Raw genomic sequence first — 57,671 nt, 5'->3', positions numbered from 1 at the left:
GTCAACCGCGAACTGCGCTTTGACCAGTTCCACCACCAGCCCGAGCAAGTGTATCGGGTTGTGAAAGATTTTGTCAATGATGACGGAACCAGAGTTCCCGACGCGACAACGCCACCGCCCTTAGCGCCCGCCTTGCAGAAAGACTTACCCGAGGTAGCCAATGCGACCCGATTGTTTCCTTCCTGGGGCAACAAAGTCCTGGTTGAGTATGGCGACAAGCGATACTATGAACCCGACGGAATGGCGGTAGATAGCAGCTTCTTTGATGTGTTCGACTTTGCGTTCCGTTCAGGAACCAAACAAGCGGCTTTCAAGAACCCAAATTCCATCCTATTAACAGAAACATTCGCCCGCAAGTATTTCGGCGACACTAATCCGATCGGTAAAACGCTGAAGGTCAACATTAATGACGGCACACTGTTCACCGTGACGGGAGTTTTAAAAGACGTGCCTGCCAACTCCCATTTTACGTTTAGCTTTCTTATGCCCCTAACGTTTGACGGAGATGTTAGTACTCAGTGGGGGCAATACAATTTTTACACATACGTTCGATTGCGACCAACGGCTGACCCAACCGCATTTGCCAGTAAGTTACAGCCGCTGGTCAACAAGTACGTACCGGACAATACAAATCAGTTCTATACGCAGGCCCTTACGGACATTCATTTAACCTCGGCTCTGCGTTGGGAATTGGGTACAAATGGTGATCGATCGTATGTGCGTATTCTGATACTAATTGCGGTATTCATCATCATTTTAGCCGGTGTCAACTACGTCAATCTGGTCACGGCCCAATCATCGAAACGGGCTAAAGAGATCGGGGTTCGCAAGGCATCCGGCGCTCCCCGAAGTTCGGTGATCCGTCAGTTTTTGGTCGAATCGGTAGTAACAGCGATGCTGGCGTTTGTGCTGGCTATTGCGGTCGTGGCCGTTCTGCTCCCTTTCACCAACAACCTGCTTGGCAGCGGCCTTTCGCTATTTTCTGCCGAGAGCCGTCCGGTGTGGCTGATTCTGGTTGGTGTAGTGCTTCTGGTAGGCTTGCTGGCAGGTCTGTATCCGGCGTTGTATCTGTCGTCGTTTGAGCCGGTCAAGGTGTTGAAAGGCAACTTCGTCACCTCGCGCAAAGGTGTTGTGCTGCGCCAGGGGTTGGTCGTTTTCCAGTTTGTTATCTCGATCACGTTGTTGGCCGGTGCGCTGGTGGTTTCGCGTCAACTAACCTTCATGCAGGAGAAGAAAGTTGGATTTGATCAGGAAAACATCGTCGTCGTGTCAAACGCCGGAGGACTAACCAACCGCGATGCCCTGGTCGATGAATGGAAGAAAGACCCGGCTGTTGTCAATGTAGGTGAGGCTACGGGCGTATTTGGCAAATCAAACTGGACGATCGGTGTGCGAGCGAAAGGGAAACGGGAAAACCTGTTGCTCAATTTTCTGGTGGTCGACTACGACTTTTTACCAACAATGGACGTCGCGCTGAAAGAAGGCCGGACGTTCTCCCGCCAGTTTGGTACGGATTCAACAGCTATTGTGTTGAACGAAGCCGCAGTTAAACAACTGGGTTTGACCGAACCGGTCGTGGGCCGGAAAATCGCGTGGAATTCGGGGGACGGCCCAGAAGCCGACTCCAACTACTATCACGTCATTGGGGTAGTTAAAGATTTCCATTTCTCCTCCTTCCGCGAAACGATCAAGCCGTTCGGCTTTGTGGCTAACTTCAAGAACCCCGGGACGCTGTTTGTAAAAGTACGATCGGCGGATATGGCACAAACGGTGGCTGCGTTGCAGCGCATCTGGACCAAGTTTGTTCCTGAAAAACCGTTTGAATACAGTTTCCAGGATGAGCAGATGGCCAAGCTTCACGAGTCGGAAGCCCGGTTCCAGCACCTGTTCTCTTCGCTGACCACCCTGGCGATGATCATTGCCTGCTTAGGGCTGTTTGGACTCGCCATCTACACCGCCGAGCAGCGCACGAAAGAGATTGGCGTTCGCAAAGTCCTTGGCGCATCGGTTCCCAGCGTGGTGGCGCTATTGTCCAAAGATTTTCTGAAACTGGTGCTCATCGCTATTATCATCGCCATCCCAATTGCCTGGTACACCATGCACCAGTGGTTGCAAGGCTTTGCGTACAAGATTGACCTGTCGTGGTGGATGTTTGCCTTAGCGGGTGTCCTGGCGGCTTTAGTAGCCTTGCTGACTGTCAGCTACCAAAGCATTAAGGCTGCCCTGATGAACCCGGTGAAATGTCTGCGTTCTGAGTAGTTATGAAGCCCACTACTCCATACCCACCCTGCTTAGCCACCCGCCTACTACGCTGGTTCTGCGCTCCGCATCTGTTGGATGAGTTGGAGGGCGATCTGGACGAGCTGTTTCAGGAGCGGGTCGAGACCGTGGGGCTGCGTCGGGCGCGGTGGCGCTACTGGCGGGATGTGCTGAGCCTGATGCGGCCTTTTATTATTAAACGACAAGCTTCTAAGTGCCCTAACCCAAGTAACATGGACATGATTAGCAACTATTTTAAGATCGCCTGGCGCAACCTGATTAAGCAGCAAGCGTATTCGCTCATCAATATTGGCGGGTTGGCTGTCGGGATGACCGTAGCGATGCTTATCGGCCTTTGGCTGTACGATGAGCTGTCAGTCAACAAATCATTTCAGCACTACGACCGAATTGCCCAAGTCATGCGAAACCGAATGATTAACGGCCATACGGATACTCGAGCAGGCTTACCAATTCCGTTGGCTCAAAGCTTGAAAAATGCTTACGGCAGCAACTTCAAGCACGTTGAGTTAGCCTGGTGGACCAGCTGGCATACTATCACCTTAACCGATCAGGTCTTTTCAAAAAGCGGTAAGTTCATGACGCCAGGAGCGCCGGAGATGCTATCGTTAACGATGGTAAAAGGCAGTCGGGATGGGTTAAAAGAGCCAGCTTCGATATTACTGTCGGCATCGCTCGCTAAAGCGTTATTCGGTAACACGAATCCCCTTCACAAGACACTGGTCCTCGACAATACGATGACGGTCAACGTTACGGGGGTCTACGAAGATATTCCAGCCGGAAACAGTTTTGACGATGTTCAGTTTATTACCCCCTGGGACCTGTACGCTGCTTCGACACCCTGGGTAAACGAAGCGAAAGACGACTGGACCAACACATCGTTTGAGATTTTCGTTGAACTCAGTCCGCAAGCCACAATGGCGGATGTGTCGACAAAAATCAGGAATCTTTTAGCCGATAATGCACGGACAGTGGCTACGCAGAAACCTGAAGTTGTGCTTTATCCTATGTCCCGCTGGCATCTGTATTCCGACTGGAAAAACGGAGTAAACGAGGGCGGTCGCATTCAGTTTGTCTGGCTGTTTAGTATCATCGGGGTCTTTGTGCTCTTGCTGGCCTGTATCAACTTCATGAATTTGTCGACAGCCCGTTCTATCAACCGGGCGAAAGAGGTGGGGGTTCGAAAAGCAATCGGTTCGCGACGTAAGGAACTGATCGTTCAGTTTTTCAGCGAATCGCTGCTAGTCGTCACGATTGCCTATGGCGTAGCTATTGGGCTGGCTTATTTAGCGATCTCCTTCTTCAACCAGATAGCTGACAAACACATAACGATTCCGATCAATACTCCGCTTTTCTGGCTGTTTGGACTGGGATTCACCCTACTAACGGGCTTGATTGCGGGAAGTTACCCGGCGCTTTACCTGTCGTCGTTCCGGCCTGTTTCGGTGTTAAAAGGCACGTTTCAGGCGAACCGGGGCGTTGCGGTTTCTCGTCGGGCGTTGGTCGTTATGCAATTCACGGTTTCGATCACGCTCATCATCGGTACCCTTGTGGTTTATCAGCAGATTCAGTACGCTAAGAACCGGCCAATCGGTTACAGCCGGAACGGCTTAATTTCCTTACTCCTGAACGTGCCGGACTATAAACAACATCGAGAAACCGTTCGTAACGAGCTGATTAAATCAGGAGCGGTACTTGAAGTAGGCGAATCGGCTAGTCCGCTGACCGAAGTGCGCTCGACCAACGGCGGTTTTGACTGGGCCGGCAAAGACCCAACCCTACAGGTCAATTTTGGCACAATCAGCATATCGCATGAATTCGGCAAAACGGTGGGGTGGCAGTTTAAACAAGGCCGTGACTTCTCCCGGCAACTGGCTTCCGACTCGCTGGGTATCGTACTGAACGAGTCAGCCGTGGCGTTTATGGGAATGCAGAATGTCGTTGGAAAAACCATCACCTGGAGTGGCAATAACTTCAACGTTCGTTTCCACGTCATTGGCGTGATTAAGGATATGGTCATGGATTCTCCTTATGAACCGGCTAGACCGACAGTCTTTTTTATCAATGACCAACCTGGCAAATTCCTGACCATGCGGCTCAATCCCGAGCGCAGCCCGCAAGCAGCCCTGGCTACCATTGGCGAGGTGCTGAAGGAACACCTGCCCGAGGCTCCCTTCAACTATACGTTTGTCGATCAGGAATACGATCAGAAGTTCCGTAGCGAAGAACGCATCGGTCAGTTGGCAACCCTGTTTTCGGGCCTGGCTATTTTTATCTCCTGCCTGGGTCTGTTTGGTCTAGCCTCGTTTACCGCTGAGCAACGTACCAAAGAGATTGGCGTTCGCAAGGTGTTGGGCGCGTCGGTTTTCAATGTCTGGCGGCTGTTATCCAAAGATTTTGTCGGTCTGGTGCTGATTGCTTTGGTCATCGCTACTCCGCTTGCTTACTATTTGCTCAACAACTGGCTGCAGAATTACACCTACCGCACCGAGCTATCGTGGTGGGTGTTTGCCCTTACGGGGGGCGGTGCTTTGCTCCTTACGTTACTGACCGTCAGCTTTCAGGCCGTCAAAGTTGCTCTGATGAATCCGGTTAAAAGTTTGCGAACCGAATAGCGTGGGGCATGGGGCTGGAGGCCTGGAGTATTCCATACGCCAGGCTCTTTGCTCTATAGCCTTAGCCCACGTTAGGTTAAGGTCCGATACTCCACGGGTGTCATACCGGTTTTGGCTTTGAAGAGTCGGTTAAAGTATTGCGGATAGTCAAACCCCAGTCCATAGGCAATCTCGTTGACGGTTTCGCTGGTGCTTAACAGTCGCTGATTAGCCAGTTCAATGACGTAGTGTTGTACGTACTCCTTAGTCGTTTTGCCCGTCTCCCGCTTTAGTAAATCGGTTAGATAACTGGACGAAAGGCCTAGTTGACCGGCTAAGTACTCTACGCCCGGCTGGCCGTTTTCAAACTGCTGGTTCGTTTGGAAATACGTAATCAAAAGCTCCTCGAACCGGGAAATTAAGTCTGTATTGAGCTTTTGCCGGGTCAGGAACTGCCGTCCGTAAAAGCGCTGGGCATAGTTGAGCAGTTGTTCAATAGCCGTGACAATGACCCGCTGGCTGTAGAGGTCCAGATTACCGCTATACTCTTTACGAATGGTATCGACCAGCACCGAAAGGGTTTGCCGCTCATCGTCCGACACGTGCAGGGCTTCGCTAACGGCGTAGGAAAAGAACGTGTAGTCTTTCATTTTCCGACCCAGATCGGAATGGACGAGCAGATCGGGGTGGAAATACAGTCCCCAGCCCTCGTACTGCGTCTCTTCGTTAAACGCCTGTACCGAGAAAACCTGACCCGGTGCCATAAACATCATCGTTCCTTCGTCGAAGTCGTAGTACTGCCGACCGTACTGCACGGACCTGGGAGCGGGACTCTTGAGACTGATGACGTAAAATTCGACCACAATCCTGACGTTGTAATGCTCAGGGTGGGTAGTAATCTGATCGTAGTTAATCACAGTAATCAACGGGTGCCGGGGCTTTTCGTACCCCAGCATCCGATGCAATTGACTGATGGATTCTATCTTCAGGAAGTCGATCATTTGTTTAATCCAAGCTGGCCCATAATCATATTATCGAAGGCACGGTCGCTCAGCACGCCCTTCATAATCGGCATCATTCTCGCCGTTCGCCCCACCCGCACCCGGGTACGTGGTCGGCTGGCCGTCGTGCTGTCAAATATGGCTTTAGCTACCTCCGTAGCCTTCAGGATAGGGAACGAACTGTTGGCCGAATCCAAAATGGTTTCGGTCATCTTCTGAAACTTCTCGCGCATCTCCCCGTACGGATTACCAGCAATCGGTTTAGGGTAGAACGAGGCCGCGTTGTTGATAAACTCTGTTTCGACCCCACCGGGTTTGACCAGGACCACGTCGATGCCAAAATTTTTTACCTCTTGTCGCAAACCATCCGTTAAGCTTTCCAGCGCGTACTTCGACGCGTGGTAGGCGCTGGCCCCGGCCGTCGTAAAATCACCGCCAACCGAACCGACGTTAATAATGCGTCCCTGCCGGGCCTCGCGCATTTTTGGCAGTACCATCTGCGTCACCCGAACCAGCCCAAAGACGTTCACCTCAAACTGATAGCGAAGGTGTTGCGGAGTTAGTTCTTCAAAGAAGCCGTTCTGGGAGAAACCGGCGTTGTTCACCAGCACGTCTACCCGACTGGTCTGGGCGTAGATTTGCTTAAACGCCTGCTGAATGCTCTCTTCATCCGTCACGTCCAGCCGAATCGTGACGCAGCCAAGTGCGGCAAGGTCTTTCATGCGTTCTACGTTACGAGCCGTGGCAAACACCCGATACCCATGCCGGGCAAATAACGTAGCACTTTCTTTACCAATACCGGACGAAGCACCTGTGATAATCACTACGTTGTTCATGGTTGCATTGATTTAGTTATTGAACCATGCAAAGTTCGCCCCGTAGGCTGGCGGGCGGATTATACGAATCCCGGATCGTTGTATGCTTTTCGCGGCTGATTGTATTTACCCTAACAGCGCTGACTTTTTGCCAAGTTTGATCCATTCTTGTTTTCTGCTCAAATTGCTGCTTCATTGGTGAAAATTTGTATGAAATCGTTTTCCTTTATTTGGCTCCCGCTCGTACTGGGGGCACTGTGCACGATACCTGGTGTCGGTCCTACCAATCCACTACCGATAACAAACCAGGCCGCCATTTATGCCGGCACCAGCCAGTCAAAGCCGCGCCTGATAACGGGGGCCGACCGCATTGCGACGTACCTTCCTTACCTCAAAGGTAAACGCGTTGGCATGGTCGTTAATCCAACATCCCTTATTGGCAATAAACCCAGTGTGGATAGTTTACAAAGCCTGGGCGTAAACATTGTGATGGTGTTCGGACCAGAACACGGCTTTCGCGGTAACGCCAGCAATGGCGCCAAGGTTGCCGATGAAGTAGACGCTAAAACAGGCATTCCGATCATTTCGCTTTACGGTAAAAACAAAAAGCCAACCAAAGAGCAACTCGAAAAAATCGACCTGCTCATCTTCGACATTCAGGATGTAGGAGCCCGCTTCTACACGTATATCAATACGTTGAACTACATCATGGAAGCCTGCGCCGAGAACAAGAAAGAGCTGATGATTTTAGACCGGCCCAATCCAAATGGCTTCGTTGTGGATGGCCCTATTCTGGAAGATCATCTTCATTCGGGAATTGGCATGCATAAGATTCCCATTACGCATGGTATGACCATCGGCGAGTTTGCTCAGATGATCAATGGCGAGGGCTGGGGCGTAGCCAAAAATTCGTGTAAACTGAAGATCATTAAGGTCGCTAACTACACACACGATACGCCCTATGTGTTGCCGGTGGCCCCTTCGCCAAATCTCAACACGCAGCAATCCATTCTGCTTTATCCAAGTGTCTGCCTGTTCGAAGGAACGATTATCAGCCAGGGCCGGGGCACGTATATGCCCTTCACGGTTTTGGGAGCTCCGGCTCTGAAAGGAATCTACTCGTTCTCGTTCCGTCCGATCAGTATAAAAGGCATGAAAGAAGCGCCCCTGCACCAGGATACCGACTGCTATGGCCTCGATTTAAGGAAGTACGATGTCAATAAACTTCGCAAAACCAAGCAATTAAACCTCCAATGGCTTATGGAGTTGTACAAAGCCTACCCCGACAAAGCCCGTTTCTTCGACATGAGTCAGAGTAATGAAATCGGCAATTTTGACAAACTGGCGGGCACCGAAAACCTAAAAAAGCAGATCATCGCCGGAACATCGGAGAAGGAGATTCGGCAAAGCTGGGAGCCAGGCTTGGCGAATTACAAGCAAATGCGCAAGAAGTATCTGCTCTATCCGTAGCCAAAAACAAGGCTTAACGTTTTTTAACAACCTGTCTACCAGCAATGTCCGTACCTTGGTTTCACAATCAGGTACGGACATTTTATGTTTCAGAACTACCTCAAAATCAGCCTTCGGCATCTACGTCTGCAACGCAGTTACGCACTGCTGAACACCATTGGCTTATCTGTAGGCATAGCGGGTGGCCTGCTCATTTTCCTGTTTTTGCGGCATCATCTCAGCACCGACCGTCACCACGCCAAGTTCGACCGTATCTTTCGGATTGATACGGATCTCTACCTGGCTGATGGTTCCATTGAGTACAACGCCGAAGCGCCCCTGCCCATGGCGCAAACCCTACGCACAGCCTATCCGCAGGTAGAGCAGGCCGCTTTTCTGATGATGAATCGGGAGTTAACCGTTGGCGTTAAGCATGCTGGCAGAGCAGAACCTATACGCTTTCAGGAACATAAAGGCACAGGGTTAGTCGAACCGGAGTGGTTTGACATACTGACTTATACCTGGTTGCAGGGAAACCCTAAAACGGCCCTGGGTGAACCTAATACCGTTGTACTAACTGAGTCGTGGGCCAAGAAATATTTCGGCGATGTTAATCCCATGGGGCAAATTTTGAGGCTCAATAACGCGGTAGAGGCAACAGTCACCGGTGTACTGGCGGCCCCTCCGAGCACAACCGACACAGATTTGGGACTGTTCATTTCGATGGCGACGATCAGCAACTTAGATCCAAAATTCAATAAAGCCGACTGGTATTTTCTCAACAGCACCAATCGACTATACGTTACGCTCAAAGATCCTGCTGCAGCCACCAGCCTTGAGCAACAGTTACCTGCTTTGGGCAAAAAACAGTATGGGGTAGATGCCAAAATCTTTCATTTCGTTGTCCAGCCCCTACGTGAACTCCATTTCGACGTAGCGCGGGGCGGTGGGTCCATTCGCCCGTCACTGCTATGGTCATTGGGCGTTGTTGGTCTGCTGCTGGTTGTAGCCGCTTGTATCAACTTCGTCAACCTCGCTACCGCCCAGGCACTCCGGCGCAGCAAAGAGGTCGGCGTTCGGAAAACGCTGGGCAGTTCGCGGGGGCAACTGATCCGGCAGTTTTTACTGGAAACAACACTCATCATTCTGACAGCTACTACCTTATCGTTGGTGATGGTCAGACTCTTTCTGCCTTTGTTCAACGATTGGGTGCAACTTCCGTTGTCGCTACAGCTCGACTGGCTGACAGTAAGCGTCGTTACATCGTTACTTCTGGGAGTAATCCTGCTAGCCGGTGGCTATCCGGCTGCGGTTTTGTCGGGTGTCTCGCCCTGGGAAGCATTACGGGGTAAGCTAACGACTAAAACAGGCCGAGGCATTACGGTACGTCAGATACTCGTTGTGACTCAGTTCGCCGTTTGTCAGGCGCTCATTCTGGGCTCGTTGGTGGTGGCCAATCAGGTACGTTATATGCAACAGGCTGATTTGGGCTATCGGAAAGATGATGTCGTGGTTGTTCCATTGCCTTATAACACAAAAGTCAAACAGGAGGCTTTCAAACAAACACTTAACCAATACACTGACATTCAAACTATAACACTGAGTCACCGCCCACCTTCCAGCGCCCAGAACTTTGGCGGTTCGTTCAAATTCAACGGCAAAACTGATTGGGAGCCCTATCCGATTAATGAGCGGCTGGCCGACGCTGAGTACGTAAATACGTACGGCTTGCGGATCATTGCGGGTCGTAACATTATGCCGAGCGACACGATTCGTGAGTACCTGATTAACGAAACGCTACTTCATAAACTCGGCTTTCAGCATCCTGAGCAGGTGCTGGGTAAACGATTGCAACATTGGCTTTCGCCGGTCCATCTGCCCATCGTTGGTGTTGTCAAAGACTTTCACCAGAAATCGTTACGGGACGAAATTGCCCCCTGCATCATTGCCAGCCGAGCTGATTGGTACCGGCAGGCGGGTATCCGCATCTCGGGAAACAACCTGGCCCGATCACTCGAACGCATCCGGCAAGCGTGGCAACAGCTTTACCCCGATGAAGTGTTTGAATACGAGTTTATGGATGAGCAGGTCGCCCAGTTTTATCAAACTGAAAACCTGATTGCGCGGCTGATCAATGCTTTTACCAGCATCGCCATTCTGATCTGCTGTCTGGGTTTGTACGGTCTGGTTTCGCACGTAGTTGTTCAGCGAACCAAGGAGATTGGCATTCGGAAAGTCCTTGGGGCCAGTGTTACCAGCATCGTCGCGCTATTATCCAAAGATTTCCTGAAGCTCGTGCTGATTGCCGTCGTCATAGCCTCGCCCATTGCCTGGTACGTCATGAACGGCTGGCTGCAGGACTTCGCTTATAAAATTAACATTGCGTGGTGGGTGTTTGCGCTGGCGGGATTAGTAGCCGTAAGCATTGCCTTGGTAACTGTGAGCTTTCAGAGTATTAAAGCTGCCCTGATGAATCCGGTAAAGACATTGCGCAGTGAGTAAATAAGAAATGGCATCTTACCAGGTAAACACGTCTGCAACGTCTATGTCAAGGCCACTCGCTGAATCATGAATCAAACCATTGGTAAAAACGTGAATAGGCTGGTCGGGGTGAAGTAATGAAATTGATTTTTGATCGGGTGTAATGACCCAGGCCGATTTAACGCCATTGACAAAGTAGTGCCTTCGGATAGCGTTTATCAAGGTTTCGGGGGGTTCAGTAGGCATAACGATTTCAAAAGCTGAGATCGGTGGCTCAACCCGGATTAAATCATTCAGCCAGTCAACCCTACGTGGTGGAAAAATACCTAAGTCGCAGGCAAAGTCCTGCTCCGGCAAAGACACATCAATGCCTGGCAGGATATCATATTGTTCATCGTAACGCTCGGCGAGATAAGTAATCCGATTGACAAGGATGGTTCCACCAGTAGGCACGTCTTTAGCAATGGGCCTCATAACGTAACGATTTTTTTCGAATGAAACTAACATACTAAAAAGGGATAACATGCTTCGCTCATACCTCAAAATCGCCTGGCGAAACCTACTCCGGCGTAAGTTTTATTCAATCCTTAACATCACCGGTTTAGCCGTCGGTATCACGTTCACACTGTTGATCGGCAGCTATGTCTGGAGCGAATTTCAGGTCAATCGGCAACTGCGAAATGCCGATCGGCAATGCATTGTGCAAAGTCGGTGGAAACAGGAAAATATGGGCATGGACATTACCAGCCTAGCTCCTATTGGGCCAGCCCTGAAAGCGCAGTACCCGACACTAGTGGCTAATTATTACCGGTTTCACGGCGTAGGGGCCACCGTTTCAAAGGGCGATAAGCATTTTCGCGAATCTATTCAGATTGGCGATTCCACCCTGCTTACGATGTACGGCTTCGACTTATTGCAGGGAAATCCTAAAACAGCACTCACCAGCCCTAATTCCATCGTTATCTCAGCAGAAAAAGCCAGTAAGCTATTCGGCAGCACCGACGTTCTGAACCAATCGCTGACGATCGAAACACCCCAGTCAGGCAAGCAGGAGTATCTGGTCACCGGCGTCCTGAAGGAGTTGCCTCCCAGTTCGGTATCTCAACTGCTGCCGGAGAGCAATGAGATCTTTATGTCATTGGGCAGCCTGCCCTATTTTGGGGCCGATATGAACTCGTGGCAAAACCCGTATATCGTCACCTATGTCGAACTCCAGCCAGGTGTTACGCCCCAGGATTTAGACAAGCCGCTTGCCCAGTTAATCTCGACAAACGCACCCAACGAAATACAAAAGAACCTGACGGCATACGTCACTCCACTGACGGATTACTACCTGCACAGCAACAACGGACTGGTCCGAAAGATGATCATTACGCTATCGGTAGTGGCGCTGTTCATCCTGCTGATGGCAGTCGTTAACTTCGTCAATATGTCAATGGGCAGTTCATCGTCGCGGCTGCGCGAAATTGGCGTCCGGAAGGCACTAGGTGGCCTTCGCCAACAATTGACCGCCCAATTTTTGATCGAAGCGCTGGCTTTAACAACAGTTGCTACGGTCTTGTCGATAGGGTTATACGTTCTGTTCCGGCCGTTGTTCAATGACCTTGTTGGCAAAACGATTTTGTCCTTTACCGCCTTACCCTGGAGTTACGGCTGGCTACTAAGTGGTGTGGTCCTGCTTATTGGCGGACTGGCAGGCGGTTACCCAGCCCTTCATTTGTCAGCTTATTCCTCGGTTGACTCGTTGAAGGGCAAAGGGAAATCAGTAAAAGAGGGCATCTTGTTTCGGCGTGGGTTGGTTACGGTTCAGTTTACCATTGCCATTTTTGTATTTGTTGGCGCTATCATCGTCTCGAAACAAATTGCTTACTTTTTTGATACGGACCTCGGATTTAAGAAAGAGGCCGTGGTAACGGTATCGTCACTGCCCCGTAACTGGTCGAAGGAAGGAGTCGCCCGGATGGAAACCGCCCGTGATCAGTTTGCTCGTCTGCCGGGTGTCAGTTCAGCCAGTCTGTCCTTCGAGATTCCCAACGGAAACGTTGGTAACAGCGGTAACCTCTATCCCGAAGGTAAAGATTCGACGCAGGCGGTAAGTGTAAAGACCATGACAACCGATCAGTATTACGCCCAAACGTACCAGATTGGTTTACGGGCTGGTCAGTATTTTCACTACGGTCGGGGTGGCTACGACTCAACCAGTATTGTCGTTAACGAAGCGGCTACCAAGGCATTAGGCTATAAAACACCCGATGCTGCGGTTGGGCAGGCCGTTCGGTTTCAAGGCTTTCCGCGCACATTACGGATTCGGGGTGTCGTGCAGGATTTCCACGTTGGTACAATGCACCAAGCCATTGCTCCCTTAGCCATTGGTCAGGTTCAGGTCTTACCGCTTTACCGATTCTTCTCATTCCGGTTAGCATCAGGCACTACCCGTCAGACCATGGCTGGTATAGAACAGAAATGGCGCGAACTCTTCCCCGACTCACCATTCGATTACGCCTTCATGGACCAAACGCTCCAGAAGCTTTATCAGACCGAATTGCAATTGGAGAAAGCGGCTTACGTAGCCACCGGCCTGGCTCTACTAATCGTGTTGCTTGGCGTAATAGGCCTGGTGTCGTTAAGCGTGGCCCGCCGGACTAAAGAGGTTGGCATTCGTAAAGTCCTGGGTGCTTCGGTGCCCAACATCGTTGTCTTGTTTCTGAAAGAATATGTCTGGGTGATGCTCATTGCCAATTTATTGGCCTGGCCTTTTGCCTACTGGATTCTATCCGACTGGCTGGCCGACTATGCGTATCACACCCAAATTAACTGGCAACCGTTCGTGCAGGTTGGTGTAGTGCTGGCCGGGCTGACGAGTGCAGTAGTGAGTGTTCAGGTCATTAAAGCCGCGTTGGTGAATCCGGTGAAATCAATTCGTAGTGAGTAAGCCAGACCTACAAGCCGGTGCGGTTTCAAAAACCATATAGGTCTCCCTCCACATCTTGTCCGTTTGGGTACGCTATATGTCCGCTTTTGGACAATTTCATCGTTATCAATTTTTCCAAATCAGCGCCTACAGTGCTGATTTGGCATTTTTACTTATTGGCATCGCATTTGATCGGCATTATCGTATAAAATACCAATACCATGAAACGAGCCTTTCTGGGAGAGTTTGAAGAAGTCGTCATGTTAACCGTAGCCATTCTGGACGAAGAAGCGTATGGCGTAACCGTGACGCAAGAAATCGAGCAAAAAACCGGGCGCTCCGTCGGTTTCAGTACGGTTCACACGACTCTACAACGCCTGGAAGAGAAAGGATTCCTGGTCTCCCGGATGGGCGGGGCAACCGCTGAACGGGGTGGTCGGCGAAAACGCTTTTTTACCGTCACGGCCGCCGGCCGAAAGGCACTGCGCGACGTGAAACAGGTCCGCGAAGAATTGTGGAGTTCTCTACCACCACAGACGTTGCAGCTGATCACTGGATAAATGACAGGGGGCTTGGGGCCGAGGGCGTAGCACAGGTCTACCCCAAGTCCTTAGCCCCACGCCCTTAACCCTATGCCAAACGCCAAAACTCAACCGCCCCGCTGGGCCACCTGGCTCCTTAACGCCTTGGGCCATCCCGACACGCGCGAAGAAGTGCAGGGCGACCTGCTGGAGCTGTACGACTACTGGCTCAGCACTGTTGGCAAACGGCGGGCTGACTGGAGTTATTGCCTGAGTGCATTGAAGCTGCTGCGGCCGCTGGCCCAATCAAAACGACCACCCCGATACCCCCAACCACTCTCATTAAGTCCCGATATGATACGGAATTATGTCAAAATCGCCCTGCGCAACCTGACCCACGCCAAAACTTTTTCGCTTATCAACGGCTTTGGCCTGACCCTCGGCATGGCCTGCGCCCTTCTGATCTTTGTGGTGGTCAACCACGAAACCAGCTACGACAAGCACCACAAAAACGGCGACCGGGTGTATCGGGTCGAAACCACTAATGTGCAGAACAGCGAATCGCACGCCGGTACGTACACAGAGATGACGGCCGTCTTACGAAATGAAGTACCCGAAATTGAACGAGTCGCTCCCGTGTACCGGGCATCTGGACAATCTGTTGCCATTCCGCAGGAGGGTAAACTCTTTAAAGAACAAATCGCCTTTACCGACAACGAATTATTTTATTTAATTGACTATCAATGGATTGCCGGTAGCGCTCAAACGGCACTATCTCGACCCAACCAAGTGGTGCTTACGGAATCTTATGCTCAGAAATTTTTCGGCACCACTGATGCCATAGGCAAAACCCTTTTGCTTGGCGATGATAACAGTTTATTAGTGGCGGGCGTACTCAAAGACTATCCAGCCAACACCAATTTCCCCTTCAATGTACTAGTTTCCATACCGACTCTTAAGCGGGTTAGTCCGGATTACGACACCCACGGCTGGGGTGGCTTCGGCGACAACTACCAGGTGTACACTTTGTTAAAGAGAGGAATCCAACCCGAACAGTTAAACAAACGGTTCCACGCCATTCAGGTGAAATACCAGAAAGACCCTGAAACAATTAAGAATCAACACTTTACCCTGAACTCCCTGTCGAAGCTTCATTATGGTTTTAACTTCAGCGGTCGGCAAGCTAATCTCAAGCTACTGAACATTTTGTCGTTGATTGGCGCATTTGTATTGCTGATTGCCTGCATCAATTTCATTAACCTGACAACGGCCAAAGCGCTTAAACGGGCTAAGGAGATTGGCGTTCGCAAAGCCGTTGGCAGCAACCAGCTGGCGCTGATCTACCAGTTCATGACCGAGGCCGGGTTACTCACCTTCCTGTCGGGCATACTGGCGCTCGCGTTAGCCTGGGTAGCGCTCTCGGCAACCGCTAACTTGATGGGCCTTCCCTTGTCGACACCCGACTTATTCTCCTGGCAAGTTGGCGCTTTTATGACCGCATTATTAATCCTGACTACGCTACTGGCCGGCACGTATCCCGCTTTCCGCCTATCAGGTATGCCGCCCATCTGGGCACTGAAGAATAACAAATTGCCACGTGCTGCTGGTGGTATTACGTTCCGTCAGGGTTTAGTGATAGTACAGTTTACGGTGTCGATGATCCTGATTAGTAGTACGTTGTTTATCAACCGGCAATTGTCATTATTCAAAAACGCGGATCTTGGTTTTAACAAAAACGCCATCATCACTGTCGGGCTACCTAACAACCAGCCTGAGAAACTGCAAACATTTCGTAATCAACTGGTAGCCTCCCCGCAGATCAAAGATGTCAGTTTCTCGCTTAACAGCCCATCGGCAGAGAGTAACTGGATGAGCGCTATGCAATACAGAAAGGGCGCAGAACCCATTGAAATTCGGACACAAATGAAACTGGTTGATGCTCATTTTTTGAACACCTATGGCATTCAACTCATTGCCGGTGAAGCCTTTCGAGAGGGTGACACATTGCCTAAGTTTATTGCTAACGAGGTGTTCCTGAAGCGAATAGGTATTGATAAACCTGAAAAGGCTATTGGGCAGTTGGTGCATTTCGGTGATGGTCAGGAGTCGGCCCCCATCATTGGTGTGGTCAAAACCTTCCATGTCAACTCGCTGCATCAGGGCATCGATCCTACTTTATTACAAGTGGTTCCTAAGCACTTTTATCAGGCAGGCATTAAGCTGGCAGCAGAAAATGTGTCAGCAGCATCACTCAGATCAAGTTTGGCAACCATTGAAACCATATGGAAAAGCATTTTCCCAAATCAGGTTTTCAGTTATGAATTCTTAGATGAGGCCCTGGCGCAAGCCTACCAAAACGAAATCCGGACGGCGCGACTCATCGAAACTGCTACGTTAGTTGCTATCCTGATCGCCTGTTTGGGTCTATTTGGCTTAGCTACCTTCGCAGCTGAGTCACGAACCAAGGAGATTGGCGTTCGGAAAGTGTTAGGCGCGTCAATTCCAAGTATTGTCGCTTTATTATCAAAAGATTTTCTGAAACCGGTTCTGACCGCCATTCTTATTGCTTCACCCATTGCCTGGTACGGCATTAACGAGTGGCTCAAGAACTTCGAGTACAAGATCGATATTGACTGGTGGGTATTTGCTCTGGCCGGTGTACTGGCTACGTTAGTGGCCCTGCTGACGGTCAGCTTCCAAAGCATCAAAGCCGCGCTGATGAACCCGACAAAGAGTTTGCGGACGGAGTAAAATAACAGTGGTGGCATGAGTTGAACCCATGCCACCACTGTTTTACACACAGTTTCGCGGTGGTTTGTTAAAGACAACCAACTAATGGTTCACCAGCTTCATCGCCCCTTCGCTGTAACGCTCGCCGGTGTTGGGATAGCGAGCAACCAGTTCATCAATAGCGCTAAGATCAGCATCGGATAACGATACGTCAACCGCCCCCGCATTTTCTTCCAGATACTTCCGCTTCTTGGTGCCCGGAATCGGGATGATGTCATCGCCCTGCGCTAGTACCCAGGCCAACGCTAGTTGTGCGGGTGTTACGCCCTTATCAGCCGCCAAGTCAGCAAAAGCAGAAGCCAGCGATTGATTGTTCTCCCAATTTTCACTACTGTATCGAGGCAAGGTTCTCCGGAAATCGTCGTCTGCCAATTGATTCACATCGAGCGTGTTCGTCACCAGCCCTCTGGCGAGAGGTGAGTACGGCACCAACGTAATGCCCAGTTCACGAACGGTATCCAGAATGTCCCCTTCGATGTTTCGGGTCATCAACGAATACTCGCTTTGCAGAGCCGCGATGGGGTGAACCGCGTGCGCCTTACGGATGGAAGCAGCCGAAGCCTCGCTCAGGCCGAGATAACGCACTTTCCCTTCTTTCACCAGATCGGCCATCGCGCCAACCATTTCCTCAACCGGTACGTTTGGGTCAATGCGGTGCGCATAGTACAGGTCAATGGTGTCAATTTTCAGGCGTTGCAGACTCTTCTCGACCGCCGTTTTCATCCACTCAGGCGACCCATCGAAATAGGTACCGGAGGCTGCGCTTGGTCCAGCAATTCCATTTTTGAATCGGAAACCAAACTTAGTAGCAATAAATACCTTGTCGCGATTGGGGACCAGAACTTTAGAAATGAGTTCTTCATTCTGGCCGTTGGCATACATATCGGCCGTATCCCAGAAGTTGATGCCCAGGTCCAGCGCTTTGTGTAAGGTAGCGATGCTTTCCGTTTCGTCGGTTGGTCCATAGGCGAAGCTCATGCCCATGCATCCCAGCCCAATGGCTGATAGGTTTTCTCCCGTGTTACTCAGATTTCTGTATTTCATAACCTTTGTGTTGTATGCAACAAAGATAGAGTGCGCCAGCTAGGAGAAGCTTATAGCATTCACACAGATGATTATAAAATTCAAACAGTCAGTCGGTGACTTTCCTTACTTTTCATGAACGCAGATGAACTCCCGGCTCCTTCCGTAGTTAGGTAATTGCTTCCCGGCTTAGCGGGGTCTTCAGTAAACGCATGAACCTAACTATCACCGGCTATTCAACGGCCTTGTTCTCAACCTGGTACTTCATTGAAGAATTAAGGCTGCTCTTCGATGCCGGCGACGGAGTGGCGGCTAATCTGCTCCAAAAGTCCCGCAAGATTGAGCACATCTTTCTCTCGCACGCTGACCGGGACCACATCACGGGATTGTTACGCTTCAACGAGCTAAATGCACGGGAGGGCTTTCCCAAACTATACTTTCCAGGCGATACCCGTTCGATTGGTGCCCTGGAAACCTTTTCTAAACAGTTTGATAACCGCGTCAACCAGACCATCTGGCAGGGGCTGACTAACCATGAACATGTTACCATTCAGAAAGACCTGTATGTAGAGGCCATACGCAACAATCACGTAGTCAATGCTCAACCGCACGAGGTTAAGAGTCTGAGCTATCAGGTTTATCAAATAAAGCACAAGCTGAAAGCCGACTTATTAGGCCTTTCCCAAGACCAGATTATCCAGTTGGCGCACGACGTTGGCCGGGAAACGATAACCGAAGAAATACGAACGAATCTGTTGGTTTATTCCGGCGATACGCCCACCGATCAGCTTGAGCGCTGGGACCACACCCAGATTCTCATTCACGAGGCCACGTTCTTAACCGACGACGAATTTCACACCTTAGATACCAATCGGAACCGACATAGCACGCTGGAATCGGTCTTACGAGCCGTGGCGGATCTAGATATCGAAACGCTGATCCTAGGTCATTTTTCCTCGCGCTATTCACCGGAAGAAATCGACACGGCCATCAAGCGGTTTTGTCAGCAATTCCAGATCAAAATTCCGGTCTACCGTCTACTATCCGGTCAAACCCAGTGGGGCATTTTGCGGAGTGATCCCATTAATTAACGTGAATGAAGAGCACTCTTCTGACTAAATACCTATCATTCAAAGGCTATATTGGTTAAACTTTGTCATCCCGACGAAAGGAGGGATCTTCGGGTGAGGCTAACAATCCTCCGGCTATAGAAGATCCCTCCTTTCGTCGGGATGACAAAACTCAGTTCATTTAGGCTTATATGGTTACTTATTAATCGCAATTAATGAAAGCACCCTTTAAACAGCTACTTTGCGGACTTCATTTGGTGTAAGTTGGGTGTGTTTTTTGAAGAAAATATTAAAGTAGGTTGGGTACTCGAACCCCAGGCTGTAGGCGATTTCGGCGATGTTCCAATCGGTATGTTTCAACAGTGCCTGAGCCTCTTTAATGATGCGGGCTGAGATATGTTCCGTGGTGGTTTTGCCAGTTATTTCTTTGACCGATCGATTCAGGTGGTTGACATGCACCGACAAACTGTTCGCATAGTCGTTGGCTGTTTTCAGGTGGAGGGCATCCTCGGGCGTATCAATCGGAAACTGCCGTTCGAGTAATTCAATGAACAGCGACGTAATCCGGGCCGATGCGTTGGTATGTTTTTCAAACCGCTCCGCAGGCTGCATCTTCATGGCCTCGTGGATAATCAGGTGCAGATACGTTCGCAGCAGATCGTACTTGTGCGTATAATCCGACGCGATTTCATCCATCATCCGCTGAAAAATCCCCGATACCTCTGTCAGTTGACGTTCGTTCAGGAAGTAAATAGGATTGCCACCAATTTTGAACAAGGGCGACTCGGCCAGTGTCTCTTTTTGCTCGTAGCGGTGCAAAAATGACTCCGTAAACAGACAGAACCAGCCTTCCTGCTGCTCCGACGTAGCTTCCCATGAATAGGGAATCATGGGGTTGGAGAATAGCAGCGCCGGCTGGTCGATGTCAATCCATTTATCAGCGTAGTCCAGCTTTCCGGCGCCTATAATTAAGGAAACCTTGTAAAAATCCCGGCGTATGTAAGGCGTTTTTCTGAAACATGAACTACGCGTGAATACGTTAAAATGACCAGCCCCGGCATTGGTAAAGGATAGATTTGTAGGATTGGCCTGCGGAACGCGTTGATAAAACTCCTGAATGGTTTCGGAATGACTCATACCGCTAAAAGTTATACAATTCAAACTTTTAGGCGCTAAGGTAAGGTTACAGCGTGGCAAATTCAAAGGAATGGATCATGTCGTGAGCTAAGGCTGATAATTACAGCAAGAACTGACTCAGACCCAACTGGAGTAATTCCGAAAAGACGATTCGACGGCAATCCCATCATCACCTTTTCGATAGCGAAGCCACTGGCCTGTCCGGTAATTGTAAACGAATCCTTCTACAATATCGTAGGGATAATCCTCAATCAAGCTTACTACTTTTTGCAAATCACCTTTCAGACCGCGGGTATGGCAGACCTCAATAATGATGGGAATACGGTCAACTTCGTTGTCGTATAAAACTAAGTCGGGGGTGGGCGATCCGTCGTTACGGCTAGTCCGGCCTTCGTCAAGCATAGTTTCGGGCAGTGGCTCTAGTTGAATCGCCTTGTCGTAGTAATACAACTTTCCCAGCCCGACATTCAGCTTACTGACAGCGCGTTGATGATCCATTGGGGCATTCACGCCCATCTCATCTTCCTGAACCAGCGACGCACTATGTTTGACGGTATACATGACAATCTTTTTTTGAATAATTTAATAAACCTAACCGAATCAGCAATTGGAAACTAAACGCAACAATTCGGGTGTTGGCTCGATATCGGTTAATTTTACCGAAATTTTCAAATCGGAGGGCTTTGAACCCTCGCAGATCCCATGAGCAAACACGGACGAATTCTGGTCGCCATGAGTGGCGGCATTGATTCTTCGCTCGCGGCTGTTATGTTGCACGAAGAAGGGTATGAGGTCATCGGCATGACCATGAAAACCTGGGACTACGCTTCCTCTGGTGGTACCAAAAAAGAAACGGGCTGCTGCAGCCTCGACAGCATCAACGACGCGCGTAACATCGCCGTCAGCCTGGGTTTCCCTCATTACATCCTCGACATTCGCGAAGAGTTCGGCGACTCTGTGATTGACCATTTTACGGGCGAATACCTCGAAGGCCGCACGCCCAATCCGTGTGTCCTCTGCAACACCCATATTAAGTGGGATGCGTTGCTCCGCCGGGCCGACCGACTCGATTGTGAATCCATCGCCACGGGTCACTACGCTAACATTCGGAATGAAGCCGGTAGATATGTCATCTCGAAAGGCATTGATAACCTCAAAGATCAGTCGTATGTGCTTTGGGGCGTATCGCAGGAGAGCCTGAGCCGGACCAAACTACCGCTGGGCCATCTGCGCAAATCGGAAATTCGCGAAATGGCCAAAGAACGTGGATTTATGGAACTGGTGACCAAATCCGAATCGTACGAAATCTGCTTCGTGCCCGACAACGACTACCGGGGCTTCCTGAAACGTCGTGTGCCCGGCTTAGAAGAAGACGTGGCGGGTGGAAATTTTGTCATGGAAGGCACGGGTAAAATCCTGGGTAAACATCAGGGTTACCCATTCTATACCATTGGTCAACGAAAAGGACTGGGCATGGCGTTTGGCCAACCCATGTTTGTGACTGAAATCAGGAAAGAAACTAACGAAGTCATATTGGGCGTCGACAAAGACCTGTTCCGCGACGGGATGATTGTCAGCCGACTGAACCTACAGAAGTACGACCGCATCACCGGCCCGCTCGAAACCGTCACCAAAGTACGGTACAAAGACCCAGGCACACCGGCCACGATTTATCAGGCTGGCGATAAGATTGAGGTCTTGTTCGATGAGGGTGTATCGGCCATTGCACCGGGTCAGGCAGCCGTTTTCTACGAAGGTGATGACGTAGTGGGTGGCGGTTGGATCATGAAGAGCTTCCGCCGGAGCGATAATCAGGGTATTCGACAGCCAAACGCGGTAGCCGTCAATTAACAGAAATCAGCGGCATCAGGCGTACCAAGATTCAAATTTTCTTGATACGCCTGATGCCGCTGTGTTGAAAACCAGTTTCTTTGCAGGTATATCTGAAAACCTACATGAAAGCATTCCTGGTATTCATTAGTCTTATACTTCTCGTCACGAGTCGGCTGTTCGCCCAAACCCCACCCAAAGGCCACCCAAATCCCAGTGGTGCTGGCTGGCGGACTCTTTTTTCAAGTGACCTCTCCGACGCAAATTTCCCTAAAGGTGTTTGGAGTATCGAAGACGGCGTGTTGACGGCCACTGCCGATAAGGCGATCTGGACAACGCAGCCTTATGAGAACTTCATACTGGATCTATTCTTTAAAACGGCCGATGGCACCAATAGTGGCGTCGTTGTTCACGCCAGCGACACGACTAACTGGATTCCCAACTCGGTAGAGATACAGATTGCCGACGACTACGCAAAACAATGGGCCGAATCACCTGCCAACTGGCGGTGCGGTGCATTTTTTGGCCATCAGGCCGCCACGAAAAGTCTGGTTAAGAAACCCGGTGAATGGAACCGATACACCATCACGTGTCAGGACAAAATGATTTATGTTGTCCTGAACAACGAACTGGTTAATACAATTGACCTAACGAAATTCACTTCGGCTAAATCTAACCCCGATGGTTCAGAAGTACCAGCCTGGCTCAATAAACCGGCCGCTGAATTGCCGCTTCGTGGTTATATAGGTCTACAGGGCAAACACGCGGGTGCCCCAATCTATTTTAGGAACATTAAGATTAAAGAGTTATAACGTAGCCTGGACCGCACGGGCGAACCCAATGGGGCTCGGCTTTTGTTCTACTAATACCATGAATGCAGAACCCGTTACCCGTCATAGCCGCGCCCTACCCGAACTACGTTTTTCGCTTAATCTACTTTACGTCGGTCGTTTGTTGCTGGGCATGTCTACCCCTTCACCAACGCTTGAAGATGGGATCGACGCCTTCGATGAGCGTATCGAAGACGTGACCGACGAGTTAGTCGCCACAGAACTGCTGCACGAAGCGGCCGTATTGGCCGGCGATGTGTTGCCTACACCCGAGTTGCCGCCAGTGGCTTAGGCTGACTGTACAAAAGCGGCAACAACCGGTTGCAGCATAGGCAGAATTGCCTCAATCTGGGCTTTGTCTTCCGCAGTCCAATGGCGTGGCTGCCCGAATAAAGATGGCTGCAAAATTCCCCACAATTGCCCGTCCTGCTGAATGTGGGCATGAATCAGCGCCCGATGGCCGAACGTTTTGTGCTCATACTCCCGGTTTAATACGTCTGGTCCAGCCGTTTCGACATCATCGACATAGACCGACGGCTTCATGGATAAGCCAGCCCTGATTAGCGGATCTTCTTTTGGCAGATCGGTAGTGTCGGGTTGCCAATCCGGCTGAGTTACGTACGGAATGGTATCATCCTTACACCAGCAAAACGCAATGCGCCCCCGTTGGTGCTCCGGCTGACGGACGTACAGAAAGCATCGGTCCGCAGTCAATGCTTCGCCAATTTGTCGAACAAGTTGCTGTAGGGTCGCTTCGGGCGACTGGTTTTGTGCCAGCAGGTGCCGGGTCCGCTCAGGAATAGAATTGTTGGTAGTCATTCACGCTTAACTCAGATCGGCCCGTTCGGTTCTCTTAGCCGACGAATTAATTCGTCGGCTAAGAGAACCGAACGAGATACAATCCCTTTTCTTTGCGCTCAAAACCATTCGCTATATGCATAATGCTACGTTTGCCTGTCTTTTCGATATGGACGGGGTCTTAGTTGATAATATTGATTTTCACGTAAATGCTTGGTTGCAGTTTGCTCAGCACCACAACCGCCCGCTTACCAAAGCTCAATACCTCGAACACATCAACGGCCACGTTTCGGCCGATGCAATGGCCTATGTTTTCCAACGCGAGATTTCACCCGGAGAACTCATTGTCTTAACGGAGGAGAAGGAAGCGATCTACCGCGAGTTATACCGTCCGCACCTTCAACCAGCCCCCGGCTTGCTTACCTTTCTGAGTGATCTAAAAGCTGCTCATGTTCCGTTGGCGGTGGGCACCTCGGCGCCGATAAGCAACGTTTATTTCACCCTCGATGGCTTACCGTTACGCCCTTATTTCGATGCTGTGGTAGACGCCAGTATGGTTAAACACGGTAAGCCTGATCCCGAAATTTACCTCAGAGCAGCCGAACGCGTTGGCGTAGCACCCGCACTCTGCGTCGTGTTTGAAGATGCCTTCGCGGGCATTGAAGCCGGTTTGCGGGCGGGCATGAACGTGATTGCCGTGGCTACGACGCACACCCGCGAGGAGCTGAAAGATCAGGGGGCAGCGCTAATCATCGACGACTTTGTCGGGCTAACGGTAGCTAAGGTGGGGCAATTAGTAACACCGGTTTAACAGCCTGTTCTGCTCATCGACCGGTCCTATTTTCGTACCTTTGCGGACAGTTTATTTCAATACCGCATTATATCCTTGACTACATCATCCGAAATCAGGCTGATACCTGCCCGCGAAGGTTTCTTTTTTCCTGCCGAATGGCATCCGCACGTAGCTACCTGGCTTAGTTGGCCCCATACCGAAGCTTCGTGGACCAAAGAGCGGCAGGAGCTAATGTTCCCGGCGTATATCGACTTCATTAAGGCCATTGCCGAGAGTGAACAGGTGTGCATCAACGCCCATAACGAAACAGTGATCCAGGCGGCTAAATTGCGCTTGCTGGCCGCCGGAGCCGACATGAGCCGGATTACGCTTCTCCCCCACCCGACCAACGATTCGTGGTGCCGCGATCATGGTCCGGCGTTCCTGATCAACCCGGAGAAAAAGCAACGGATGATTGTAAATTGGGGGTATAATGCCTGGGGAAACAAATATCCTCCGTATGACCGCGATGACCTGATTCCGGCCGAGATTGCCCACTATCGGGGCTTAGAATACGTAACGCCTGGCATCATCATGGAAGGAGGTTCTGTCGAATTCAACGGAGTCGGAACGGTGCTAACCAGCCGTGCCTGCCTACTCAATCAGAATCGTAACAGTCACCTGACGCAGACCGATATTGAGCAGTATCTGTGTAACTATTACGGGGTTAAACAAGTACTGTGGGTGGAAGAAGGTATTGTCGGTGATGACACCGACGGCCACATTGACGACACGGTTCGGTTTGTAAACGAAGATACGGTCGTTGCCGCTTACGAAGCCAACCCCAACGATGACAATTACCCCTTCTTGCAGGAAATTCACCACGAGCTAAAAGAAATGCGGCTGTTGAATGGCAAGCAGCTCAACATCGTTGAGTTGCCCATGCCTGACCCGGTCGTGAGTGATGGGCTTCGTTTACCGGCCTCGTATGCCAACTTCCTGATCACGAACGGGGCCGTTATTGTACCCACGTTCCGCTGCGACAAAGACCAACCTGCCCTGGATATCATCGGCACATGCTTTCCTGATCGGAAGATCATCGGCATTGACTCGACGGATATTGTCTGGGGTTTAGGTAGCTTTCACTGCCTAAGCCAGCAGGAGCCATTGGTCTGAACACTGTCTGATCGGACCGCCGACGACGCGGCCTGGATTTTTAAGATTATTAGGATTAAAAGGATTTTGTTCCTACTGTCGGTAATCTTTTACAAAATCCTGTAAATCCTCTCAATCCTGTTCAGACATGATATACGATAACAAAATCTTTCGCTCTGTCACCAACACCGCCAATGGCGAAGTGAGTGGCGATACGCTGTTTCACTATCACCAAAAGGGCCAGATTGTCTGGGCTGAATACGGCGGGGGAGAGATTTCAAAAGGTTTTCTGATCGCAACGGTGCAGGCCGATGACAGCCTGGACGTGCGCTACCAACATGTAAACGCTGCTGGCGAATTGATGACGGGTCGTTGCCAATCGACTCCTGAACAACTGCCGGATGGGCGCATCCGATTGTACGAACGCTGGCAATGGACCAGTGGGGATGAATCGTCGGGCGAATCTATTGTAGAGGAAGTTATTACGTCAATTTAACCAGATGATGCGCGTTTGTTTATTCATTGTTGTCTCTGTGCTGGGATTTAGCTGTTCGCGGCAGACCACGCTTACCGCCGTGCTAACGCCCCGTACGTTAAAGGCAGTGAACCTGGAAGAAACGGTCAGCCGGCGCGACGAACTGATGATGGCCTATTCGCTCACCAGCTACGATGCTCAAAACAAGCCCGTTGGCGTAGTAAACGGAGGCTGGGGCGTTGAATCGGCGCAAAAAGGGCAACAAGTTGACCTCCGTGCGGCCCAACCCATTAGCCTGGCCTTACCCAAGAACGGTAAGATCGTGGCCTCGTTGGTCTTAATCGAAGTAGACGATTACAACCAGGCCAAGCAGATGCTGGATCAGATCCGGCAAGTACATAATGTAGTCAGCGGACCGGCGGCTTTTTTGGTGACCGCAACCGAGATTCTGACGCCCCTCAAATACGTTACGGCTGGCCTGGCCGCGTCGGGTATTGGTCTCAAACTAGCCGATCAATTCGACGACGATGATCTGTTAGGGCAGAGTAGTGTAGAACTCAATGAGGCCGAGATGAGACAGAAAAAACAGCGATTTGTGCGGGTACCCGCTGTCTTCACGGGGCAGAACCTGCGCGACGCATTTGAGTATCAGCTAGAATATGATGTCACATTAAACGTTATGAAAATACAACCAACTCGCCAATAAGGCGACTTCATGCTCGTTGGATAAGCGTAGTCCGGCCCGCTAAAACGCCCTCCCGAGCGAATGTTTTAACCACCGAATCTGTTTCACTCGGTAGACTGCTGATTCTTATGATAATTATGATTTACGATGACTGTTTATATGGTTTCAATAGCTAGTTTATATGATAATGGTATTTGATGATGACAAATCATTTGGATCATATAAATCAGCCGTCTATTGTTATTGATAATCTAAAATCTTTTTGATGCTATGCGCCACCTCACAGGCGGTCTTTTGTTAGCACTTCTTGTAACAGCTTGCAAAACAAACAAGCCGGTTGTTCAACAGACTCCCCCCCAACCCGTTATCCTGACGCTGGGCAACAAAGCCTTCACAACCGACGATTTTTTTCAGTCATTCACTAAAAATCAGCTCTCGTCTGATTCGGCTCAGCGGACCGACGTAAAAAACTACTTCGATCTATACACCAATTTAAAGCTGAAAGTGCTGGCGGCTGAGTCCGAAGGGCGCGACACAACCGAAGCGTTTCGGGAGGAGATGAACACCTACCGCAAGCAGCTGGCGCAATCGTACGTAACCGATAAAGTCCTGGTTGAGTCGCTGGCGGCTGAGGCTTACCAACGTTTGCAGGAAGAAGTCAATGTCTCGCATATTTTGGTGGCTGTACCCGAAGATGCCCTACCCGCCGATACACTAGCAGCCTATCAATCGGCGCAGTCGCTCCGTAAACAAGCGCAAGCTGGCGAGGACTTTGCGAAATTAGCCAATGAGCACTCTAAAGACGCTACGACCGCTCAAAACGGGGGAAACCTAGGCTATTTTACGGCCTTTTCGGTTGTATATCCGTTGGAGACTGCAGCTTATACAACACCCGTTGGCGGTATATCAGCCCCCGTTCGGACAAAGTTTGGGTATCATCTCGTTAAAGTGAACAGTCGTCGGCCAAGTCGCGGCCGGGTGCGGGTGGCTCATATTCTGGTGCGTTTGAGCCCGGCAGCAGACGAACCAGGCCAGAAGGCAGCGCTGGAGCGCATTAACTCTGCCTACGATCGTTTGCAGAAAGGCGAATCGTTCGAGACTGTTTGCCGGGAAGTATCTGATGATGCTACCTCGAAAGCAAACGGCGGTGTATTGCCCATGCTCGAAACAGGGCGATGGGTGCCCGCCTTTGAGGAGGCTGCGTTTTCTCTTACTAAGCCTAACGAGTACTCGAAACCCGTACGAACTAATTACGGCTGGCACATCATTAAGCTTATTGAGCGTAAAGGTCTGGAACCGTATACGGAATTAGCTCCTGCCCTACGCCAGCGCGTTACGACCGACACCCGTGCCGAAGTACTCCGCCAGGCCACCGTGCAACGACTGCGCAAAGACTACCCGGTGCAGGAAGACAAAGCAATTGTTGAGAGTGCATTGGCCAAAGCGGACAGCAACCTGTTGCGGGGACAATGGCGGTTTACCGAACCCCTCGACCCTGCCTTGCAAAACAAAGCCATCGTAACCATTGCGAATCAGCCTTACACGGTTAATCAGTTTTTTGCTTACGTACGTCAGCGCCAGCAGCCTCAGCGTAACCCGGCTTTATCAGTTACAGCCCCCACCCAGGCAGCTCCGGCTTTAGGGGCACCAAACGTGGCCATGCGTCGGTTATTCGATCGCTTCGTTGGTGACCAGTTGACCGCTACAGAAGAACAGAATTTAGACAAAAAATCGTCTGAGTTCCGGTCTCTATTGAGTGAAATTCGGGATGGCGTACTGCTCTCACAGGCCATGGAACGTAACGTCTGGGAGCGGTCGATGACTGATTCGACGGGCCAGCGTCAATATTTTGAGCAGAACAAAGATAAATATCGCTTCCCTGAGCGAGCCGTTGCTACGGTGATTGTGGCCCAGAATGACGATCTCCTCAAACAAGCTACTGACATGCTGAGCACTAAACCGCCCTACCAGCTTCGTCGGTCGGCGGGCGATCTGGTGTATGCCAAAAACCAAACTACGTTAAGTTCGGCCCTGCGCGAAAGCCTGTTCGATGTGTTGGTGGTTATGACCCGTAACCCAGATTATATCGTTGAAGTAACGGGCTCGCACGACCCATCGGAGCGAGATTCAGTGTCGGCGGGAAGAATCCGCAACGCCGTTAGTTACTTACAGCAGAACGGGATTCCGCTGGCTCGAATCATGGAAAAAGACTATCAGGGAGCACGGCCCGGCGCACCTGCCAACGCCGACCCTAAAACGCAGCGGAAAGTAACATTCCAGTATTTCTCCAACGCCAGAACCGACGTGGCCAAAGTACTGAGCAACAGCAAAACGCAGCAAGCCTCCGCATCGGACACACCAGCCGTAACCATTCTCGAAGGGGCTTTTGCTCAGGGTGCCAATCCGTATGTGGATAGCATTGACCAATGGAAGGTGGGAACGACTACCCTTCACAAAGACAACAAAGCTATCGCGGTTATGATTGACCGTATTGATCCGGCTCGTCCTAAAACGTTTGAGGAAGCCCGTGGCGCTGTTATTAATGACTATCAAATCACACTTGAGCGTAATTGGCTGGCCCAGCTTAAGCAACAGTATCCCGTTAAAGTGAACGAAGAAGAGATTCGGAAACTAGTAAAATGAGCTAAGTTGTTAGCAGATAGCGGGCCGACCAGCTTTAAAAAAACTTAAAAATCAGAGCGTTTGACGTTCTGTACGTATATTTAGAACATGAAAAAAGTAATCAGCAGTGCTATCCTTGTTCTGGTGGCTTACTTTTCGTCAGCCCCCGTTTTTGGGCAGGCGAAGGGCGTTAGTCTCAACAAGATTATTGCGAAAGTAGACAACTACTACGTTTTGCGGTCAGATCTGGAGGAAGCTTACCAATCATACGTTGGGCAAAACCAGACGCCCCCCCAGAAGTGCCAATTGCTGGAGAGCCTGGTCATTAATAAAATGATGCTGGCCAAAGCCGAGATTGACTCGGTAGTGGTGGAAGAGAAGTTAGTCGACAGCGAGCTCGATTCCCGGATGCAATATATGGTGCAGCAGTTTGGCTCTGAGAAAAACATCGTTGAGGCCTACGGCAAGAGCCTTGAGATGCTCAAAAGTGAGCTGCGCCAGCAAGTGAAAGACCAGAAGATTGTGCAGAAGATGCAGCAGAAAATTACGACTGATGTGAAGGTTACCCCTCGCGAAGTTCGTAAGTTTTTTGATGCCATTCCCAAAGACAGCCTTCCTTATATGCCTGCCGAAGTTGAAGTAGGGCAGATCGTACGCTTTGCGAAACCAACGAAAGAACAGAAAGAGGCTTTACGCCAGCGGCTTGTCGATATCAAGAAACGCGTTGAAGCAGGTGAAGACTTTGGCAAACTAGCCAAGGAGGTTTCTGAAGATGTGGGCTCCGCCCAAAACGGAGGAGACCTTGGCTTTGCGAAACGAGGGTCGATGGTATCACCCTTTGAGGGAGCAGCCCTGAAACTGAAGCCGAACGAGATGTCGGATATTGTGGAGACTGAATACGGTCTGCACCTTATTCAGCTGCTAGAAACCCGTGGCGCCGAGTATCATGCCCGGCACATCCTGCTGCGGCCAGATTACAATCGGCTGGATTTGACGGAGCCGACTCGTTACCTCGACAGCCTGCGCAATCTTATCGCAATTGATTCGCTGAAATTTGAAAAGGCAGCCCACGACTTCTCAGAAGATAAAAACTCAGCCGACGCGGGTGGACTCCTTCGCGATGCTCAGTCTGGTGGCAGTCGGTTGGCCATGGACGGCACAATGGAATACGCTATGTTCCAGATGCTGGACACGATGAAAGTAGGCAGTATTTCAGCACCACTACCTTATCGTTCTGAAGATGGTAAGAGCGCGGTACGATTGTTGTACTTTAAAAGCAAAGTACCCCCGCACACGGCCGACTATAGAGTTGACTTCGAGAAACTTCAGAACATTGTGCTGACTAACAAAAAGAATCAGGCCATTGACCAATGGTTCCGAAAATCGGTGGCCGATGTATACATCACTGTCGACCCTGAGTTTCAAGGTTGTCGCATATTCGGCACCACGCAAGGCAGTGCAGCCAGCCTCAGTGGTGGGGGCGGTAACTAAAATAAATGTTGAATTATGAATGGTGAATGATGATTTTTGATGGTTAGTCGTTTCTTTAACAGTCAACGTTCATCATTTATCATTCATCATTAATAAAAATCCTGTGCCTTACACATCAGATGTCGCGGCTGCCGAAGCCCTTACCAACTCGTATCAGAAACTAAAAAATGAAATCTCAAAAGTTGTCATTGGCCAGGATGAAACCGTCAGGCTTCTTTTGACAGCTATTTTCTGCCAGGGGCACTGCCTCTTAGTAGGGGTGCCAGGGCTCGCCAAAACCCTGCTCATTCAGACCATAGCTGGCGCTTTAGACCTCGATTTCAACCGAATCCAGTTTACGCCCGACCTGATGCCATCGGACATTCTGGGTTCCGAAACGCTTGATCAGGAACGTAATTTCAAATTCATCAAAGGGCCTGTTTTCGCAAACATCATCCTGGCCGACGAAATCAACCGGACTCCGCCTAAAACCCAGTCGGCATTGCTCGAAGCCATGCAGGAGTATGCAGTAACCATTGCCGGTCAGAAATACGGTTTAGGACGCCCTTTCTTTGTGCTGGCTACGCAGAACCCGATTGAACAGGAAGGTACGTATCCGCTACCCGAAGCGCAGCTGGACCGCTTTATGTTCAACATTTACCTCGATTACCCCTCTTACCAGTCTGAGTTAGATATTGTGAAGAGTACCACTTCCGACCAGCGGTATGAAGTGCAGCGGGTAATCACGGGCGAAGAGATTCGGGAGTTTCAACATCTCGTCCGTCGTGTTCCAGTAGTAGATAACGTGGTCGAGTATGCCGTCAAGCTTGTGCACAAAACGCGTCCTAACACCGAGATGGCGGCCAATGACGCTAATCAATATTTAGAGTGGGGAGCAGGGCCACGGGCCTCGCAGGCTTTGATTCTTGCCTCTAAGTGTAACGCTTTGTTAAATGGTAAGTACTCGCCCGATATTGAAGACGTACGAGCCGTCGCGCTGCCAATTCTTCGGCACCGGGTTGTGCGCAACTTCAAAGCAGAAGCAGAAGGCATCTCGGTCGAACAGCTCATCAAGCGAATGCTGTAGCTATTGGGATTAGACATAGAACCAAAAAGGCAGTTACTGTAAAGGTGACTGCCTTTTTGGTTCTATACAATGTAACATTAATCGTCGTCGCGGTTTTCCTTATTGGTTCTGCCCAGATAATCGTCGTTCGTCATACCGGTCGATTCATCGTCTACACCGGTAGGTTTGACGTTTTCGGTTTCTTCACTGACCAGGAAGCCGTTATTTCCCTGCGATTCTTCTTCACCGTGATATTGTTTACCGGCACTTTGGTTCGATTCCATAACGCGTTCTTAGATTGCTTCTGTTAATCAAACCGGGCACGATTCGAATAGTTATGGAAAATTAGCGTTGCAGCGTCCAAACGGTTGAGCTCACAAGGGATACGCCTACCGACTGCCCTAAGGTTAAATCGTTACGTGTAGACAGCAGATGTACGCACACATACCGCGACAACTCAACGTCAACTTCGTAGTGGCTGCCTTTGAAATAAACGGCTCGAACAATCCCCGGCGCTCCTGTATCATCCAACCGGAGTTGCTCGGGCCGGAAGCTAGTGAGTGCTTCTGAATTAGAAGCTTCGGGTAAGCCCAGCAGCGGTAAATATTTCGCTTTAAGTATGTTCGCCTGCCCCGTCATGCGGGCCGCATAGGCCGTAGCTGGGCGATGATATACTTCCTCGGGCGGGCCGAGCTGAATGAGTCGCCCATCACGCAGAATACCCAGGGTGTTTGCAATTGACAGCGCATCAGTTGCATCGTGGGTGACAAACAAGCAAGAGGTACTATCCTGACGAACCATATCAAACAGCAGGTTGCGAACGATAAGCCGATTGGGTAAGTCAAGATGACTGAATGGCTCATCGAGCAGCAACACGGCGGGTTTATCGGCAATGGCGCGGGCAATGGCCGTACGCTGTTTCTCGCCACCTGATATTTGGCGAGGCACCCGGTCCTGTACATCCGTCAGCCGACACAAGCGTAGCAGCTCGTCGATCCGGAAATTCTGATAGCTTTTCTCATAAAATCGCAGGGCGTAACCAATATTTTCGCGGACCGATACGTTCGGCATCAGTTGATATTCCTGGTGCACCAGTCGTATGTCCTTGTGGCCTGGCACCAGTACCTCCGACGGGCCCAGTACGCGCTCGTCATTGAGCCGAACTTCGCCAGTATCGGCGTCCATGAGTCCGGCCAGTATGTTTAACAGCGTACTCTTTCCAGATCCACTAGCCCCAACAAGTGCCAATAGTTTGCCGGGCTCCAGTGTCAGCGACACACTGCGAACGGCCGATACGTCGGTAAACGATTTCGTGAGTTTATGTGCAGTAAGCAAAGGCGCATGTAGTTTGGCCGGACTGGCATACCAGCCTGGCCAAACTACTATCTTAGAAAATGAAATTAGTGCTTAAGAACTCCGATTTGTGATGGCTGACAATATCGTTCAGGATCGCTTTATTATCATTTGTGTCCTTTGTGGCCACCGCTGAACGGATTGAGAACGACCGGAGCGCATCTTCTACCGACAATGTCCCTTCGGCAGAGTCTTTACGGCCGGTGAATGGGAACGTATCGGGTCCGCGTTGACACTGAGCGTTAATGTTGACACGGCTCACCAGATTTACCAACGGATCGACCAGCCGGGCAATGGCATCCGTGTTCGTACCAAAAATGCTGGATTGCATACCATGATCGTCGGTAATCAGGTATTGGATAAACTCCTCTTCGTCATCGTAAGCCACCACTGGAATAACTGGACCAAACTGCTCCTCGCGGTATAAGCGCATACCTTCTTTAACCGGGTACACAACCGCCGGTTTGAACAACGAAGCCACGGTCTCGCCCCCACCTTCGTTGACCACAGATGCGCCACCTGCTTCGGCGTCGGCAATGATGTCGGCCAAATACTGCGTTTTGTTCACCTCAGGCAGGGGTGTAATCTGTACTCCATTACTCCAGGGCATACCAAGCGTCAGCTTGCTCACCTCAGGGCTAAAGCGTCGCAGAAATTCGTCAACGATAGAGCGATGTGCCCAAATGATTTTAATGGCGGTACAACGCTGCCCGTTAAACGACAACGATCCCAGCAAGCACTCTTTCACAGCTACGTCCAGATCGGCATCGGGTAGAATAATGGCCGCATTTTTGGCGTCCAGGCTCATGATAGACCGCAAGCGGTTCAGTTTCGGGTGCTGTCGTTGCAACTGATCGGCCACGCGGCTCGATCCAATCAGCGTTAATACGTTCACCTTACCCGACTGCATCACCGGCGGCACTACGTCTGCCCCACGGCCGTACAACGAATTGACTACCCCCTTAGGAAAACTTGTGCGGAACGCTTCGAGCAGCGGATAGTGAAGTAGCGAACCATGCTTGGGCGTTTTAAACAAAATGGTGTTACCCATTAAGATAGCCGGTATCAGCGTAGTGTAGGTTTCATTAAGGGGATAGTTGAACGGCCCCATCGCCAATACTACTCCTAAGGGTGACCGTCGAATCTGACCAATGATTCCCTCTTCGATCCGGAACCGCGACGAGTTGCGATCCATATTTTTGAGCGTATCAATCGTATCGTAAATATACTTGGCCGTCCGATCGAACTCTTTTGTGGCATCGGCCAGGTTCTTGCCAATCTCCCACATTATAAGGTTAACGACCAGCTTTTTCTGCTCCAGCATTTTGCCGACAAAGGTCTCCATGCACTGAATGCGTTCGGCAATCGACATAGTGGGCCATTCGCCCCGACCATTATCGTAAGCCGCAACAGCCGCGTCGAGGGCTTCCAAAGCTTCTTTAGCCGTTGTGACAGGAAAGCTACCAACAAGTTTACGCTCGAGTATACCATCGGCTCCTTGCACACAAATGGGCGAGTATACCTCAGAAACCGGCCCATTCCACTGACGCATCTCGCCGTTGAGTAAGTACTCGCGCTGATGGATCGGTTCAATGAGATACTCGGCTGGAATCTGCGATAAATCCTGGGGAAATAAATCGGCTAGCTGCGAAGATTGCGTAGTGGTCATTGTGGTAAGAGGTAATGTTCGTGTCAACGAAATGGGAACGGCGGCAAACTTCCGTATTCGCCGAACAAATTCCAACCCACTAACGCGGTAATGAGTACTTGATCAATTCAATCGAGTACTGCAACATAAAAAAGGCCCAGAACTTGCGTTCTGGGCCTTACCAAGTACCGGGAGCCGGACTCGAACCGGCATGTCCTTGCAGACAATGGTGTTTGAGACCATCGCGTCTACCGATTCCGCCATCCCGGCTTAAGAATCGGTTCAGAACCCGCTAAAAAGCATCCCTGAACGCGAACGTGGGTGCAAAAGTAAGATTCCGTAATGGCTTATGCAAATAAAAAAATGGAGTTCGTTTCGATCACTTCGTACAGCTGACTGTATGGTTGGTAGAATTTACCTCATTTTCTTAGATTTACAAACATATCGTTTCGTTAGACATGTCCGAACATTTTACGTCTACTCCATCAACTTCCTATCCCTCTCTCCTTACAGACTTATTTGATCAGCTTCCTTATGGAGTGATCGTGTATGAGGCCGTTCGCGACGATGAGCGCTTCGTTTTAGACTATCGGACTGTCTATTACAACGCGGCCTTATTGACCATCAGCACCCATTCAAAAGAGCAATTAGAACATCAGCTTTTGTTTCAGCGGTCTCCCCTTTCGCGTACCGACACTGAGCAGATGCGCCGAATCGTCGACGAACGGGAATCGTTTGCTTATCAGTATCTGGACCCAGTCTTGAATCGCTGGTTCTCCGTTGAGAACCAACCCTTCAACGACGGTTTTTTTACCATTTTCCATGACATTGATGAATTTAAACGCTCGCAGGTCGCTTTAGAAGAAAAGACGCACGAATTACAGAAGAATGTCGAGCATATTTCGCGGCAAAACGACCTTCTGACGTGCGTTTTGGATGTTTCTCCGACCAGTATTACCATCGAGCGACCCATCCGGGATGAGCAGGGCTCGATAAACGACTTTCAGGCTGTATTCACCAATCCAGCCAGCTTGGCTTTAGGAGGTCATTCGAAGGAAGATGTTCTAAGTAAGCCGATCAGCCAGTTAAATCCTCAATGTAAGCAATCTGACTTGTTTATCAATTACCGTAACGTTGTTGAATCAGGCCGACCATTTAGAGTCGAGTTTTTCCATCCTCCGCTCAGCAAGCACCTGGAGGTCGCCGTTACACCTTTGGATGCCGAACATATTGTTGTACTGTTCAACGACGTAACGGCCGCTCGTCAGAATGCGCTGGAGTTGCAACAGCGAAACGAGTTGCTCGATGGCATCTTGCGCACGTCCGAGAGCTCTATTGTTGTTTATCAGGCAGTTCATGACGACATCGGCGATCTGATTGATTTTCGATTGGCACTGGTTAACGAGGCCTCACTCCGAGCAGCAGGGACGACTCACGACGCCATTATAGACAAGTTGATCACGGAAGTGTACCCTGATACCAAGACGAATGGTTTATGGCATCAGTATATAACGGTGTACAAAACCGGAGAAACATTTCGGGGTAATCATTACTACCCTGCTATTGACAAATGGTTCGACGTAACGGTTAGTAAACTAGGAGATAAACTAGTAGCGACATTAATCGATATAACACTCGCTCAACTGGCCGCGCAGAAGCTGGAAGAACAGGCTAATCTGTTCGATGGTGTTTTGAAAACAATGGGGAACGGATTGGCAGTATTAGAAGCCATTCGTGACGAAACCGGTACGATCGTCGACTTGACCTATGTAGAAGTTAGCCAGACCATTTTGAACTCGACCGGATTCGCCAAAGAGGAGATCATTGGCAATACCATATTGAATTTATTTCCGGGCGTGAAAGCAACTGCTTATTGGGCCGCTTACTTAGCCACGTTCGCAACGGGAGATCCTCAACATTTCGAGGTGTATTATAATTATGATGGATATGATAACTACACCGATAACTGGGTTACTCGGCTAGATGAAAACCGGGTAATATCTATTTACTCCGACATTACGAGTCAGAAACAAGCTGAGCTACAAGCCAAACAACAGGCAGCTTTATTGCAAACCGTGCTCGACAGTTGTCAGATACCCATTGTGTTTTTCGAGGCTATCCGAAACGAGAAAGGAGGCATAATCGATTTCCGGTACGTACTTCAGAACGAAGCGAACGCCCGAGTCGTTGGCCATTCAGTTGGTGAAACAACAACCAAAACGATGCTCGAAGTACTACCCAGCCTGAAGGAGTTAGGTGTTTTCGACCGCTACGTACAAACCGTAGAAACAGGCCAGCCTCAGCACTTTGAACAGCACTTTAATGGTGATACGATGAAGGGTTGGTTCGATATGTCTATCATGAGGCAGGACGATGGGCTTGTGGTGACCGCTAACGATCAGACGTTGCTACGCCAAATGCTGCAACGTACAGAGCAGTTGGTAACTGAGTTGAAACAATCAAACCTTAACTTAGAGCAGTTTGCCTACGTAGCCAGCCACGACTTACAGGAGCCACTGCGCAAGATTCAGTCATTTAGTAATCTGGTGCTTGATCAATACAGCGACGCCATTCCTGACGATGGCGTTGATATGCTTCGGCGTATGCAGTCGGCGGCCAAACGTATGAGTGTATTAATTCGTGATCTGTTAACCTATTCTAGACTCTCAACCCAATCTGAACCATTTGAGCCGGTTAGCTTATCATCTACACTGGCCACTATTCTAAATGATCTCGAATTAACAATCGACGAAAAGAAAGCTCAAATTAATATCGGAGATAGCAACGGGGCTCGCTTGCCGATCATTAAAGGGAATCCTCTTCAACTACGACAACTGTTTCAGAACCTGCTCAGTAACGCTTTGAAGTTTTCACGACCAGATACTACTCCAACAGTGTCCATCCAAATCCGGTCAGTTGAGGCTGGTAACGTACCCGTTAACGTATTGAACCGTACCAACAAGTCATGGCTCGCTATTGACGTTGTCGACAATGGTATTGGTTTTGATGAACAATATCAGGAACGTATTTTTCAACTCTTTGAGCGATTGCACGGCCGTAGTGAGTATGCCGGTACCGGTATCGGGTTGACCATCTGCCGGAAGGTAGCTGAAAACCACGGAGGAGCCATCACAGCCCACAGCCGCCCTAACGAAGGGGCAACCTTTACGGTGTATTTACCAGTTTCCTGAGTGAGTAGCCATTCATAGTCAGGAAATGTGAGTTTCTGACTAGCAGTTGACTACACCTGACCACTTCCTGACGACCACTTAACTTCTTGTTCATTCGTACCGTAGGGCATCGATTGGGTCAAGCTTTGAAGCTCGTACGGCCGGGTAAATACCGGCAAATAAGCCAACGGTCACGCAGACAACCAGACCGAGGCCCATCCAACCCCAGGGTACTACAAAGCCGCCCTGCCCCTGGCTAATTAGCGTGGCGATCAGGTTACCAATACCAAGACCTAATATAACGCCCCCTACACCGCCCAGGATGCAGATAACGATGGCTTCTATCAGAAACTGTTCGCGGATACGCTTCGGTGTTGCCCCGAGCGATTTACGGATTCCAATTTCTCGGGTTCGTTCCGTGACCGACACAAGCATAATGTTCAATAGGGCAATAGACGCTCCCAGTAAGGTAATAAAACCAATACCAAAGCCGCCAATACGTAAATACCCGGTGATGTTTTCGGTTTCTTTGGCCAGATCGTCCGCCCGCTCGATATCAAAAGAATCGGGTTGGCCAAGCTGATCGTGCCGTACTAAACGCATTACTCCCTGCGCTTCACCAACGGCTTCGTCCTGGTCGGCAACTGTCGGCACCGAGGCCGTAATATCAAACGTAAGCTTTTGGGTTCCTGCCAGGGCACGGGCATTGTCCAGCGGGATCAGAATAATCCGGTCTTCGCCCCCACCACTTAACCCACCCTTTTTGGCCAGAACACCAATGATTTTATATTGGTTACCAGAGACGCGTATGACCTGATTGAGCGGGTTTAGCTTCTTTTCGAATAGCGTATTGGCGACTTCGCTACCCAGAACAGCTACATTGAGCCCATACTCTGCATCGTTCTGGGTTATGTTTCGACCACTTTGAAGTGTGAACCCTTTCACACCAAGATAAGCATCGTCGCCCCCCGTAAGCTGAACGTTTGGATTTGTCTTTTTAGAACCGAACTTCGCCTGAGCCGCCCCATTCACAATCGTCGATACCGCAATCGTCGCGCCGTACGGAAACCGGCGTTTAAACTGTACAGCATCGAAGTAATCAATGGGCTCATCTTGCTTCTGTACCCGTCCTCCCCGCCGAAAGGCATCCTGCCGAGCCACAATACTGAACGTATTGGCCCCTAATCCCGCAAAGCTACTGTTCACCGAATTTTGAATGCCATCAATTGCCGTCAGGATGCCCACCAGTGAGGTAATACCAATGGCAATAATGAGCGAGGTAAGAATGGTCCGCAGTCGATTACCAGCAATTGATCGCAAGCCCTCGCGAATGTTTTCGATAAGATTCATTGAATCAAAAGAGTGAAAGAGTCAAAGAGCGAAAGAGCGAAAGTAGGTTGCGTAACTCACTCTTTCGCTCTTTCACCCGTTCGCTCATTAAAATCCTGCACAAAATTTGCTTATCTTTCGTTATTACAAAACTAGCACAAGCACTCTTAACGGGGAAACCAATGAAACGGCTGCTGTTACCGCTTATCCTAATTCTTACATTAACGGGCCAGGTTTGGGCCTCCAAGATTTTGATTCCGATGGACGATGCCCAGAAGAATCACCTTAAAGCGTACGGCATTGCCTATTGGGTACTGAAGACGCACGACACCGAAATCGACTGGCTACTTAATTACCGGGGTGGTTCGTTCATGATGCCCCAAAGTCAGGCGTTCATTAACGAAATGGTCATCCGCGGGGTTAGCTATGAGGTTATTTCTGACGCTCAGTCCGCTCAGATATTATCGGAGGTTGCCGCTGCCGACGCCAACATGGACGCAGTAAAACTCCAGAAGCCTCCTAAAGTTGCGGTCTATTCACCCAAGACCAAACAACCCTGGGATGATGCCGTAACGATGGTGATGACCTATGCCGAAATTCCGTATGACGTCGTGTTCGATGAAGAAGTGATGAATGGCAAGCTACCCGAATATGACTGGCTTCACCTTCACCACGAAGATTTCACGGGTCAGTACGGCAAGTTCTTCCATTTCAAAGATCAGCCCTGGTACATTTCCCAGAAACAGGAAGCTGAAAACATCGCTCGTAAGTTTGGCTTCTCGAAAGTGCCTCAGTTGAAACTGGCCGTAACGCAAAAGATCCGCGATTTTGTGCTGGGTGGAGGCTACCTATTTGCCATGTGCAATGCCACAGATACGTACGACATTGCCCTTTCAGCGCACAACACTGACATTGTCGATGCTTTCTACGACGGTTCTCCGGCCGACCCGAACGCGAACAGTAAACTCGATTACAGCCAGACGTTTGCCTTCCGTAATTTTCAGGTTATTACCAATCCATACGTGATCGAGTTCTCGAATATCGATAACCAACCCGAAGAGCGAGGATTGAGTGAGCACAACGATTATTTTACACTCTTCCAGTTTTCGGCCAAGTACGACCCTATTCCGACTATGCTGACGCAGAATCACCTGAACGTCATTAAAGGGTTTATGGGTCAGACGACTGCCTTCAAGAAAAATTTAATTAAGCCAGAGGTCGTCATCATGGCGGAGAACCGCTCGGCCGGAGAGGCTCGCTATATTCACTCTCCGTATGGTCGTGGCTTCTTTACGTTCTACGGTGGCCACGATCCCGAAGATTACCGGCACGAAATAGGCGAAGAGCCCACGGACCTGAACCTACACCCCAACTCAGCCGGTTATCGCCTGATCTTAAACAACATTCTGTTCCCAGCTGCCAAGAAAAAGAAGCAGAAGACGTAAAAAGTATCCCAGTTTGGTTACTTTAGCATTATGCACACGTTTACCGAACTTCAGAAAGCTCCTAATCGCCGGTCCTTCTTAATTACCTTTGCCCTAATAGTGTTGATAATATCATATACGTTAGGCTCAAAGGGCTTCTTCCAACGGGAACATCTACCGGGTATACTGTTGCCTTTTGGTGTCCTACTTATATTAGGTAGTATAACCTACATTATGCAAGTAAGGGACCTTATATTCCATGTCGACCAGGAAGAGATACGGTTCTGGATTAAACCGTTTGGTCAATGGCAGGTGATCCCCTGGAGTGACATCGACCAGGCCTATGTTCGGGAATACGCTCTTTGGGGCGAATACCCGAAAGGTATAGCAGGAATACGGCAGGGGCCAAACGGCTGGGTGTACAGTGCTGGCGGAACTTATGGATTACAAATTAACAAGAAGTCTGGTGGTAAAATCCTTCTTGGCACGCAACGTCCGGATGAACTGAGAGAATTTCTGGCGGCATTATCCAAGGTAACCACAAAACCTCTTTAACATAAACCTGGTCAGGTTTATGTTAAAGAGAAAACCACTCGTCCACCATTTCCCCGCGTCCTTTGCTTTCCAGCTTGCGCTCCAGATCGTCAGGTAGTTTAGGAAAGAAATCAATTCCGGTGAGTTGTTCTATCTGATCGACGGGCACCACAAACTGCTTCAGCGAGCTGTCTGACCCTTTGTTATTGAGCAAGAAACCAATCATGCGTATTTCTGGCCTATTGCAATACAGCACAACTTTGTAAAATTTCTGTGGAACACTCACTTCGTTAGTCCGGCCAATAGTAGGTAAACCCGGCTTTAATACCGGACCGGTAATAACATAGAGTCCATTATCACGTAACGCCCAGCGTCGAATCTGATCTTCCAGCTCCTTCCAGATACCTCGATTAAACTCAGGGACCTGCGGTGTCATGTTGCTCATAAAGAACGTTTCCTGCATCATGCGTCGGGAAAATTTGAAGTCGCCCGCTGGGGCCAGGTGGCCCCGGTCGTAGCCAGAGCGCGTATAATCAGCCGGTAACGCGGAACCTGATCGCACAGCTGGGTCGGGCACAAATCGGGAGCCTTCGCGGTCGGTATCCCCATTGATTTCTTCGGGTAGTAATGGGTAAGCGACCCAATCGGCCTCTTTGTATTCATCACGAAACCGGAGCGTATAGCCTTCATGGCGGACAATTTCGTCGGATGGCTTATAGGCCGGCAAAATGAAATCGACTTGCTTCTCAAAAGCAAACAATGCTTTTCCCTGAGGCCGCCTGGATGGCAGTGCCGACCCGGTTTCGTCACTAGCCGAACTTTCTTTCTTACTACTCGACGACCCAGGACGATCGTCAGTAGCGACATCATCCGCTCTGTTAGGTGTGCTTGGTTCCGGCGCTTTGTAAGGGTTATCTTCCTTTTCGGATTTTACCGGCCCCAAGCCTACAATCCGTCGAATGTCGTTCCAAAAGGCAACGACTGGCTGGGTTCGGCCACCGTAATGCAAGAATAAGCCAATCAGAAAGAAAATAAACAGTAATACAAGTGTGTTACCACGCAGCCGAAAGCCTCGGCGTTGGTACTTGTTAGGGTTAAATTTCGGAGAGAACAGCATACTGGCAAAGGTACAGAGTTTGTCGAATAGGCGAAGAGCCCAATTTGCCCGGCACCAATTCGCCGGTAAAACAGGCCGCTGTTTGTTGGTAACTTAAGTTGATTGGCGGGCCGTTAACCCAAGTCGTTATCTACGAACTCCAACGCTAAAACCACTGTTCTAATCGTATGTCGCCGTTAAATATTATTGTGATCGGTGGTGGAGCCGCCGGTTTTTTCGGGGCTATCACAGCCGCAGAAACGTTTCCAGAAGCCACCGTTACCATTCTTGAAAAGAACCGCACGGTTCTCAACAAAGTCCGTATTTCGGGTGGAGGTCGCTGTAATGTTACCCATGCCTGTTTCGACAACCGGCTCTTGGTGAAGCACTACCCGCGTGGAGAAAAACCGCTACGTTCGCTGTTCAACGCTTTCGATGCGACGGCCACCGTTCGTTGGTTTGAGCAGCGGGGCGTAGGCCTCAAGACAGAAGCCGATGGACGTATGTTTCCGACGACGAACACGTCTGACACCATTGTCGACTGCCTACTCACCACCGCCCGCCGGTTAGGCATCCAAATCCGAACGAGTTGTGGCGTGGCTTCACTTAGCCGTCGTCAAGAAGGCAATTGGGCCGTTCAGTTGCTCACCGGCGAAACCCTTAAAGCCGACCGCGTACTGGTGGCTACTGGTGGTTATCCTCAGCTTCCGGCTTATGGGTGGTTACCTGAACAGGATGAACCGGTAGTATCGCCCGTACCATCGTTGTTTACATTCAATGTACCCGACAGTCCATTGTTGCCCTTAGCGGGTGTATCTGTACCCGATGCTAAAGTGTATGTCGTGGGGACTAAGCAGGAGCAGCGCGGCCCCCTGCTCTTAACCCACTGGGGTTTTAGCGGGCCTGCCATCCTGCGCTTGTCAGCCTGGGCCGCCCGTGAATTAGCCGAGGTTGACTACCGTTTTACGCTTCGAATCAACTGGGTACCTACCCTAAATGAAAACGAACTCCGTAACACGCTTCAGGATTTCCGCCAACAGAATGGCCGAAAACAGGTCATTACGCAGAACCCGTTTGGGCTACCCTCCCGGCTGTGGCAGGCTTTTGCCTCTGAAGTCGGCATATCCGATAACCAGCGCTGGGCAGACTTACCTGCCAAACAGCTAAATCGGTTAATCGAACGGCTTACGAATTGTCAGTTCAACGTTGTTGGAAAGAGTACGTTCAAAGACGAGTTTGTGACCTGTGGCGGGATCTCACTGACTAGTTTAAATCAGCAGACCTTAGAAAGCAAAGCACAGCCCGGCTTGTTTTTCGCGGGCGAAGTGCTGGATGTCGACGGCATCACGGGCGGCTTCAACTTCCAGAATGCCTGGACAACGGGTTACATAGCTGGGCAGCATATAGGTCGTTAAATTGTCATTGATTGTTCCAAAAAACCACAGATAGACTTGTTGTAAGGCGGGTGAAAACCCACGACTTATAGCTTAGAATCGCGGGTTTTCACCCGCCTTACAACGAGTCTAACGACTCAACACTTGGCGCGCTGATTCCTCATCACGCTTTAGCTGGGCAACTAAAGCGGGTAGACCATCAAACTTCTGCTCAGGACGCAGGAACTCCCGGAATTTGAGAGTCAGGTGTTCGCCGTAGATATCTTTGTCAAAGTCGAAGATGTACGTCTCAATCGTCTGATTCGTTCCGGCAACGGTCGGGCGGAAACCGATATTGAGCATCCCACCGAGGGTCTGACCGGCGTAGAGTACATCGACTGCATACACGCCATTAGCCGGAATTAGTTTGACCGGATCGTCAACCTGCATATTTGCGGTTGGAAAGCCGATGGTTCGTCCGAGTTGCTGACCTTTTACGATGGTGCCGGTTAAGGTGTACGCACGACCCAGAAAGAGATTTGCCGTATGCACGTTGCCTTCGTTAAGAGCCGCCCGGATTTTGGATGAGCTAACCCCTACCGCTTCTACGTCCTGCCGGGGTATCTCTTCAACTTCAAACCCGTATTCCTGCTGGTGCGCCTTGATGTAATCGAAGCCTCCTTCCCGATCGCGCCCAAACCGGTGATCATAGCCAATAACCAATTTGCGGGTACCAATTTTATCGATCAGAATTTGCCGGATGTACTCTTCTGAAGTTAACTGCGAAAACGAGCGGGTAAATGGGATAACCACCAAATGATCAACGCCCGCCTGATCAAGCAAATCAATCTTTTCCTCTAACGTAGTGAGCAGTTTCAGGTTCTGACTGTCATTAGAGACAACTGTGCGAGGATGCGGCCAGTACGTAATCAGGACCGACTCCCCCCCGCTGCTTTTTGCAACCTCTGTTAGCCTCGATAAAATGGTTTGGTGGCCCCGATGGACACCATCGAAAGTGCCGCTCGTTACAACGGCATTGGCTAGCGGTTGAAGGTCGTCGAGACCACGATGAATAATCATAGCGTTGTTGATGCAGGCAATTGAGGACGGCACTTGGCAATGAAGCTGTCAATCGTGTCAGCGTCATCGACCCGGAAGTTCCCAATACGCGTCCGGCGCAGAGCACTCATGTAGGCTCCATTGTTAAGCAGAAGCCCTAAGTCACGTACCAGGCTGCGAATATACGTCCCTTTGGAACATACAATACGGAAATCGACTTCTGGAAACCTGTCAGTATTTACGTCAAAAGCACCCACTATCACTTGTCGGCTCTTGATTCCACCGTCGATTTGATCGGTTGTCTCACCGCGCCGGGCTTTTTCGTACAGCCGCTCGCCATTGACCCGAACCGCCGAATAAATGGGAGGCACCTGCAGAATCTCGCCCGTCAGTTGACGAGCCGCGGCCACAACTTGTTCAGCGGTTATCGCAGACGTATCGAACTCAGCGTCGAACTCCGTTTCCAAGTCAACCGAAGGCGTGGTTTTGCCCAACACAAGGGTTCCGGTGTATTCTTTCTCCTGTGCCTGGTATTGATCAATCTGCTTGGTCATTTTACCAGTACACAGGATCAGTAAGCCCGTTGCCAGCGGATCAAGCGTACCGGCATGACCAATCTTTTTAAACTTACAGGCGTACTTAAGTTTATTCGCTACGTCGAACGACGTCCAGGTCAGTGGTTTGTCAATCAGAATAACTTGCCCCGGATCGGGCGCTGGTAAATTTTGTTGTGACATGGATTGGACCGCCAAAGCGGATACATAAAGAGCCTCAGCGCCCCTTTTTGCTTGTCCGTGTATCTCTGTATAATAGCTTTTACAACACGTCTAACTTTACTCCAGCCGCCATCAGACCTAACAGCAACAAACCAAGCGCGATTCGGTAGTAACCAAACACCTTAAATCCATACTTAGTCAGGAAACCGACAAAACCCCGAATAGCCAGCAAACCCACGACAAACGCAATGGCGTTGCCAATCAGCAAGGTCTGATAATCGGCTGGTTGAAGCAGTTTATACGTTTTGAGAAGCTTGTAGCCCGAGGCTGCGGCCATGGTCGGAACGGCCAGAAAGAACGAGAACTCAGCGGCCTGCGTGCGGGTCAATCCCTGAAACATGCCGCCAATGATGGTAGCCGCCGACCGCGATACGCCCGGAATCATGGCAATGCATTGAAAGAAGCCGATGCGTAAGGCATCCGAAGCAGTCACATCACGGTCTTTGGGAGTTTGATTGACAATGCGGTCAATAAAAACCAGGACAATTCCTCCTACCAGTAACGTAATGGCCACCACGACTACGTTTTCCAGTAGCGAATCGATGAAATCATTCAGCAGAAAACCGATTATAGCCGCTGGCAAGAACGCAATAAGAATTTTAGAATAGAAGTCAACGAGCCGCTGGGTTTTTTCAGGAAACTGACGCACCCAGGCTGGTGCCACAAAATCATCGGTGCGGGTGTCGACCAGAAAACGGCGGTGGTAGAGCACTAATACCGACAGAATGCAGCCGAATTGAACATCAACGGTATATAGCTTGGTGAATTCGTTGTTGGCGATACCGGCCAAAGATGAGTAGATAATCATGTGGCCCGTTGAAGAAACCGGTAGGAACTCGGTTAACCCTTCAATAATAGCCAACGCAATCGCATGAATAAGATCCATTCAGGACAGTGATAAAGTTATAGCGTTGTAAAGTTGGGGGTGCTTTAGCCAACTTTACAACTTTACAACCTTATAAATTCATAACCACACCGCGAACCGGTTTATTTAACGGGGCGAGACAGGATCGCAAAAAACTCCAATACGAAGCCGCTCATCACCACAATAGGGCCAAGCGTGAGGCCTAAAAAGCCGAAGCCAAACTCTTCTTTATCGAGGCTCATGATAAAAAACCCAGCCAGGATAACACCAATTCCAGCTAGCATCAACGTGTAATTTCGGCGACCGAAAGGCAAGGCCGGTACTGTTGCCGCAGGCCGACGAGCCGGCTCAGTAACTGGGGTGCGTGTGGGCGCTGCTTTAACAGCTGGCTCAGTAGTACCCTGATTTTTCTTGGCTGGTTCTTCGCGGGTTAGCGTTGTCGAGCCATATTGCTTATCTTTTGCCATGTTCGTAATTCAGTTATTCTACTTTATGTAACAACTAAATGCCCGGAAAGGGCTTAAATTCAAGTTAATATAATTCGTCCAGGGTTAGTCCCAGGTATCGGTTGACGGCCTGAAAGGTACTCAGAAAACCTACCAGAACGCCTAAACCGACAATACCACCCAATAACATGGCTGTTTTTTCAACATCCTGAAAGGTAGCCATTTCTGGTAAATTATGAACCGCCAGCTGCAATCCAACCAGCAACAGGATAACGGCTATTACGCCGGCCAGCAGCCCCTGCCACATACCACGCCCCAAAAAAGGCCGGGTAATAAAGCCATTGGTGGCACCAACCAGTTGCATACTCCGGATCAGCATTCGTTGCGAATGAAGCGCCAACCGAATTGTGTTGTTCATCAGGACGACTATAATCAACAACAAAATCAAGGCAAAAGCCGACATCACAACGTAAATTTTTGTGATGTTACGGTTAATATTATCGACTAAGTTCTCCTGGTAAACCACCTCAAAAATTCCGTCGAGCTCTTCCAGATCCTGCTTTACTTGTTGCAGCTTTGCTTCTTCGAAATACTCTTCGGTAAGCTTTATTCGGTAACTATCGCGTAACGGGTTCTCGCCCAGAAATTTTGAGAAATCCTCTTTAGTTTCCGCAATAAACTCTTTTGCGGCCACATCTTTCGGCACAAAATTTAACTGGGGTGTTCCGTTCACTTTCAGGATATAAGGCCGCTCCGCAATAGTTTTAGACAATTTCGTCAGTTTCTTCTCACTGAGGTCTTTATCCAGAAACGCCCGCATCTCGTAGTTTTCACGGATGTAAGTCACCAGTTTTTTCGACTGGATGGCTAACATGCCGCAGAAACCAATTAAAAATAACGCTAGTGTCAGACTAAACAGAATCATGCCACTAGGGTACGCACCTACTTTCTTCTTGCTACGAGCCATTCAGGGGTTCGTGTTATGAGACAAAAATAACGGATTCAACCGGGGATCGGCCGAATTTAAGAAAATTTAGCTTTTATCCTCCATCAAACTGGGCCAATCGGCCCGAATAGCGTTGACAAACGAATTGCTTACTGTATCTCAAACGAAAGAACTGGTAGGAATCGGTATGGTTTGGCCACTTCCTGAAACTATATTTCTACATGGTAGAAAAGCCTAGTCGTCGCTTGCTCAGGTAAACGTCGCTGTTCGTAAATATTCGGCCACCAGCAAGCCACAGTACGTACCAATGGCGTTGCCTAGCGCCCCCGCCAGGATACCTGGCAAATGCAGATCGGGCCGGTTAAGGCTTTTACTGAGCGCCAGACACGAGGCCGATCCGCCAATGTTAGCCTGTGATGCGATGCCGAGTATATCCCAATCCTGCTTCAGTAGTCCACCAATACCAAACTGAAATAACGCATGAATGGGCACCGATATACTCACGAAGGTTAGCATAGTTAAGGCTAATTGTCCGTCTTTGACCAAAGCAGCCAGATCACAAAAAGCGCCAATCACGGCCAAGAACAGGTAAATACAGAATATACCGACCACGCGCACCCCTCGTAATCGTTGGATACCAGGCAATTGGGCCAACAGTAGAGCCAATGTTGTCAGTACTAGAATTTTAGGAATGTCAGGAACGTATTGCGTCACGAGTTGAGCGCCGTACAAGGCTAATACGCCCAGGCCAATAAGTATGGCCAGATCCTGGGGGTTAACAGCTTCGAGATCGTTGATCTGATCGTTGGCTTCCTGTTCAAACCGGCGTGTTTCCTCGGCACTTAAGTTGGTGGTCAGTCTACGCGGGAAAAAACGATTCAAGAACGGCGGTAACAGTAATGTAACGACCATCCAGAGTGCCGTGACGATATTGTCTGTAGCAATCGTGGCCGCGTATACATTCCCGGCTTTATTAACACCGTAATGCAGCGCAATCGCATTCAGGTTACTACTCCCTCCGGTATGCGTACCTGTAAACATCCCCCCCACAGCATAGAAAAGGGGACCAAACCCTTTTGGGCCGCCAACTACCCGCATCGCTACAATCACGCCTACCATCGTCCCTACCGCCCCAATCAGAAAATTAATGACCATGGGAGAGCCTGCCCGCTTGAGCCCTTTTAAATGAACCGTCAGCAGCAGATAGAAAATGGAGATAGGCGCCAGATAGTTAAAAATGCCGTCATAAAGCGGAGGAGCATTAGTTGACGCTGGTATCACACCCAGATTGGCGGTGATGGCGGTGATGATAATAACGATTAGTGACGTACCTAACGACCTGAAATAGTTTAGTTTGGTCAGCTGCTCGGCAATGATAATATTGAGCATCAAGAGGGCCAGAATCGCCAGCGGGTCCTGTAAAAAGAGGCATACGGAAGGGTAAGTTAATAGGCAATATAAGCAGAAATGCCAATACCTGAACACCTTATTCTGGTCAACTTACCCAGATCCAGCTATCCAACAAAAGCAAGTTCGATCAGAAGCCCCGAAGGCGAAATTTCGTACCTACTCGTACTAGCTGGATCACTTCCAGATGGGCTCAACCGGTCGAATTACTACTGACAGCAAGCCTTCGCCGAAGAACTCAATACCCCGACTATCAGGGCTGGGGAAGATCTGATTGGTAAGTGTGGCCTGCCCTTCATTGGCAAACACTTCGACCGACGAACGATCCACCCAAATCTGTAGCGAAATTCGACCATTCTGCGGTTGTAAAGGCGCCACAAATCGTCCAGAAAATTCTTCTTTAAACGAAACCTGCCCTGAGCGCGTCCGATCGACATATACCTGCGCTTTGGCTGGGTCATAGCCAATAACGGTTTCTTCGCCGGATTGTGCGGTTGTTTTTCCTGAAGAATCTCCACGTTTGCGGACCCGCACGCCCGAGCCCGGCTTAGTCGCATCGAGCTCCATGGTTAGCATATACGTATCGCCCGAAACATTAGCGTTGGTTACGCTTTGGTTCAGTTGCACCACGTCTGTGCCGTTCCATTGAAAGGGCACCCCCAGCAAGGGTTTCAGTTCCTGAATTGGCTTCTGTCGGAGTTCATAGCCACCCGCTTTCTTAGCGAGCCGCAATTCGCGAGGCAAGGTCATTGCGCCCCGAAACGGTGTGGTTGGAATATCGTTTGCGTACTGCCAGTTGTTCATCCAGCCAATACTGACGGCTCCCCGATTGCCCCGACTCGGCAAGTTATTGAACGAAATGGCTGCGTAATAATCTTTTCCCCAATCCACGAATCGGGGGGCGCCCAGCTTGGATTCGTTGATGAACGTTGTGCCGTCGAAGCGTCCGATATAGTATTGCATTCCCGAGCCACCGGCCGCGCCGTTGCTTCCCATCGAAAGCAGCAAAAGCCATTTGCGCTCGGTGGTTCCATCAACCGGCACTTCGACCAGGTCCGGGCACTCCCAAATCGTTGCCGGACTGTCGGACGCCGTGAATTCCCCCGTTTTAGTCCACTTTTTAAGGTCGGGCGAGTTGTAAAACAAAGCTTTCTTTTCGGTGGGCAGCAGGACGACCATCACCCACTTTTGAGTTGGCTCATGCCAGAACACCTTCGGATCGCGAAAATCTCGTTTTTTCAGATCAACCACGGGGTTCGCGTCATATTTAGTCCAGGTTCGTCCTTTGTCTAAACTATACGCAATGTGCTGACTTTGGTGATCTTTCTGAGCACCCGTGTAAATGGCAACCATCGGCACCCGGCCATCGCGACCGAAACCACTTGTGTTGTTTTTATCTACCACACAGCTACCCGAAAAAATCATAGTAGAGGCCTCTTCCGGAATAGCGGGGGGCAACTCCTGCCAGTGTACCAGATCACGGCTGATGGCGTGGCCCCAGGTCATGTGGCCCCAACGAATACCAAACGGGTTGTATTGAAAAAAAAGGTGATATTCGGCGTCGTAATAAACTAGGCCATTAGGGTCATTGATCCAATTCGTGCGGGGCGAAAAGTGATACTGTGGTCGAAGGGGCTGCTTATACGTTGTATCGGACGTTATTCGTTGAGCCAATACAGAGAGCGAAACAAACTCGGCAACGAGCAGTATCGCAAAGACGCGGATCATAGAGTTAAAAACTGAATTTGACAGGCAAAGTACAGCATTCTTACGAAAATCTAGTGCATGAAGCGAGTAAACCGACGATTTATACCGATTACGTTCTTATTGCTGGCCCTGACCCCAGCCTGGGCGCAGCAGGCATCCGTGGCTCCGGCAAAAACGACTCCTGTTTTAGCCGGTCCTGACGAACAATTTGGCAAGCTGTTTGACGAGGTCCAGCTAAAAGCCGTTTTCCCTGATTCGAAAACTTTTGCCGACTGCACACCAAAATCGGCTCCATCAGCCATTCTGGCCAATTACGAAAAAGCCCGTCAGCGCCGGGATTTCAACCTTAAGGCGTTTGTCGAGCAAAACTTTACGCTACCTGTTACGCCAGCCTCGGGTTACACCAGCAAGGCCAATCAATCGGCCATGCAGCATATCATGGATCTTTGGCCGGTGCTGACCCGCCCAGCCGATGCCCGCCCTAAACCAAACAGCCCAACGGGTTCGTTGATCCCGTTGTCGAAACCGTATGTGGTACCGGGTGGCCGCTTCGGTGAAATATATTACTGGGACAGCTATTTCACGATGCTGGGTTTACAGGCGTCGGACCGAACTCCCTTAATCCGGAATATGGTCGACAACTTCGCCTACCTGATTCGCACCTTTGGCTTTATCCCCAATGGCAACCGGACGTATTTTCTGGGTAGGTCGCAGCCCCCGTTTTTCTCGTTCATGGTCAATTTACTGAGCGAAACGCAAGGACGTCGGGTGCTGCTTACCTACCTACCCTATCTGCAGGAAGAATATAACTTTTGGATGAATGGCAAAGCCCAGCTCACCGCACAGAACCCGGCTTACCGGCGTGTGGTCCGACTAGCCGATGGCGTTTACCTGAATCGCTATTACGACGATAAAAACACGCCACGACCTGAATCCTACAAAGAGGACGTAGAACTGGCGAAAAAGAGTAAAGATCCCCAGGCGTTATATCGGCACCTCCGGGCGGCTGCTGAGTCGGGCTGGGATTTCAGTAGCCGATGGTTTCGGGACGGCAAAAACCTACGAACGATTCATACAACCGATTTTATTCCGGTCGATCTGAACTGCCTGCTCATCAACCTCGAACGTACCCTGGCAGAAGGGTATCGGCTCAAGGGCGACCAACGTCGGGCAAAGATGTACCTATTGCTAGCCCAGCAACGGCGAGAAGCCATCCAGAAATACTGCTGGAATGCCAGACGCCAATTCTTTTTTGACTACGACTTTGTGACCCAGAAACCGGCTACCGTTTATTCGCTGGCGGCTGTCTATCCCCTTTTTGTTAAAGTGGCCACCCCAGAGCAAGCCCAGCTTGTGGCTAAAACATTGCAACGCGATTTTCTGAAAACAGGTGGCCTCACCACAACGCTTGTCCGCACGGGCGAACAGTGGGATGCCCCTAACGGTTGGGCACCGTTGCAGTGGTTGTCTATTCAGGGGCTACGTAATTACAATCTGACGGATTTAGCGAATCAGGTCAAACTGAACTGGACCACCGAAAACCTGCGGGTTTATAAAGCGGCTGGTAAGATGGTTGAGAAATACGATGTCATCAGCACGGCGTCGGCGAAAGGAGGCGAGTACCCCAACCAGGACGGTTTCGGCTGGACAAATGGGGTCCTGCTACGTTTACTGAAGGAGCAATAGCCTTTTTTGACAGGATGAACAAGATTTTCAGGATTAAGTGCTCTCAATCAATCCTGAAAATCTTGTTCATCCTGTCAAAAAAATTAAATTAGGGTTGGGCTTGTAGAAAAATTAAAGCGGAATCTGATTTAAGCTTAAAGCCCATATCGGTCTTTTGAATGGCATATAACTGCTCATCGAGCCGTAGGCTATCTCCCTGTAATTGCCAGCTAAACGAGGTATCGTGCGAGAGCATTCCCATTTGAGTGTGCTGTTGCCCTTCTCCATCTTTACTGAAACTGTAGATGACTTTATTTCGGCTCAGCTCAGCAATTCGAGTGGAGTCAAGACCCCGCGTTGAATCTATATTGACGGTGGCCTGAAACTGCTTACTCTCCAGGTCAATGCTTCGTACCCCGCCCGAACACCCTACCAGCCAGAGCGTACCTGCCATCCCTAAACTAAAGCCAATCAATCTCATAGTATTCCTTAAAGTAATGCTTCTTCCCCGCATTGCTCTCATCTAAACCCTCAATATAGGAGCGGGTTAAAAAAGAGAGGTATCGGCCCTAGCTATTTCGAATTGGGTTTGCCCTACATTTTAAGGCCAGCCTATGCAGGAGATGTACCCGAAACCTTGTTGCTTTTAAAGCCGAATTAACCGACTTTCATGTCAATTAATCGCTGCATTCATACTTATGGAGAAGAACATATTAAAACAACTACTATGGCTTAAAATCTACGTTATAGCCTCAACCCTTGGTTTCGCAGCTTATTTGTTCATGACGTTTAATCGTACTGATACCACACAGCGGTTCAAAGAAATTGAAGTGGAGCGTATCAACGTTGTAGAAAAGGACGGTCGCCTGAGACTAGTTATCAGTAATGAGGAAAACCAGCATCCGGGTGTAGTTGATGGTAAAGTAGTACCTGCCCGAAAACGTCCGGCTGGCCTTATTTTCTTCAATGACGAAGGCGATGAATGTGGTGGTCTGTGTTACAATGGTGGCAAAAAGGAAGCGGGGCTGGTATTGTCGGTTGACCAATACAAAAATGATCAAGTCATGCAGTTGCAGTACGATGAAGTACTACAAGATCAGCAACGCCTGAGATCGTACGGGTTGAAATTATGGGATCGACCCGAAAACTTTACCTTAGGTCAGCTCATGAAACAAATAGACTCATTGAAAAAGCTTAACAATGAAAGTTTGTACCAGAAATCAATAGCTGATATGGAGGCCAAGGGCTTGTTGGGACAGGAACGACTTTTTGTGGGTAAAAACCGCCAGGCGGAGACAGGTGTGTTTATCCGAGATGAAGCAGGCAACGCTCGCATTAAATTATACGTGGATAAACAGGGCGATGCTACATTCGAACTACTTGATGCTTCAGGCAAAAAGGTGCCTCTCCGTTGACTAATTAATGACTTATCAAGCAATTCGTACCACAATCAGCCGACTAGTCTGATACGGCACAGCTACTCATCGGTTACTGTACCGATGGCTGCTCTAAAACAGATAGCCCATTAGTCGGTTACATATGAATTACATGAGTATCCCATCCCTCGAACGTATGAAAACTGTTAATTCAATTGTTTTTGCGCTGATTATGGCCTTTGTGCTGAGTTCATGCGCCACGAAAATGCCCTTCACTACGTCAACGATTGCTCCGGCCGCCACTGGGGCGGTAAAAGTCAAAAAAGATAAAAACGAGAACTTCAGCATCTCGGTGGATGTCTTTAATTTGGCAGCAGCTAAAGATCTGACCCCGTCCAGAAACGCGTATGTCGTCTGGATGGAAGCGGGTCGGGAGCCGACCAAAAACTTAGGCCAGATTAGCCCTTCTACGGGCTTATTTTCCAAAACCCTCAAAGCCAGCCTGAACACAACATCGATCACTAAACCCGATCGGGTATTTATAACCGCTGAGGATAGAGTTGATATTCGATATCCTAATGGGGAGGTAGTCCTGACGACTAGGTAACAACCTGATTGATGATCAGTCAATAATCATCCATGAGTCAGGGCCGACGCTCGTTGCGCCAGCACCTCAGCCGGATAGCCCACTTCAACCAAATACAATCCGTTGGGTGGCGCGGCCCGGCCGGCTATGGTGCGATCTTTCGCCAGAATGATCTGCTCAAACTGGCCAAGGCTCATTCGGTGCTGCCCCACCTCTACCATCGTTCCGACAATGGTGCGCACCATACCCCACAAAAACCGATTGGCCTTGATGTGAAACGTTAAGCGGTCATCTACTGTCCGCTGCCAGTACGCAAACTCGAGTCGGCACAAGAAATTTGTTACGTTCGCCCGGGCTTTGCTGAAGCTCTGAAAATCGCGGTGTTGCAGGAGCAATTGACAAGCTTCATTCATACGCGCTTCGTTTAGCTGTGGTCGAAAATGATACGTCATGCCGTTTAGGAACGCATTTTTCTGGCGAGTGATATGGTATTGATAGTATCGTGAAACAGCCGAAAATCGAGCGTGGTCGGTTGGCCGAACCGGGAAAAAGGTCTGAATGGCAATGTCTTCGGGCAACATGCAGTTGAGCGAGTACAGCAGCTGATCTGACAACATAAGCGGCTCATCGACATCGAAGTGAGCAAACTGCTGCTCAGCATGCACTCCGGCATCCGTACGGCCACTGCCTACTACATAAATGGGCTTGCCCAATCGCTGGGTTAGAGCCGCTTCGAGTGTTTGCTGGACGCTTATACCGTTAGCCTGCGTCTGCCAGCCGTGGTACGCCGTGCCTCGGTACGATAATTCAATAAAATAACGCATATCCGGCAAAAGTACCGATTATTTACACGGTCAGGATTGCCTGTAATGCAGGAATGGTGCAGGCGGGTTAGTTCTGTGAACATCGACCCGCTCGCACCATTCCTGAGCTACGTTATTTTTAAAATGGGGTTTACCTCGGCCCACGCGATGGGCGTTCTGGACGCTCACCCGGCGAAACCTGTCCCCGATCGTTGTTAAAGCGGGGGCCTGCTCCCTGAGTCCGCTGTTGGAACACTTGCCCCCGGCTCTCGCGGCTCTCGGGTGTCCGCTGAAAACCACCTTCTGGACGGCCCTGCCCTTGTGGCAACGTTATGCCCGGCGACGATGGCCGATTGAACCGTTCGTACGACCGATTAGGCTGTACTGAGTTGTCTGCCGGGGCAGGGTTAGTATTCGGTGCGTAACTGCCCCGACTAGGTCCAAACCGATCGGGACGATTCGACTCGAACCGGTCATTTCGATTTGGTACAGGATAACTGTTTTGGCCTGGCTCGGGTCTGGCTTCGTAGCTTCCGCGGCTAGGGCGGTCGTTTGGATACGTACTGCCGTAACGCGGCTCAGGGGCATTGTAGCCATTATTCCCGCGGTTATTGTCGAACCGGTCAGGACGTCCATTTCCATAGCCTCGTCCATAATTGCTTGAAGGATTAGGCCGGTAGAAGCCAACCGTGCCATTGCTAACCACCGTACGACCCGGCCGATCGCGATAGTCGACCCGATACACAGGCACCGAACGCCGGGTTACGCGCTCGATCTCCACTCGCTGCGGCCCGTAGAAATACGACCGGTTGTTGTATTGATACACGTTATTAATGATCGTCGTATTATGGTAAATGTTAACTACCTGCGGACGTGGCACACAATAGTTGTAGATACGTGGGCTAGTGATGTAAATCTGCGGCACGAACGTCCAGTAAGGAGCGGGAATATTGATGTTAACGTTGATGTTCATACCCGGTCCGAGTGGTGCCCAACCATAATAGCCGCCCCCTGACCGCCACGTTACCCAGGCAGGTCCCCAGTCAGAGCCCGGAATCCAGATCCAGCCACCATAAGCCGGGTCCATCACCCATCGACCGTAGTGAAACGGTGCCCACCCCCAATCATAGTCCGACACCCAGGTGTTTCCGTATTCTGTAACAACCCAATGGCCGTTGGTAGCATAGGGCTGAAAGTCAGGCCCGGCACTGGGCAGCCAAACATTTCCGTAATTCGGGTGCTGCGTCCATTGCCCATAGGGAGCCAGTTCGTCATAAAACGACTCGATTGGAACGTTAATGCCGGGCTGGGCCACTCCTGGCCGGGCCACTGCCTTGGCGGTAAACGCAGACCCAATCATCAGAAGGATCATCAGGACAATCTTACTTGTATGTTTCAAGGCTTTCATAGCTAAGACGATTAACGGCAAGTACTATATGCGTGGGTTAGACAAAGGGATACGTAAAAGGTTTAACGGTTAACTCAGTAAAACCCGTAGTTCACAGGCTATGAAATGCCACTTGACTTTACAAAATGCGAGATTGAGCTGACAGCAATAAAAAAGAGTCCGGGGACGATTTATATCGTTCAACCGGACTCTTGAGAATGAGCTACTTAAAGCAGAGAACTACCGACGTGGAGGAGTACCGCTAGTGGTGCTCTTTGGCTGTTGCGTGGCCGTTGTCGACGTGCTGCCAGAGGTCGTTCCAGAGGTTGATGTCGTGCTCGACCCACCGGTGGTACCCGAAGTAGTTGGGCTTGGCGATACGGTCGATCCGCTTGTTGAGCTACCCTGGCTGCCAGAGGTTGTACCACTACCGCTCGTGCTGGTTGCGCTTTGTGTACCAGCCGAAGTGCCAGTAGAAGAACTGTTGGTAGAATTAGTCGATTGGGCTTTAGCCGAGAATGCGGTGAGCGCGACGAATAACGCGCTGGCTACCATTACCTTTTTCATAACTTGATTGATTTATGGTTTAAACTAAAATTACTTGCACATTCATAAGCGTTAAGCTACTTCACCTCAAATCGGCCATCGCCAATCTGGAAGCCTTCCGCATATATCTCGACCGTGTAGGCGCCTGGTTTGTAGGTGCTTTCCTTACGGAAAAAGATAGTCACTTCCTGATCATTATTTTCAAAAGGCACTGTTTGACGGATACTGTAGCCAATTTCGCGCCCCTCGAAAGACATAACCCCACCTACTCCACTTTCACCGACAACGGCTCCGTTTGCATCGAGGATACGTAAGTAAATGTCTTTGTCGTTTTTCACCGCCACCGGATTCGATGGCATGATGAACGATATTTTCAGTCGATCAATGCGCGACGCCCTGTAAC

50 protein-coding genes and 1 tRNA gene (2 of these 51 cut by a window edge) are annotated in these 57,671 nt (G+C 50.0%); 26 read left to right on the top strand and 25 right to left on the bottom strand.

Going from position 1 to position 57,671, the window contains the following annotated elements; genetic code table 11:
- Positions 1 to 2,259, top strand: partial view of an ABC transporter permease gene (locus ACFSUS_RS20480; RefSeq protein ID WP_381525612.1) — the 3' portion only. 369 nt of this gene lie to the left of the window's left edge; only the last 2,259 of its 2,628 coding nucleotides appear in the window; its start codon lies off the left edge, out of view; it ends in the stop codon at positions 2,257 to 2,259.
- Positions 2,260 to 2,261: 2 nt separating this feature from the next.
- Entirely contained in the window at positions 2,262 to 4,892 is a 2,631-nt protein-coding gene (locus ACFSUS_RS20475; protein ID WP_381525611.1) for an ABC transporter permease, read from the top strand.
- Between the two features lie 71 nt (positions 4,893 to 4,963).
- Here the strand turns inward: ACFSUS_RS20475 and ACFSUS_RS20470 are convergent, their stop codons facing one another.
- Genes ACFSUS_RS20470 through ACFSUS_RS20460 form a run of 3 tightly spaced genes read right to left on the bottom strand, consistent with a single transcriptional unit; the run spans position 4,964 to position 6,883 of the window.
- Positions 4,964 to 5,872: a helix-turn-helix domain-containing protein gene (locus ACFSUS_RS20470; RefSeq protein WP_381525610.1), complete on the bottom strand. Its 909-nt coding sequence runs from the start codon at positions 5,870 to 5,872 to the stop codon at positions 4,964 to 4,966.
- Positions 5,869 to 6,708: an SDR family NAD(P)-dependent oxidoreductase gene (locus tag ACFSUS_RS20465; RefSeq protein WP_381525609.1), complete on the bottom strand. Its 840-nt coding sequence runs from the start codon at positions 6,706 to 6,708 to the stop codon at positions 5,869 to 5,871. The genes ACFSUS_RS20470 and ACFSUS_RS20465 overlap by 4 nt, the downstream gene beginning before the upstream one ends.
- 16 nt (positions 6,709 to 6,724) lie before the next feature.
- A complete protein-coding gene (locus ACFSUS_RS20460) occupies positions 6,725 to 6,883 on the bottom strand; it encodes a hypothetical protein (protein WP_381525608.1) in 159 nt (52 codons plus the stop codon).
- A gap of 14 nt (positions 6,884 to 6,897) precedes the next feature.
- On the opposite strand from ACFSUS_RS20460, the gene ACFSUS_RS20455 reads away from it, so the two are divergent.
- Both ACFSUS_RS20455 and ACFSUS_RS20450 read left to right on the top strand, forming a co-directional pair.
- Positions 6,898 to 8,157, top strand: coding sequence for an exo-beta-N-acetylmuramidase NamZ family protein (locus ACFSUS_RS20455; protein ID WP_381525607.1), 1,260 nt, complete (start codon positions 6,898 to 6,900; stop codon positions 8,155 to 8,157).
- An 84-nt stretch (positions 8,158 to 8,241) separates the two neighbouring features.
- A complete protein-coding gene (locus ACFSUS_RS20450; protein ID WP_381525606.1) occupies positions 8,242 to 10,638 on the top strand; it encodes an ABC transporter permease in 2,397 nt (798 codons plus the stop codon).
- 15 nt (positions 10,639 to 10,653) lie between these two features.
- Here the strand turns inward: ACFSUS_RS20450 and ACFSUS_RS20445 are convergent, their stop codons facing one another.
- The gene (locus tag ACFSUS_RS20445) at positions 10,654 to 11,091 is read right to left on the bottom strand and encodes a hypothetical protein (protein WP_381525605.1); all 438 of its coding nucleotides are present in this window, start codon (positions 11,089 to 11,091) and stop codon (positions 10,654 to 10,656) included.
- A gap of 49 nt (positions 11,092 to 11,140) precedes the next feature.
- Between ACFSUS_RS20445 and ACFSUS_RS20440 the strand changes: the two genes are divergently transcribed.
- The 3 genes from ACFSUS_RS20440 to ACFSUS_RS20430 all read left to right on the top strand — a co-directional run bounded on the left by ACFSUS_RS20440 (position 11,141) and on the right by ACFSUS_RS20430 (position 16,800).
- A complete protein-coding gene (locus tag ACFSUS_RS20440; RefSeq protein ID WP_381525604.1) occupies positions 11,141 to 13,549 on the top strand; it encodes an ABC transporter permease in 2,409 nt (802 codons plus the stop codon).
- Between the two features lie 200 nt (positions 13,550 to 13,749).
- On the top strand, positions 13,750 to 14,088 hold the full coding sequence (locus ACFSUS_RS20435; RefSeq protein WP_381525603.1) for a PadR family transcriptional regulator: 339 nt from the start codon (positions 13,750 to 13,752) through the stop codon (positions 14,086 to 14,088).
- Between the two features lie 72 nt (positions 14,089 to 14,160).
- Positions 14,161 to 16,800 carry an ABC transporter permease gene (locus ACFSUS_RS20430; RefSeq protein ID WP_381525602.1) on the top strand — a complete coding sequence of 880 codons (2,640 nt, stop codon included), beginning with the start codon at positions 14,161 to 14,163 and terminating at the stop codon, positions 16,798 to 16,800.
- Between the two features lie 81 nt (positions 16,801 to 16,881).
- Here the strand turns inward: ACFSUS_RS20430 and ACFSUS_RS20425 are convergent, their stop codons facing one another.
- Positions 16,882 to 17,883, bottom strand: coding sequence for an aldo/keto reductase (locus ACFSUS_RS20425; RefSeq protein WP_381525601.1), 1,002 nt, complete (start codon positions 17,881 to 17,883; stop codon positions 16,882 to 16,884).
- Between the two features lie 191 nt (positions 17,884 to 18,074).
- Here ACFSUS_RS20425 and ACFSUS_RS20420 point away from each other — a divergent pair, with 191 nt between their 5' ends.
- Complete coding sequence (locus ACFSUS_RS20420; protein WP_381525600.1) at positions 18,075 to 18,953, top strand: MBL fold metallo-hydrolase; 879 nt, start codon at positions 18,075 to 18,077, stop codon at positions 18,951 to 18,953.
- A gap of 207 nt (positions 18,954 to 19,160) precedes the next feature.
- Here the strand turns inward: ACFSUS_RS20420 and ACFSUS_RS20415 are convergent, their stop codons facing one another.
- Together ACFSUS_RS20415 and ACFSUS_RS20410 are read right to left on the bottom strand one after the other, a co-directional pair.
- Positions 19,161 to 20,069: a helix-turn-helix domain-containing protein gene (locus ACFSUS_RS20415; RefSeq protein WP_381525599.1), complete on the bottom strand. Its 909-nt coding sequence runs from the start codon at positions 20,067 to 20,069 to the stop codon at positions 19,161 to 19,163.
- A gap of 117 nt (positions 20,070 to 20,186) precedes the next feature.
- Positions 20,187 to 20,630: a hypothetical protein gene (locus ACFSUS_RS20410; protein ID WP_381525598.1), complete on the bottom strand. Its 444-nt coding sequence runs from the start codon at positions 20,628 to 20,630 to the stop codon at positions 20,187 to 20,189.
- 141 nt (positions 20,631 to 20,771) lie between these two features.
- Between ACFSUS_RS20410 and mnmA the strand changes: the two genes are divergently transcribed.
- From mnmA to ACFSUS_RS20395, 3 genes are all read left to right on the top strand, one after another.
- Entirely contained in the window at positions 20,772 to 21,920 is a 1,149-nt protein-coding gene (gene mnmA / locus ACFSUS_RS20405; RefSeq protein ID WP_381525597.1) for a tRNA 2-thiouridine(34) synthase MnmA, read from the top strand.
- Positions 21,921 to 22,024: 104 nt separating this feature from the next.
- Positions 22,025 to 22,711, top strand: a complete 687-nt coding sequence (locus ACFSUS_RS20400) for a 3-keto-disaccharide hydrolase (RefSeq protein WP_381525596.1) — start codon at positions 22,025 to 22,027, stop codon at positions 22,709 to 22,711.
- A 58-nt stretch (positions 22,712 to 22,769) separates the two neighbouring features.
- On the top strand, positions 22,770 to 23,021 hold the full coding sequence (locus tag ACFSUS_RS20395; protein ID WP_381525595.1) for a hypothetical protein: 252 nt from the start codon (positions 22,770 to 22,772) through the stop codon (positions 23,019 to 23,021).
- Here ACFSUS_RS20395 and ACFSUS_RS20390 read toward each other — a convergent pair.
- Positions 23,018 to 23,548, bottom strand: a complete 531-nt coding sequence (locus ACFSUS_RS20390) for a GAF domain-containing protein (RefSeq protein ID WP_381525594.1) — start codon at positions 23,546 to 23,548, stop codon at positions 23,018 to 23,020. The two genes, ACFSUS_RS20395 and ACFSUS_RS20390, sit on opposite strands and share 4 nt — an antisense overlap.
- Positions 23,549 to 23,663: 115 nt before the next feature.
- Between ACFSUS_RS20390 and ACFSUS_RS20385 the strand changes: the two genes are divergently transcribed.
- From ACFSUS_RS20385 to ACFSUS_RS20355, 7 genes are all read left to right on the top strand, one after another.
- Positions 23,664 to 24,338, top strand: a complete 675-nt coding sequence (locus tag ACFSUS_RS20385; RefSeq protein ID WP_381525593.1) for an HAD family hydrolase — start codon at positions 23,664 to 23,666, stop codon at positions 24,336 to 24,338.
- Positions 24,339 to 24,431: 93 nt separating this feature from the next.
- Entirely contained in the window at positions 24,432 to 25,475 is a 1,044-nt protein-coding gene (locus ACFSUS_RS20380) for an agmatine deiminase family protein (RefSeq protein WP_381525656.1), read from the top strand.
- A gap of 127 nt (positions 25,476 to 25,602) precedes the next feature.
- On the top strand, positions 25,603 to 25,950 hold the full coding sequence (locus ACFSUS_RS20375) for a n-acetylglutamate synthase (RefSeq protein WP_381525592.1): 348 nt from the start codon (positions 25,603 to 25,605) through the stop codon (positions 25,948 to 25,950).
- Positions 25,951 to 25,954: 4 nt separating this feature from the next.
- Positions 25,955 to 26,635, top strand: coding sequence for a hypothetical protein (locus ACFSUS_RS20370; protein WP_381525591.1), 681 nt, complete (start codon positions 25,955 to 25,957; stop codon positions 26,633 to 26,635).
- A gap of 249 nt (positions 26,636 to 26,884) precedes the next feature.
- Positions 26,885 to 29,257, top strand: a complete 2,373-nt coding sequence (locus ACFSUS_RS20365; RefSeq protein WP_381525590.1) for a peptidylprolyl isomerase — start codon at positions 26,885 to 26,887, stop codon at positions 29,255 to 29,257.
- An 87-nt stretch (positions 29,258 to 29,344) separates the two neighbouring features.
- On the top strand, positions 29,345 to 30,727 hold the full coding sequence (locus tag ACFSUS_RS20360) for a peptidylprolyl isomerase (protein WP_381525589.1): 1,383 nt from the start codon (positions 29,345 to 29,347) through the stop codon (positions 30,725 to 30,727).
- A 103-nt stretch (positions 30,728 to 30,830) separates the two neighbouring features.
- Positions 30,831 to 31,793, top strand: coding sequence for an AAA family ATPase (locus tag ACFSUS_RS20355; protein ID WP_381525588.1), 963 nt, complete (start codon positions 30,831 to 30,833; stop codon positions 31,791 to 31,793).
- Between the two features lie 77 nt (positions 31,794 to 31,870).
- Here ACFSUS_RS20355 and ACFSUS_RS20350 read toward each other — a convergent pair whose 3' ends face one another.
- The 4 genes from ACFSUS_RS20350 to ACFSUS_RS20335 all read right to left on the bottom strand — a co-directional run bounded on the left by ACFSUS_RS20350 (position 31,871) and on the right by ACFSUS_RS20335 (position 35,043).
- A complete protein-coding gene (locus tag ACFSUS_RS20350; RefSeq protein WP_381525587.1) occupies positions 31,871 to 32,056 on the bottom strand; it encodes a hypothetical protein in 186 nt (61 codons plus the stop codon).
- Positions 32,057 to 32,117: 61 nt separating this feature from the next.
- Positions 32,118 to 33,107 (bottom strand): ABC transporter ATP-binding protein, encoded by a 990-nt coding sequence (locus ACFSUS_RS20345; protein WP_381525586.1) that lies wholly within the window; start codon positions 33,105 to 33,107, stop codon positions 32,118 to 32,120.
- A gap of 52 nt (positions 33,108 to 33,159) precedes the next feature.
- A complete protein-coding gene (locus ACFSUS_RS20340; protein WP_381525585.1) occupies positions 33,160 to 34,794 on the bottom strand; it encodes an NADP-dependent glyceraldehyde-3-phosphate dehydrogenase in 1,635 nt (544 codons plus the stop codon).
- 165 nt (positions 34,795 to 34,959) lie between these two features.
- Positions 34,960 to 35,043, bottom strand: a tRNA-Leu gene (locus ACFSUS_RS20335).
- A 188-nt stretch (positions 35,044 to 35,231) separates the two neighbouring features.
- On the opposite strand from ACFSUS_RS20335, the gene ACFSUS_RS20330 reads away from it, so the two are divergent.
- Entirely contained in the window at positions 35,232 to 37,964 is a 2,733-nt protein-coding gene (locus ACFSUS_RS20330) for an ATP-binding protein (RefSeq protein WP_381525584.1), read from the top strand.
- 90 nt (positions 37,965 to 38,054) lie between these two features.
- Here the strand turns inward: ACFSUS_RS20330 and ACFSUS_RS20325 are convergent, their stop codons facing one another.
- Positions 38,055 to 39,293, bottom strand: a complete 1,239-nt coding sequence (locus ACFSUS_RS20325) for an ABC transporter permease (protein WP_381525583.1) — start codon at positions 39,291 to 39,293, stop codon at positions 38,055 to 38,057.
- 161 nt (positions 39,294 to 39,454) lie between these two features.
- On the opposite strand from ACFSUS_RS20325, the gene ACFSUS_RS20320 reads away from it, so the two are divergent.
- Positions 39,455 to 40,717, top strand: coding sequence for an asparagine synthetase B (locus ACFSUS_RS20320; protein WP_381525582.1), 1,263 nt, complete (start codon positions 39,455 to 39,457; stop codon positions 40,715 to 40,717).
- Positions 40,718 to 40,930: 213 nt separating this feature from the next.
- Positions 40,931 to 41,251 carry a hypothetical protein gene (locus tag ACFSUS_RS20315; protein ID WP_381525581.1) on the top strand — a complete coding sequence of 107 codons (321 nt, stop codon included), beginning with the start codon at positions 40,931 to 40,933 and terminating at the stop codon, positions 41,249 to 41,251.
- A 22-nt stretch (positions 41,252 to 41,273) separates the two neighbouring features.
- Here the strand turns inward: ACFSUS_RS20315 and ACFSUS_RS20310 are convergent, their stop codons facing one another.
- On the bottom strand, positions 41,274 to 42,347 hold the full coding sequence (locus ACFSUS_RS20310) for a DNA/RNA non-specific endonuclease (RefSeq protein WP_381525580.1): 1,074 nt from the start codon (positions 42,345 to 42,347) through the stop codon (positions 41,274 to 41,276).
- A gap of 167 nt (positions 42,348 to 42,514) precedes the next feature.
- Here ACFSUS_RS20310 and ACFSUS_RS20305 point away from each other — a divergent pair, with 167 nt between their 5' ends.
- On the top strand, positions 42,515 to 43,741 hold the full coding sequence (locus ACFSUS_RS20305) for a BaiN/RdsA family NAD(P)/FAD-dependent oxidoreductase (RefSeq protein WP_381525579.1): 1,227 nt from the start codon (positions 42,515 to 42,517) through the stop codon (positions 43,739 to 43,741).
- 108 nt (positions 43,742 to 43,849) lie between these two features.
- Here ACFSUS_RS20305 and ACFSUS_RS20300 read toward each other — a convergent pair whose 3' ends face one another.
- The 7 genes from ACFSUS_RS20300 to ACFSUS_RS20270 all read right to left on the bottom strand — a co-directional run bounded on the left by ACFSUS_RS20300 (position 43,850) and on the right by ACFSUS_RS20270 (position 50,926).
- Complete coding sequence (locus ACFSUS_RS20300; protein ID WP_381525578.1) at positions 43,850 to 44,779, bottom strand: bifunctional riboflavin kinase/FAD synthetase; 930 nt, start codon at positions 44,777 to 44,779, stop codon at positions 43,850 to 43,852.
- A complete protein-coding gene (gene truB, locus ACFSUS_RS20295) occupies positions 44,776 to 45,495 on the bottom strand; it encodes a tRNA pseudouridine(55) synthase TruB (protein ID WP_381525577.1) in 720 nt (239 codons plus the stop codon). The genes ACFSUS_RS20300 and truB overlap by 4 nt, the downstream gene beginning before the upstream one ends.
- A gap of 79 nt (positions 45,496 to 45,574) precedes the next feature.
- Positions 45,575 to 46,420, bottom strand: a complete 846-nt coding sequence (locus ACFSUS_RS20290; protein ID WP_381525576.1) for an undecaprenyl-diphosphate phosphatase — start codon at positions 46,418 to 46,420, stop codon at positions 45,575 to 45,577.
- Between the two features lie 101 nt (positions 46,421 to 46,521).
- Positions 46,522 to 46,866: a DUF3098 domain-containing protein gene (locus ACFSUS_RS20285; protein WP_381525575.1), complete on the bottom strand. Its 345-nt coding sequence runs from the start codon at positions 46,864 to 46,866 to the stop codon at positions 46,522 to 46,524.
- A gap of 64 nt (positions 46,867 to 46,930) precedes the next feature.
- The gene (locus tag ACFSUS_RS20280; RefSeq protein WP_381525574.1) at positions 46,931 to 47,812 is read right to left on the bottom strand and encodes a cell division protein FtsX; all 882 of its coding nucleotides are present in this window, start codon (positions 47,810 to 47,812) and stop codon (positions 46,931 to 46,933) included.
- Between the two features lie 228 nt (positions 47,813 to 48,040).
- Positions 48,041 to 49,180, bottom strand: a complete 1,140-nt coding sequence (locus ACFSUS_RS20275) for a DUF819 family protein (RefSeq protein WP_381525573.1) — start codon at positions 49,178 to 49,180, stop codon at positions 48,041 to 48,043.
- Positions 49,181 to 49,375: 195 nt separating this feature from the next.
- Positions 49,376 to 50,926, bottom strand: a complete 1,551-nt coding sequence (locus tag ACFSUS_RS20270; protein ID WP_381525572.1) for a glycoside hydrolase family 32 protein — start codon at positions 50,924 to 50,926, stop codon at positions 49,376 to 49,378.
- A gap of 57 nt (positions 50,927 to 50,983) precedes the next feature.
- On the opposite strand from ACFSUS_RS20270, the gene treF reads away from it, so the two are divergent.
- Positions 50,984 to 52,591: an alpha,alpha-trehalase TreF gene (treF, locus tag ACFSUS_RS20265; RefSeq protein ID WP_381525571.1), complete on the top strand. Its 1,608-nt coding sequence runs from the start codon at positions 50,984 to 50,986 to the stop codon at positions 52,589 to 52,591.
- 88 nt (positions 52,592 to 52,679) lie between these two features.
- Here treF and ACFSUS_RS20260 read toward each other — a convergent pair whose 3' ends face one another.
- Positions 52,680 to 53,051, bottom strand: coding sequence for a hypothetical protein (locus tag ACFSUS_RS20260; RefSeq protein ID WP_381525570.1), 372 nt, complete (start codon positions 53,049 to 53,051; stop codon positions 52,680 to 52,682).
- A 217-nt stretch (positions 53,052 to 53,268) separates the two neighbouring features.
- On the opposite strand from ACFSUS_RS20260, the gene ACFSUS_RS20255 reads away from it, so the two are divergent.
- Together ACFSUS_RS20255 and ACFSUS_RS20250 are read left to right on the top strand one after the other, a co-directional pair.
- Positions 53,269 to 53,985: a hypothetical protein gene (locus ACFSUS_RS20255; protein ID WP_381525569.1), complete on the top strand. Its 717-nt coding sequence runs from the start codon at positions 53,269 to 53,271 to the stop codon at positions 53,983 to 53,985.
- 157 nt (positions 53,986 to 54,142) lie between these two features.
- Positions 54,143 to 54,553, top strand: a complete 411-nt coding sequence (locus ACFSUS_RS20250) for a hypothetical protein (protein WP_381525568.1) — start codon at positions 54,143 to 54,145, stop codon at positions 54,551 to 54,553.
- Between the two features lie 26 nt (positions 54,554 to 54,579).
- Here ACFSUS_RS20250 and truA read toward each other — a convergent pair whose 3' ends face one another.
- Both truA and ACFSUS_RS20240 read right to left on the bottom strand, forming a co-directional pair.
- Entirely contained in the window at positions 54,580 to 55,356 is a 777-nt protein-coding gene (gene truA / locus ACFSUS_RS20245; protein ID WP_381525567.1) for a tRNA pseudouridine(38-40) synthase TruA, read from the bottom strand.
- A 130-nt stretch (positions 55,357 to 55,486) separates the two neighbouring features.
- Entirely contained in the window at positions 55,487 to 56,743 is a 1,257-nt protein-coding gene (locus tag ACFSUS_RS20240; RefSeq protein ID WP_381525566.1) for a DUF6600 domain-containing protein, read from the bottom strand.
- A gap of 247 nt (positions 56,744 to 56,990) precedes the next feature.
- Between ACFSUS_RS20240 and ACFSUS_RS20235 the strand changes: the two genes are divergently transcribed.
- Positions 56,991 to 57,296: a hypothetical protein gene (locus ACFSUS_RS20235; protein WP_381525565.1), complete on the top strand. Its 306-nt coding sequence runs from the start codon at positions 56,991 to 56,993 to the stop codon at positions 57,294 to 57,296.
- A gap of 49 nt (positions 57,297 to 57,345) precedes the next feature.
- On the opposite strand, the gene ACFSUS_RS20230 is transcribed toward ACFSUS_RS20235, so the two are convergent.
- Positions 57,346 to 57,671, bottom strand: partial view of a hypothetical protein gene (locus ACFSUS_RS20230; protein WP_381525564.1) — the end only. Its footprint extends 583 nt past the window's final position; 326 of the gene's 909 nt are visible here — the last part of the coding sequence; its start codon lies off the right edge, out of view; its stop codon occupies positions 57,346 to 57,348.

The organism is Spirosoma soli, from assembly GCF_042684525.1.
Classification (GTDB): domain Bacteria; phylum Bacteroidota; class Bacteroidia; order Cytophagales; family Spirosomataceae; genus Spirosoma; species Spirosoma soli.
Note: the sequence above shows the minus strand (reverse complement) of the source record. Positions and strands in the feature narration are given on the sequence as shown.

Bases quoted from the DNA above. Each gene is read 5' to 3' on its own strand.
- ACFSUS_RS20475 (WP_381525611.1), top strand. From the start codon at position 2,262: ATGAAGCCCACTACTCCATACCCACCCTGCTTAGCCACCCGCCTACTA.
- ACFSUS_RS20470 (WP_381525610.1), bottom strand. From the start codon at position 5,872: ATGATCGACTTCCTGAAGATAGAATCCATCAGTCAATTGCATCGGATG.
- ACFSUS_RS20465 (WP_381525609.1), bottom strand. From the start codon at position 6,708: ATGAACAACGTAGTGATTATCACAGGTGCTTCGTCCGGTATTGGTAAA.
- ACFSUS_RS20460 (WP_381525608.1), bottom strand. From the start codon at position 6,883: ATGAAGCAGCAATTTGAGCAGAAAACAAGAATGGATCAAACTTGGCAA.
- ACFSUS_RS20455 (WP_381525607.1), top strand. From the start codon at position 6,898: ATGAAATCGTTTTCCTTTATTTGGCTCCCGCTCGTACTGGGGGCACTG.
- ACFSUS_RS20450 (WP_381525606.1), top strand. From the start codon at position 8,242: ATGTTTCAGAACTACCTCAAAATCAGCCTTCGGCATCTACGTCTGCAA.
- ACFSUS_RS20445 (WP_381525605.1), bottom strand. From the start codon at position 11,091: ATGAGGCCCATTGCTAAAGACGTGCCTACTGGTGGAACCATCCTTGTC.
- ACFSUS_RS20440 (WP_381525604.1), top strand. From the start codon at position 11,141: ATGCTTCGCTCATACCTCAAAATCGCCTGGCGAAACCTACTCCGGCGT.
- ACFSUS_RS20435 (WP_381525603.1), top strand. From the start codon at position 13,750: ATGAAACGAGCCTTTCTGGGAGAGTTTGAAGAAGTCGTCATGTTAACC.
- ACFSUS_RS20430 (WP_381525602.1), top strand. From the start codon at position 14,161: ATGCCAAACGCCAAAACTCAACCGCCCCGCTGGGCCACCTGGCTCCTT.
- ACFSUS_RS20425 (WP_381525601.1), bottom strand. From the start codon at position 17,883: ATGAAATACAGAAATCTGAGTAACACGGGAGAAAACCTATCAGCCATT.
- ACFSUS_RS20420 (WP_381525600.1), top strand. From the start codon at position 18,075: ATGAACCTAACTATCACCGGCTATTCAACGGCCTTGTTCTCAACCTGG.
- ACFSUS_RS20415 (WP_381525599.1), bottom strand. From the start codon at position 20,069: ATGAGTCATTCCGAAACCATTCAGGAGTTTTATCAACGCGTTCCGCAG.
- ACFSUS_RS20410 (WP_381525598.1), bottom strand. From the start codon at position 20,630: ATGTATACCGTCAAACATAGTGCGTCGCTGGTTCAGGAAGATGAGATG.
- mnmA (WP_381525597.1), top strand. From the start codon at position 20,772: ATGAGCAAACACGGACGAATTCTGGTCGCCATGAGTGGCGGCATTGAT.
- ACFSUS_RS20400 (WP_381525596.1), top strand. From the start codon at position 22,025: ATGAAAGCATTCCTGGTATTCATTAGTCTTATACTTCTCGTCACGAGT.
- ACFSUS_RS20395 (WP_381525595.1), top strand. From the start codon at position 22,770: ATGAATGCAGAACCCGTTACCCGTCATAGCCGCGCCCTACCCGAACTA.
- ACFSUS_RS20390 (WP_381525594.1), bottom strand. From the start codon at position 23,548: ATGACTACCAACAATTCTATTCCTGAGCGGACCCGGCACCTGCTGGCA.
- ACFSUS_RS20385 (WP_381525593.1), top strand. From the start codon at position 23,664: ATGCATAATGCTACGTTTGCCTGTCTTTTCGATATGGACGGGGTCTTA.
- ACFSUS_RS20375 (WP_381525592.1), top strand. From the start codon at position 25,603: ATGATATACGATAACAAAATCTTTCGCTCTGTCACCAACACCGCCAAT.
- ACFSUS_RS20370 (WP_381525591.1), top strand. From the start codon at position 25,955: ATGATGCGCGTTTGTTTATTCATTGTTGTCTCTGTGCTGGGATTTAGC.
- ACFSUS_RS20365 (WP_381525590.1), top strand. From the start codon at position 26,885: ATGCGCCACCTCACAGGCGGTCTTTTGTTAGCACTTCTTGTAACAGCT.
- ACFSUS_RS20360 (WP_381525589.1), top strand. From the start codon at position 29,345: ATGAAAAAAGTAATCAGCAGTGCTATCCTTGTTCTGGTGGCTTACTTT.
- ACFSUS_RS20350 (WP_381525587.1), bottom strand. From the start codon at position 32,056: ATGGAATCGAACCAAAGTGCCGGTAAACAATATCACGGTGAAGAAGAA.
- ACFSUS_RS20340 (WP_381525585.1), bottom strand. From the start codon at position 34,794: ATGACCACTACGCAATCTTCGCAGCTAGCCGATTTATTTCCCCAGGAT.
- ACFSUS_RS20330 (WP_381525584.1), top strand. From the start codon at position 35,232: ATGTCCGAACATTTTACGTCTACTCCATCAACTTCCTATCCCTCTCTC.
- ACFSUS_RS20325 (WP_381525583.1), bottom strand. From the start codon at position 39,293: ATGAATCTTATCGAAAACATTCGCGAGGGCTTGCGATCAATTGCTGGT.
- ACFSUS_RS20320 (WP_381525582.1), top strand. From the start codon at position 39,455: ATGAAACGGCTGCTGTTACCGCTTATCCTAATTCTTACATTAACGGGC.
- ACFSUS_RS20315 (WP_381525581.1), top strand. From the start codon at position 40,931: ATGCAAGTAAGGGACCTTATATTCCATGTCGACCAGGAAGAGATACGG.
- ACFSUS_RS20310 (WP_381525580.1), bottom strand. From the start codon at position 42,347: ATGCTGTTCTCTCCGAAATTTAACCCTAACAAGTACCAACGCCGAGGC.
- ACFSUS_RS20305 (WP_381525579.1), top strand. From the start codon at position 42,515: ATGTCGCCGTTAAATATTATTGTGATCGGTGGTGGAGCCGCCGGTTTT.
- ACFSUS_RS20300 (WP_381525578.1), bottom strand. From the start codon at position 44,779: ATGATTATTCATCGTGGTCTCGACGACCTTCAACCGCTAGCCAATGCC.
- truB (WP_381525577.1), bottom strand. From the start codon at position 45,495: ATGTCACAACAAAATTTACCAGCGCCCGATCCGGGGCAAGTTATTCTG.
- ACFSUS_RS20290 (WP_381525576.1), bottom strand. From the start codon at position 46,420: ATGGATCTTATTCATGCGATTGCGTTGGCTATTATTGAAGGGTTAACC.
- ACFSUS_RS20285 (WP_381525575.1), bottom strand. From the start codon at position 46,866: ATGGCAAAAGATAAGCAATATGGCTCGACAACGCTAACCCGCGAAGAA.
- ACFSUS_RS20280 (WP_381525574.1), bottom strand. From the start codon at position 47,812: ATGGCTCGTAGCAAGAAGAAAGTAGGTGCGTACCCTAGTGGCATGATT.
- ACFSUS_RS20275 (WP_381525573.1), bottom strand. From the start codon at position 49,180: ATGCTCAATATTATCATTGCCGAGCAGCTGACCAAACTAAACTATTTC.
- ACFSUS_RS20270 (WP_381525572.1), bottom strand. From the start codon at position 50,926: ATGATCCGCGTCTTTGCGATACTGCTCGTTGCCGAGTTTGTTTCGCTC.
- treF (WP_381525571.1), top strand. From the start codon at position 50,984: ATGAAGCGAGTAAACCGACGATTTATACCGATTACGTTCTTATTGCTG.
- ACFSUS_RS20260 (WP_381525570.1), bottom strand. From the start codon at position 53,051: ATGAGATTGATTGGCTTTAGTTTAGGGATGGCAGGTACGCTCTGGCTG.
- ACFSUS_RS20255 (WP_381525569.1), top strand. From the start codon at position 53,269: ATGGAGAAGAACATATTAAAACAACTACTATGGCTTAAAATCTACGTT.
- ACFSUS_RS20250 (WP_381525568.1), top strand. From the start codon at position 54,143: ATGAAAACTGTTAATTCAATTGTTTTTGCGCTGATTATGGCCTTTGTG.
- truA (WP_381525567.1), bottom strand. From the start codon at position 55,356: ATGCGTTATTTTATTGAATTATCGTACCGAGGCACGGCGTACCACGGC.
- ACFSUS_RS20240 (WP_381525566.1), bottom strand. From the start codon at position 56,743: ATGAAAGCCTTGAAACATACAAGTAAGATTGTCCTGATGATCCTTCTG.